General features: G+C 43.2%; 48 protein-coding genes, 5 tRNA genes and 2 pseudogenes. 6 read left to right on the forward strand and 49 right to left on the reverse strand.

The window, feature by feature from the left end:
- The 39 genes and pseudogenes from ACWJAO_RS13205 to ACWJAO_RS13395 form a co-directional block, all read right to left on the reverse strand.
- A pseudogene (locus ACWJAO_RS13205) lies at window positions 1-192 on the reverse strand (50S ribosomal protein L6); the annotation flags it as partial.
- Window positions 193-206: 14 nt separating this feature from the next.
- Window positions 207-602 (reverse strand): 30S ribosomal protein S8, encoded by a 396-nt coding sequence (rpsH, locus tag ACWJAO_RS13210; RefSeq protein ID WP_006848822.1) that lies wholly within the window; start codon window positions 600-602, stop codon window positions 207-209.
- Window positions 603-676: 74 nt separating this feature from the next.
- Window positions 677-979, reverse strand: a complete 303-nt coding sequence (rpsN, locus tag ACWJAO_RS13215) for a 30S ribosomal protein S14 (protein ID WP_006848823.1) — start codon at window positions 977-979, stop codon at window positions 677-679.
- Between the two features lie 5 nt (window positions 980-984).
- The gene (gene rplE, locus ACWJAO_RS13220; protein ID WP_022122149.1) at window positions 985-1,539 is read right to left on the reverse strand and encodes a 50S ribosomal protein L5; all 555 of its coding nucleotides are present in this window, start codon (window positions 1,537-1,539) and stop codon (window positions 985-987) included.
- The gene (gene rplX / locus ACWJAO_RS13225) at window positions 1,539-1,856 is read right to left on the reverse strand and encodes a 50S ribosomal protein L24 (protein ID WP_006848825.1); all 318 of its coding nucleotides are present in this window, start codon (window positions 1,854-1,856) and stop codon (window positions 1,539-1,541) included. Before rplX ends, rplE begins: the two co-directional genes overlap by 1 nt.
- 20 nt (window positions 1,857-1,876) lie before the next feature.
- Window positions 1,877-2,242, reverse strand: coding sequence for a 50S ribosomal protein L14 (rplN, locus tag ACWJAO_RS13230; RefSeq protein WP_006848826.1), 366 nt, complete (start codon window positions 2,240-2,242; stop codon window positions 1,877-1,879).
- 2 nt (window positions 2,243-2,244) lie between these two features.
- Window positions 2,245-2,511 carry a 30S ribosomal protein S17 gene (rpsQ, locus tag ACWJAO_RS13235; protein ID WP_006848827.1) on the reverse strand — a complete coding sequence of 89 codons (267 nt, stop codon included), beginning with the start codon at window positions 2,509-2,511 and terminating at the stop codon, window positions 2,245-2,247.
- 2 nt (window positions 2,512-2,513) lie between these two features.
- Window positions 2,514-2,708 (reverse strand): 50S ribosomal protein L29, encoded by a 195-nt coding sequence (gene rpmC / locus ACWJAO_RS13240; protein WP_006848828.1) that lies wholly within the window; start codon window positions 2,706-2,708, stop codon window positions 2,514-2,516.
- A gap of 2 nt (window positions 2,709-2,710) precedes the next feature.
- On the reverse strand, window positions 2,711-3,139 hold the full coding sequence (rplP, locus tag ACWJAO_RS13245; protein WP_006848829.1) for a 50S ribosomal protein L16: 429 nt from the start codon (window positions 3,137-3,139) through the stop codon (window positions 2,711-2,713).
- A gap of 16 nt (window positions 3,140-3,155) precedes the next feature.
- Window positions 3,156-3,887: a 30S ribosomal protein S3 gene (gene rpsC, locus ACWJAO_RS13250; RefSeq protein ID WP_006848830.1), complete on the reverse strand. Its 732-nt coding sequence runs from the start codon at window positions 3,885-3,887 to the stop codon at window positions 3,156-3,158.
- A 9-nt stretch (window positions 3,888-3,896) separates the two neighbouring features.
- Window positions 3,897-4,301 carry a 50S ribosomal protein L22 gene (gene rplV, locus ACWJAO_RS13255; protein WP_006848831.1) on the reverse strand — a complete coding sequence of 135 codons (405 nt, stop codon included), beginning with the start codon at window positions 4,299-4,301 and terminating at the stop codon, window positions 3,897-3,899.
- A 35-nt stretch (window positions 4,302-4,336) separates the two neighbouring features.
- Window positions 4,337-4,603 (reverse strand): 30S ribosomal protein S19, encoded by a 267-nt coding sequence (gene rpsS, locus ACWJAO_RS13260; RefSeq protein ID WP_006848832.1) that lies wholly within the window; start codon window positions 4,601-4,603, stop codon window positions 4,337-4,339.
- Window positions 4,604-4,613: 10 nt separating this feature from the next.
- Window positions 4,614-5,441: a 50S ribosomal protein L2 gene (gene rplB / locus ACWJAO_RS13265; protein ID WP_295407127.1), complete on the reverse strand. Its 828-nt coding sequence runs from the start codon at window positions 5,439-5,441 to the stop codon at window positions 4,614-4,616.
- 8 nt (window positions 5,442-5,449) lie between these two features.
- Window positions 5,450-5,743: a 50S ribosomal protein L23 gene (gene rplW, locus ACWJAO_RS13270; RefSeq protein WP_006848834.1), complete on the reverse strand. Its 294-nt coding sequence runs from the start codon at window positions 5,741-5,743 to the stop codon at window positions 5,450-5,452.
- Between the two features lie 17 nt (window positions 5,744-5,760).
- Window positions 5,761-6,390, reverse strand: coding sequence for a 50S ribosomal protein L4 (gene rplD / locus ACWJAO_RS13275; RefSeq protein ID WP_089543926.1), 630 nt, complete (start codon window positions 6,388-6,390; stop codon window positions 5,761-5,763).
- Window positions 6,390-7,004, reverse strand: coding sequence for a 50S ribosomal protein L3 (gene rplC, locus ACWJAO_RS13280; protein ID WP_022122145.1), 615 nt, complete (start codon window positions 7,002-7,004; stop codon window positions 6,390-6,392). Before rplC ends, rplD begins: the two co-directional genes overlap by 1 nt.
- A gap of 18 nt (window positions 7,005-7,022) precedes the next feature.
- On the reverse strand, window positions 7,023-7,328 hold the full coding sequence (gene rpsJ / locus ACWJAO_RS13285) for a 30S ribosomal protein S10 (protein ID WP_006283658.1): 306 nt from the start codon (window positions 7,326-7,328) through the stop codon (window positions 7,023-7,025).
- Window positions 7,329-7,440: 112 nt separating this feature from the next.
- A complete protein-coding gene (gene fusA, locus ACWJAO_RS13290; protein WP_144152554.1) occupies window positions 7,441-9,555 on the reverse strand; it encodes an elongation factor G in 2,115 nt (704 codons plus the stop codon).
- Between the two features lie 27 nt (window positions 9,556-9,582).
- Window positions 9,583-10,059: a 30S ribosomal protein S7 gene (gene rpsG, locus ACWJAO_RS13295; protein WP_449140590.1), complete on the reverse strand. Its 477-nt coding sequence runs from the start codon at window positions 10,057-10,059 to the stop codon at window positions 9,583-9,585.
- Between the two features lie 179 nt (window positions 10,060-10,238).
- Window positions 10,239-10,619, reverse strand: coding sequence for a 30S ribosomal protein S12 (gene rpsL / locus ACWJAO_RS13300; protein WP_006848839.1), 381 nt, complete (start codon window positions 10,617-10,619; stop codon window positions 10,239-10,241).
- Between the two features lie 244 nt (window positions 10,620-10,863).
- Window positions 10,864-11,190: a DUF3467 domain-containing protein gene (locus ACWJAO_RS13305; RefSeq protein ID WP_449140591.1), complete on the reverse strand. Its 327-nt coding sequence runs from the start codon at window positions 11,188-11,190 to the stop codon at window positions 10,864-10,866.
- A 237-nt stretch (window positions 11,191-11,427) separates the two neighbouring features.
- On the reverse strand, window positions 11,428-15,762 hold the full coding sequence (rpoC, locus tag ACWJAO_RS13310) for a DNA-directed RNA polymerase subunit beta' (protein ID WP_287819544.1): 4,335 nt from the start codon (window positions 15,760-15,762) through the stop codon (window positions 11,428-11,430).
- Window positions 15,763-15,793: 31 nt separating this feature from the next.
- Window positions 15,794-19,606, reverse strand: coding sequence for a DNA-directed RNA polymerase subunit beta (gene rpoB / locus ACWJAO_RS13315; RefSeq protein ID WP_022122142.1), 3,813 nt, complete (start codon window positions 19,604-19,606; stop codon window positions 15,794-15,796).
- Window positions 19,607-19,716: 110 nt separating this feature from the next.
- On the reverse strand, window positions 19,717-20,094 hold the full coding sequence (gene rplL / locus ACWJAO_RS13320) for a 50S ribosomal protein L7/L12 (protein WP_006848843.1): 378 nt from the start codon (window positions 20,092-20,094) through the stop codon (window positions 19,717-19,719).
- A 56-nt stretch (window positions 20,095-20,150) separates the two neighbouring features.
- On the reverse strand, window positions 20,151-20,669 hold the full coding sequence (rplJ, locus tag ACWJAO_RS13325; RefSeq protein WP_449140592.1) for a 50S ribosomal protein L10: 519 nt from the start codon (window positions 20,667-20,669) through the stop codon (window positions 20,151-20,153).
- Window positions 20,670-20,687: 18 nt separating this feature from the next.
- Window positions 20,688-21,380 carry a 50S ribosomal protein L1 gene (gene rplA / locus ACWJAO_RS13330; protein ID WP_117586709.1) on the reverse strand — a complete coding sequence of 231 codons (693 nt, stop codon included), beginning with the start codon at window positions 21,378-21,380 and terminating at the stop codon, window positions 20,688-20,690.
- A 21-nt stretch (window positions 21,381-21,401) separates the two neighbouring features.
- Window positions 21,402-21,842: a 50S ribosomal protein L11 gene (gene rplK / locus ACWJAO_RS13335; protein ID WP_006848846.1), complete on the reverse strand. Its 441-nt coding sequence runs from the start codon at window positions 21,840-21,842 to the stop codon at window positions 21,402-21,404.
- 61 nt (window positions 21,843-21,903) lie between these two features.
- Window positions 21,904-22,446 carry a transcription termination/antitermination protein NusG gene (gene nusG / locus ACWJAO_RS13340; protein WP_006848847.1) on the reverse strand — a complete coding sequence of 181 codons (543 nt, stop codon included), beginning with the start codon at window positions 22,444-22,446 and terminating at the stop codon, window positions 21,904-21,906.
- Window positions 22,447-22,458: 12 nt separating this feature from the next.
- On the reverse strand, window positions 22,459-22,647 hold the full coding sequence (gene secE, locus ACWJAO_RS13345) for a preprotein translocase subunit SecE (protein WP_006848848.1): 189 nt from the start codon (window positions 22,645-22,647) through the stop codon (window positions 22,459-22,461).
- 16 nt (window positions 22,648-22,663) lie between these two features.
- Window positions 22,664-22,736, reverse strand: a tRNA-Trp gene (locus ACWJAO_RS13350).
- A 63-nt stretch (window positions 22,737-22,799) separates the two neighbouring features.
- Window positions 22,800-23,996: an elongation factor Tu gene (gene tuf / locus ACWJAO_RS13355; RefSeq protein WP_449140593.1), complete on the reverse strand. Its 1,197-nt coding sequence runs from the start codon at window positions 23,994-23,996 to the stop codon at window positions 22,800-22,802.
- Window positions 23,997-24,064: 68 nt separating this feature from the next.
- Window positions 24,065-24,136 (reverse strand) — tRNA-Thr (locus ACWJAO_RS13360).
- A 14-nt stretch (window positions 24,137-24,150) separates the two neighbouring features.
- Window positions 24,151-24,223, reverse strand: a tRNA-Gly gene (locus tag ACWJAO_RS13365).
- A gap of 13 nt (window positions 24,224-24,236) precedes the next feature.
- Window positions 24,237-24,318: transfer RNA gene (locus ACWJAO_RS13370), tRNA-Tyr, on the reverse strand.
- 18 nt (window positions 24,319-24,336) lie between these two features.
- Window positions 24,337-24,410, reverse strand: a tRNA-Thr gene (locus ACWJAO_RS13375).
- 99 nt (window positions 24,411-24,509) lie between these two features.
- Entirely contained in the window at window positions 24,510-24,809 is a 300-nt protein-coding gene (gene hpf / locus ACWJAO_RS13380; RefSeq protein ID WP_022122138.1) for a ribosome hibernation-promoting factor, HPF/YfiA family, read from the reverse strand.
- A 23-nt stretch (window positions 24,810-24,832) separates the two neighbouring features.
- Window positions 24,833-25,714 carry a site-specific tyrosine recombinase/integron integrase gene (xerA, locus tag ACWJAO_RS13385; protein ID WP_449140604.1) on the reverse strand — a complete coding sequence of 294 codons (882 nt, stop codon included), beginning with the start codon at window positions 25,712-25,714 and terminating at the stop codon, window positions 24,833-24,835.
- A gap of 83 nt (window positions 25,715-25,797) precedes the next feature.
- A complete protein-coding gene (gene rpsU, locus ACWJAO_RS13390; protein ID WP_006848852.1) occupies window positions 25,798-25,989 on the reverse strand; it encodes a 30S ribosomal protein S21 in 192 nt (63 codons plus the stop codon).
- Window positions 25,990-26,125: 136 nt separating this feature from the next.
- On the reverse strand, window positions 26,126-27,913 hold the full coding sequence (locus ACWJAO_RS13395; protein ID WP_449140594.1) for an aminopeptidase P family protein: 1,788 nt from the start codon (window positions 27,911-27,913) through the stop codon (window positions 26,126-26,128).
- 250 nt (window positions 27,914-28,163) lie between these two features.
- On the opposite strand from ACWJAO_RS13395, the gene ACWJAO_RS13400 reads away from it, so the two are divergent.
- The 4 genes from ACWJAO_RS13400 (at window position 28,164) to ACWJAO_RS13415 (ending at window position 32,275) form a co-directional block, all read left to right on the forward strand.
- A complete protein-coding gene (locus ACWJAO_RS13400; protein ID WP_264902325.1) occupies window positions 28,164-29,156 on the forward strand; it encodes a malate dehydrogenase in 993 nt (330 codons plus the stop codon).
- A gap of 220 nt (window positions 29,157-29,376) precedes the next feature.
- Window positions 29,377-30,231 carry a DUF3737 family protein gene (locus tag ACWJAO_RS13405; protein ID WP_118152775.1) on the forward strand — a complete coding sequence of 285 codons (855 nt, stop codon included), beginning with the start codon at window positions 29,377-29,379 and terminating at the stop codon, window positions 30,229-30,231.
- Window positions 30,232-30,494: 263 nt separating this feature from the next.
- A complete protein-coding gene (locus ACWJAO_RS13410) occupies window positions 30,495-31,697 on the forward strand; it encodes a MalY/PatB family protein (RefSeq protein ID WP_022122133.1) in 1,203 nt (400 codons plus the stop codon).
- Window positions 31,698-31,750: 53 nt separating this feature from the next.
- A complete protein-coding gene (locus ACWJAO_RS13415; protein ID WP_117586702.1) occupies window positions 31,751-32,275 on the forward strand; it encodes a nitroreductase family protein in 525 nt (174 codons plus the stop codon).
- A 99-nt stretch (window positions 32,276-32,374) separates the two neighbouring features.
- Here ACWJAO_RS13415 and ACWJAO_RS13420 read toward each other — a convergent pair whose 3' ends face one another.
- The gene (locus ACWJAO_RS13420; protein ID WP_449140605.1) at window positions 32,375-33,634 is read right to left on the reverse strand and encodes a 3-deoxy-D-manno-octulosonic acid transferase; all 1,260 of its coding nucleotides are present in this window, start codon (window positions 33,632-33,634) and stop codon (window positions 32,375-32,377) included.
- A gap of 104 nt (window positions 33,635-33,738) precedes the next feature.
- The gene (gene gltX, locus ACWJAO_RS13425) at window positions 33,739-35,256 is read right to left on the reverse strand and encodes a glutamate--tRNA ligase (protein WP_449140595.1); all 1,518 of its coding nucleotides are present in this window, start codon (window positions 35,254-35,256) and stop codon (window positions 33,739-33,741) included.
- 118 nt (window positions 35,257-35,374) lie between these two features.
- Between gltX and ACWJAO_RS13430 the strand changes: the two genes are divergently transcribed.
- On the forward strand, window positions 35,375-37,474 hold the full coding sequence (locus ACWJAO_RS13430; protein ID WP_449140596.1) for an HD family phosphohydrolase: 2,100 nt from the start codon (window positions 35,375-35,377) through the stop codon (window positions 37,472-37,474).
- Between the two features lie 218 nt (window positions 37,475-37,692).
- Entirely contained in the window at window positions 37,693-39,321 is a 1,629-nt protein-coding gene (locus tag ACWJAO_RS13435) for an OmpP1/FadL family transporter (RefSeq protein ID WP_449140597.1), read from the forward strand.
- Window positions 39,322-39,446: 125 nt separating this feature from the next.
- On the opposite strand, the gene priA is transcribed toward ACWJAO_RS13435, so the two are convergent.
- The 8 genes and pseudogenes from priA to ACWJAO_RS13475 all read right to left on the reverse strand — a co-directional run.
- The gene (gene priA, locus ACWJAO_RS13440; protein ID WP_449140598.1) at window positions 39,447-41,717 is read right to left on the reverse strand and encodes a replication restart helicase PriA; all 2,271 of its coding nucleotides are present in this window, start codon (window positions 41,715-41,717) and stop codon (window positions 39,447-39,449) included.
- A 171-nt stretch (window positions 41,718-41,888) separates the two neighbouring features.
- The gene (locus tag ACWJAO_RS13445) at window positions 41,889-42,500 is read right to left on the reverse strand and encodes a porin family protein (RefSeq protein ID WP_449140599.1); all 612 of its coding nucleotides are present in this window, start codon (window positions 42,498-42,500) and stop codon (window positions 41,889-41,891) included.
- 28 nt (window positions 42,501-42,528) lie between these two features.
- The gene (porN, locus tag ACWJAO_RS13450; protein WP_449140600.1) at window positions 42,529-43,587 is read right to left on the reverse strand and encodes a type IX secretion system ring protein PorN/GldN; all 1,059 of its coding nucleotides are present in this window, start codon (window positions 43,585-43,587) and stop codon (window positions 42,529-42,531) included.
- Between the two features lie 84 nt (window positions 43,588-43,671).
- Window positions 43,672-44,568 (reverse strand): annotated as a pseudogene (gene porM / locus ACWJAO_RS13455) (type IX secretion system motor protein PorM/GldM); the annotation flags it as partial.
- A 229-nt stretch (window positions 44,569-44,797) separates the two neighbouring features.
- The gene (porL, locus tag ACWJAO_RS13460) at window positions 44,798-45,544 is read right to left on the reverse strand and encodes a type IX secretion system motor protein PorL/GldL (protein ID WP_449140601.1); all 747 of its coding nucleotides are present in this window, start codon (window positions 45,542-45,544) and stop codon (window positions 44,798-44,800) included.
- A 5-nt stretch (window positions 45,545-45,549) separates the two neighbouring features.
- Window positions 45,550-47,010: a T9SS ring complex lipoprotein PorK/GldK gene (gene porK, locus ACWJAO_RS13465; protein ID WP_444395054.1), complete on the reverse strand. Its 1,461-nt coding sequence runs from the start codon at window positions 47,008-47,010 to the stop codon at window positions 45,550-45,552.
- A 38-nt stretch (window positions 47,011-47,048) separates the two neighbouring features.
- Window positions 47,049-48,011: a PorP/SprF family type IX secretion system membrane protein gene (locus ACWJAO_RS13470; protein ID WP_449140602.1), complete on the reverse strand. Its 963-nt coding sequence runs from the start codon at window positions 48,009-48,011 to the stop codon at window positions 47,049-47,051.
- Between the two features lie 242 nt (window positions 48,012-48,253).
- Window positions 48,254-48,852 (reverse strand): nucleotidyl transferase AbiEii/AbiGii toxin family protein (locus ACWJAO_RS13475; protein WP_449140603.1); only part of this gene is annotated, 599 nt, incomplete at its 5' end.

Below are 48,852 nucleotides of genomic sequence, written 5' to 3' on the forward strand. Positions count from 1 at the left end.
AATATTTACAGGACTATTTTCATCGATTTCAAAGCTAATATGACCATCTGCATTATTAAACTTGATAGATGGATCAATCCACTGAGAAAGTTCACCCTTAGGGCCCTTTACTGTACAAACATGAGAAGTCTCATCATAGTTTACAGTAACACCTGCAGGGATACTAATTGGCAATTTTCCTATTCTAGACATATAAAAGCCTCCAATTAATAAATATAGCAAAGAACCTCGCCACCGATCTTAAGATCAGAAGCTTCTTTGTCTGTCATTACACCTTTGGATGTAGATAAGATTGCAATACCTAATCCGTTAATAACTCTTGGCATGTCCTTGTAACCGGTATACTTACGCAAACCTGGAGTTGACACGCGCTTCAAACACTTGATAGCGTTTTGCTTTGTAGTTGGGTTGTACTTCAAGGCAACCTTAATTGAGCCCTGAGGACCATCCTCTACAAACTTGTAATTGAGGATGTAACCTTTCTCGAAGAGGATCTTAGTGATCTCTTTCTTCAAGTTAGACGCAGGAACTTCTACAACACGGTGATGAGCCATGATTGCATTTCTGAGTCTTGTCAGATAATCTGCTATTGGATCTGTCATAAAATATAAATGTTTAATTAATCGGGACTACCCCGACAATATTAAATAAAAAAATATTCTTACCTTTGAAAGGATTACCAGCTAGCCTTCTTTACACCAGGAATCAAACCAGCAGAAGCCATCTCACGGAACTGGATACGAGAAATACCGAACTGACGGATATAACCCTTTGGACGACCAGTAATCTTGCAACGATTGTGAAGACGGATTGGGTTTGCATTCTTAGGGATAGCCTGAAGCTTACGAGCTGCCTCGTATGCTTCGGCTGGATCATTAGAAGTTGCAATAATCTTTTTCAGTGCTTCGCGCTTTTCAGCGTAACGAGCTACAAGCTTTGCACGCTTAACCTCGCGAGCTTTCATTGATTCTTTTGCCATATCTCTTAATCTTTATTTGCGTTCTTGAATGGAAGACCAAAGGCCTTCAAAAGAGCAAAACCTTCTTCATCAGTCTTAGCTGTTGTAACGAAGGTAATATTCATGCCCTGAATACGATCAATCTCATCGATATTAATCTCAGGGAAGATAATCTGCTCTGTGATACCTAATGTATAGTTACCACGACCATCAAACTTGCTCTCAATACCCTTGAAGTCGCGAATACGAGGAAGAGAAACACGAACGAGCTTCTCCAAGAACTCGTACATACGCTCACGACGCAATGTTACCATAACACCGATAGGCATCTTCTTACGAAGCTTGAAGTTTGCAATATCCTTTTTAGAATATGTAGCAACAGCCTTCTGACCGGTGATAGCAGTAATCTCATTGATTGCTACATCAACAATTTTCTTGTCCTGAGTAGCATCACCAAGACCCTGATTGATGACAATCTTCTTCAATACTGGAATCTCCATAGCTGAAGAGTAGTTGAACTGCTTCTGAAGAGCAGGAGCGATTGTCTCCTTATATACTTTCTTTAACTGTGCTGTATCCATTACTTGATTTCCTCCCCTGACTTTTTAGCGATGCGAACAACGTTTTTACCCTCATGCTTGATAGCAACACGAGTAGCCTTGCCACTCTTAGGATCAATCAAACTCAAATTTGAGATATGAATAGGAGCCTCCTGCTTAACAATACCTCCCTGAGGATTCTTAGCAGATGGCTTAGTGCTCTTAGAAACCATGTGCACACCTTCTACGATAGCACGGTTCTCCTCAACGAGGACCTTAAGCACCTTACCAGTTTTGCCCTTATCTGCACCGGCAATAACGATAACGGTATCGTCTTTCTTAATATGTAACTTACTCATTACTTCTTACTTTTTAAATATTAAAGAACCTCAGGTGCTAAAGAAACGACTTTCATATTTACTGCACGAAGCTCACGAGCAACAGGACCGAAGATACGGCTACCACGAAGCTCACCTGCATTGTTAAGCAATACACAAGCGTTGTCATCGAAACGGATGTAAGAACCATCTGCACGACGAATTTCCTTCTTTGTGCGAACAATCAAAGCCTTTGATACTGCACCCTTCTTCAAATCACTTGATGGGATAACGTTCTTGACTGCAACAACAATAACGTCACCAACGCTAGCGTAACGACGGCCTGTACCACCGAGAACTCGAATGCAAAGAGCCTCACGAGCACCGCTGTTATCACATACTGTAAGTCTTGATTCAGTCTGTATCATAATTACTTAGCTTTTTCAACAATTTGTACTAATCTCCATCTCTTTGTCTTAGACAGAGGACGAGTCTCCATGATCATAACTGTATCACCTACGTTAGCCTCATTATTCTCGTCATGTGCATGGTACTTCTTTGTCTTCTGGACAAATTTACCATAAATAGGGTGCATCTCCTTGAACTTAGCCGCAATAACAATGGTTTTATCCATCTTGTTGCTAATAACAACACCCTGTCTTACTTTTCTTAAATTTCTTGTTTCCATCTGGACCATTATTATTTGTTAAGTTCTCTCTGACGAAGTTCAGTTTTCATACGTGCAATATCACGACGAGCAACCTTAATCTCTGATGGATTCTCAAGTGGAGTTACATTATGATTGATCTTCTTCTTGTTCAAAGCATCAACAGCTGCCTCCAACTTCTCAACCAATTCTTTGGTCTCGATATTTTTAATTTCTGCAATCTTCATAATTAAGCGTTTTTATCGTAATCACGTCTAACAATAAACTTAGTCTTAACAGGAAGTTTCTGAGCGCAAAGGCGAAGACCTTCTTTTGCAATATCGAAACTAACTCCTTCAACTTCGAAGAGAATTCTACCTGGTGTAACAGGTGCAACCCATCCTGCAGGATCACCCTTACCTTTACCCATACGGACATCAGCAGGCTTGCGAGTGATTGGCTTATCAGGAAAAATTCTAATCCAGACCTGACCTTGACGGTTCATATAGCGGTTCAATGCTACACGAGCTGCCTCAATCTGACGACTATCGATCCACTTTGATTCAAGAGTTTTGATACCAAAAGAACCGAAAGCCAATTGTGTACCTCTGTGAGCGTTGCCTTTGTTGCCACGACCATCTTGAGGTCTTCTATATTTTACTCTTTTTGGCTGTAACATGATAGCTTTCTAAAATTTAACGGTTATTGTTTCTTTTACGATTACCACCACGGTTGTTAGAGCGACCGTTACCACGGTTGTTGCTCTTATTGTCCTGTGAGAAGTTTGGAGTAAGATCAGCCTTACCATAAACCTCACCACGGCAAATCCAAACCTTAATACCAAGCAAACCTACCTTTGTAAGTGCCTCGCACTGGCAGTAGTCGATGTCTGCGCGGAATGTATGAAGAGGAGTACGACCCTCTTTGTACATCTCTTTACGTGCCATTTCAGCACCATTCAGACGACCTGTAATCTGTACCTTGATACCCTCAGCGCCAGCACGCATGGTGTTAGCAACTGCCATCTTGATAGCGCGACGATAAGCAATCATGTGCTCAATCTGAGTCGCAATATTCTTACCAACGATAGTAGCATCAAGTTCAGGCTTTTTAACCTCGAAGATGTTGATCTGAATATCTTTCTTATAAAGCTTCTTCAACTCTTCCTTCAACTTATCTACATCCTGACCACCTTTACCAATGACAATACCTGGACGGGCTGTACAAATAGTAATGGTAACAAGTTTCAATGTACGTTCGATAATAATACGAGAAATGCTTGCTTTAGCAAGACGCTCGTTAAGATACTTACGGATTTTCTGATCCTCAACGAGGTTATCACCGAAGTTCTTACCACCGAACCAATTTGAATCCCAACCACGGATAACACCAAGTCGGTTACTAATCGGATTAACTTTCTGTCCCATTCTACTTAATTATTTTTCGTCATTAGTTTTTGCATCAACAAAAAGAGTTACATGGTTAGAACGCTTACGAATTCTATAACCACGACCCTGTGGTGCAGGTCTCATACGTTTCATTGTAACGCCTTCGTCAACGAAGACCTTACTGATATAAAGCTCACCGTCTTCAGCCTTGCGATTATTCTTAGCTTCCCAGTTAGCGATAGCTGAACGAAGTAATTTCTCTACATCAGCTGATGCCTGCTTCTTAGAGAAGCGAAGTACTCCGAGTGCACGGTTAACCTCCATACCACGAATCATGTCTACTACATAGCGCATCTTACGTGGAGAAGAAGGAACGCCTACCAACTTTGCGAAGTACAAGTTTTTACGGGCTTCTTTCAATTTCTCAGCCGCAATATGTTTTCTTGCTCCCATTATTTACTTAAATTTTAAATGGTTTAACCCTTAGCTTACTTTCTGTTACCAGAGTGACCGCCAAAGCGACGTGTTGGAGCAAACTCTCCAAGCTTGTGGCCAACCATATTCTCTGTAACATAAACAGGGATAAATTTGTTACCGTTATGAACTGCAACAGTATGTCCTACGAAATCAGGAGATATCATTGAAGCTCTAGCCCATGTCTTAACAACATTCTTCTTGCCACTCTCGTTCATAGCGAGAATCTTCTTCTCGAGAGAAACGTTGATGTATGGACCTTTTTTAAGTGAACGACTCATAATTTACTCTTTATTTTTTGTTAGCTCTTTCGATAATATACTTGTTAGAAAGTTTCTTAGGTGCGCGAGTCTTAAGACCCTTAGCGTACAAGCCCTTACGTGAACGTGGGTGACCACCACTCTGGCGACCTTCACCACCACCCATTGGGTGATCAACAGGGTTCATAACAACACCACGGTTGTGTGGACGACGACCCAACCAGCGTGAGCGACCAGCCTTACCAGACTGCTCAAGTGCGTGGTCAGAGTTACCAACACTACCAACTGTAGCCTTACAAGCACTCAAAATCTGGCGTGTTTCACCAGAAGGGAGCTTAATTACACAATAACTGCCCTCACGAGAAGTCAACTGAGCAAAATTACCAGCCGAACGAACCAACAAAGCACCCTGACCAGGACGCAACTCGATGTTGTGGATCACTGTACCTACAGGGATGTTTGCCAAAGGAAGACAGTTACCAATCTCAGGAGCAGCCTCTGCACCTGACATCAAAGTAGCGCCTACCTGAAGTCCGTTAGGAGCAATAATGTAACGTTTTTCACCATCAGCGTAGAAAAGCAATGCGATACGAGCCGAACGGTTTGGATCGTACTCGATTGTCTTAACAACTGCTGGAACACCATCTTTCTCACGTTTGAAGTCGATTAAACGATACTTCTGCTTGTGACCACCGCCAATGTAGCGAACGGTCATCTTACCGGTGTTGTTTCGACCGCCGGTAGAACGTTTACCGTAAACGAGAGACTTCTCTGGCACGGATGCAGTAATATCCTCGAACGTGCCAATAACCTTGTGTCTTTGACCCGGAGTAACCGGTTTTAATTTACGTACTGCCATTTTTTATTTTAAATATTGCTGTAAAAATCAATTGTATCGCCCTCCTTAAGAGTAACGATTGCCTTCTTGAACGCATTCTTCTGACCCTTAACAAGACCTGCCTTTGTATAACGGGCAGAGCGCTTGCCAGCGTAACGAATAGTGTTCACGTCAACTACTGTAACATTATACAGACTCTCAACTTCCTTCTTAATCTCGAGCTTATTAGCCTCAGGACGAACAACGAAGCCATAGCGGTTAGGCTGCTTGTCTGTAATCTTGGTCATCTTCTCAGTAACCAATGGTTTGATAATAAATGCCATATTCTAATATCTCCTTTTTACTTTGTTAAGATCTGGTCGATAGTCTCCAGCGACTTTTCAGTAATCACTACTACATCAGCGTTCAAAACTTTGTACGAATTGACGTTAGATGCGAGGATAACCTCAGCGCGCTGTAAGTTACGTGCAGACAAATATACGTTTTTATTTGATTCTGGCAAAACGAAGAGTACCTTTTTGCCCTCAATTTTAAGATTCTTAAGAACACTTAAGAATTCTTTAGTCTTTGGAGCCTCAAAAGTGAAATCTTCCAACATCACGATTGCGCTCTCCTGTGCCTTATAAGACAAAGCAGACTTACGAGCAAGAATCTTTACTTTCTTGTTGAGCTTGAAGCGGTAATCACGTGGCTTAGGACCAAATACGCGAGCACCACCTACGAGTACAGGTGAGTTAATATCACCACGGCGAGCACCGCCGCCGCCCTTCTGACGACCAAGCTTACGAGTAGAACCGCTCATCTCGCTTCTCTCCTTAGACTTAGCTGTACCCTGACGCTGGTTAGCGAGATACTGCTTTACGTCGAGGTAGAGAACGTGATCGTTAGGCTCAATGCCGAAGACTGCATCATTAAGAGCTACCTTGCGGCCGGTCTCCTGACCTTTGATATCTAATACGCTAACTTCCATTATTTCTCAATTAAAACAGTTGAACCTTTGCATCCAGCGAAAGAACCCTTAACAATAAGAAGATTCTGCTCTGGAATTACCTTTAACACCTGAAGGTTCTGAGTTGTAACTCTGTCACCTCCCATTTGGCCGCCCATGCGCATACCCTTGAATACCTTTGCAGGGTAAGAACAAGCACCAATAGATCCCGGCTTACGAGCGCGGTCATCCTGACCGTGAGTAGACTGACCTACACCACCGAATCCGTGACGCTTAACAACGCCCTGGAAGCCTTTACCCTTTGATGTACCAATTACATCAACGAACTTGCAATCGTTGAAGATTTCAACTGTAATTGTGTCACCGAGGTTGTACTCCTCATCAAACTTGAACTCGGCCAAGTGCTTCTTAGGTGTTGTGCCTGCCTTCTTGAAGATTCCCATCATAGGCTGAGAAGTACGCTTCTCCTTTGCCTCTTCGAAACCTAACTGATAAGCCTTGTAACCATCCTTTTCTACAGTTTTCACCTGGGTTACAACACAAGGACCTACTTCGATAACAGTGCACGGAATATTCTTACCGTCGGCACTGAAAACGGATGTCATTCCGATTTTCTTTCCAATTAATCCTGGCATTTCAATTTAATTTAAAAATTAGACTTTGATTTCTACTTCTACACCACTTGGCAATTCAAGCTTCATCAAGGCATCAACTGTCTTAGCTGTTGAGCTGTAGATGTCAATGAGACGCTTGAAATCTGAGAGCTGGAACTGCTCGCGAGACTTCTTGTTAACGAAAGTACTGCGGTTTACAGTAAAAATACGCTTGTGTGTTGGCAATGGAATAGGACCACTAACGATAGCGCCTGTTGCCTTTACAGCCTTCACAATCTTCTCAGCTGACTTGTCAACCAACTGGTGGTCGTAAGACTTCAGCTTAATTCTGATTTTCTGACTCATTTTTAAAATTAAGTTATTATTATATAAATTATTTAGTCTAATGGAAGAAGAGGTACGCTGCTTAAGAGTCATTCGCTAAGCAGCGCCTCATCTTACCGTTATTTCTTTGTTATTAAAGAAGATCAGCATGACCCTTAACCTCCTCCAACACAGCCTTAGCAATTGTTGAAGAAAGAGGTGCATGATGATCGTACTCCATAGAACTTGTTGCACGACCAGAAGTGATAGTACGCAAAGCTGTTACATAACCGAACATCTCAGCCAATGGAACCATTGCCTTTACGATGCGAGCACCGCTACGGCCTTCCTCCATACCCTGAACGAGACCACGGCGCTTGTTCAAGTCACCGATTACGTCACCCATGTTCTCTTCTGGAGTAACAACCTCTACCTTCATGATAGGCTCCATCAAAACTGGACCAGCCTTAGGGCAAAGTACCTTGAATGCCTGATGTGCTACCAACTCGAATGACAACTGGTCAGAGTCAACTGGGTGGAAGCTACCATCGGTCAAAGTCACCTTCAAACCTGTCATTGGGAAACCACCGAGTACACCATTTGACAAGCAATCAGCAAAGCCCTTCTGTACAGATGGGATGAATTCCTTAGGAACGTTACCACCCTTAACCTCGTTGATGAACTGCAAGTCGCCTTCCTTGTAATCCTCGTCCTTAGGACCGATGGTTACATCGATACAAGCGAACTTACCGCGACCACCAGACTGCTTCTTATAAGTTTCACGGCTCTGAGCAGTCTTAGTGATAGCCTCCTTGTAGTTAACCTGAGGCTTACCCTGATTACACTCAACCTTGAACTCACGCTTCAAACGGTCGATGATGATATCCAAGTGGAGCTCACCCATACCAGAAATAATTGTCTGACCGCTCTGCTCGTCTGTACGAACTGTGAAGGTTGGATCCTCCTCAGCCAACTTAGCAAGACCATTATCCATCTTAGCGATGTCTGCCTGGCTCTTTGGCTCTACTGCGATAGAAATCACAGTATCAGGGAATGTCATAGACTCCAAAACGATTGGGTGTTCCTCATCACAGAGTGTATCACCTGTACGGATATCCTTGAAACCTACACCTGCACCGATATCACCAGCATCGATAGAATCCATTGGGATTTCCTGTTTAGAGTTCATCTGGAACAGACGGCTGATACGCTCGCGCTTGCCAGAACGTGGGTTGTAAACATAAGAACCAGCAACGACCTTACCTGAGTAAACACGGAAGAATACCAAGCGGCCCATGAATGGGTCAGTAGCAATCTTAAATGCGAGAGCAGATGTTGGTTCATCCTCAGATGGTTTACGATCCTCTTCCTCCTCTGTATCAGGGTTAGTACCGATGATATTTGGAGTATCCATTGGTGAAGGCAAGAATGCACATACATAGTCGAGCAATGGCTGAACACCCTTGTTCTTGTATGAAGAACCGAGCAACATTGGGCAGCACTCCATAGCACAGCAACCCTTACGGATAGCAGCAAGAATCTTTTCTTCTGGAATATCCTTACCATCGAGATAAAGTTCCATAACCTCATCATCGAAGTTTGCAGCACCCTCAAGGAGCTTATCACGCCACTCAGCAGCCTCGTCAGCCAAGTCTGCAGGGATTTCCTCTATATCATACTCAGCACCCATAGTCTCATCGTGCCAAAGAATAGCCTTCATCTTAATGAGGTCAACTACACCCTTGAAGTTCTCCTCTGCACCAATAGGAATCTGAATAGCAATTGGATTAGCGCCCAAGATATCCTTCATCTGCTGAACTGTCTCGAAGAAGTTAGCACCAGAACGGTCCATCTTGTTTACATAACCGATACGAGGTACATTATACTTATCAGCCTGACGCCATACTGTCTCAGACTGTGGCTGAACACCATCAGCTGCAGAATATGTAGCAACAGCACCATCAAGTACACGGAGAGAACGCTCAACCTCAGCAGTGAAGTCAACGTGTCCCGGAGTATCGATCAAGTTGATCTTATAAGACTTACCGAGATAGTTCCAGTTACAAGTTGTAGCTGCAGAAGTGATAGTAATACCACGCTCCTGCTCCTGGGCCATCCAGTCCATTGTAGCAGCACCATCGTGTACCTCACCAATCTTATGAGTCTTACCTGTATAGAACAAAATACGCTCAGAAGTTGTTGTCTTACCAGCATCGATATGCGCCATGATACCGATGTTACGAGTCAAATGTAAATCGCGATTTGCCATTTTCTTTTAACTATATTATATATTAAATTAGAATCTAAAGTGAGCGAACGCACGGTTAGCCTCAGCCATACGATGCATATCCTCCTTACGCTTAAATGCACCACCCTGATTATTAAAAGCATCCATAATCTCTGCAGCAAGCTTATCAGCCATAGTCTTACCACCGCGCTTACGTGCAAAAAGAATAAGATTCTTCATAGAAATACTTTCCTTACGATCAGGACGAATCTCTGTAGGAACCTGGAAGGTTGCACCACCGATACGACGGCTCTTAACCTCTACCTGAGGAGTAATATTATCAAGTGCCTGCTTCCAGATTTCAAGAGCAGGCTTTTCCTCGTTAGACATCTTAGCCTTTACAATGTCAAGTGCATTGTAGAAAATCTCATAAGATGTATTCTTCTTTCCATCATACATCAAATGATTTACGAACTTTGAGACCTTCTGGTCATTGAAGACTGGATCTGGAAGGATCACTCTCTTCTTTGGTTTTGCTTTTCTCATTTTAAATAAAACTTTTTAAATTCTGCATGGGGCTGTATAATGTTCTTCAACGCTCGCACCCGAGCATTTACTCAACCTGATTACTTCTCCAGCAAAACTTTTATTAAATATTTTAACCCCAACTCCCGACCTTCTCCGACCGTGAGTCTGCGGTTTTGTCTAAAATTAAAGAAGCTATATTACTTCTTTGCCTTAGGGCGCTTAGCTCCGTACTTAGAACGACGCTGTGTACGATTCGCAACACCTGCAGTATCAAGTGTACCACGGACAATGTGATAACGTACACCAGGAAGGTCCTTTACACGACCACCGCGAACCAAAACAATTGAGTGTTCCTGCAAGTTGTGACCCTCTCCTGGAATATAAGAGTTTACTTCCTTTGAGTTTGTCAAACGTACACGTGCAACTTTACGCATTGCTGAATTAGGCTTCTTAGGAGTTGTTGTATAAACACGAACACAAACACCACGACGCTGAGGACAAGAATCCAAAGCTGGTGACTTGCTCTTGTCTACAAGAACTCGTCTGCCTTTTCTTACTAACTGTGAAATAGTAGGCATAATTTTACTTTTTAATTTATATATTTATTTTTATTTATTGTCTTATTTCGATGTAAGCCACTACTTTATAGAGCCTTTTCGGGGTGCAAAGGTACGATTTTTTCGGCAAACTACCTAAATATTAAGGAGACTTTTAAAAAACGAAGGCTAGTTTTAACTTTATATAACTATTAAAAACGAATATTATAAAGAAAAAAGCGGTATTTAGCAGAGAATTTAGTCTTAGTATGTATGTTGTAGTACATTATGCCTCACCCTTTGGGGTGCCGAATGGAGCGATTGTACGTTCTTGCTCATCAGACAACTTAATTTTACAGAAGGACTGCTCGTAGTTATAAATATTGCTCTGCAATGCCTGGAGCAATCGCTTAGCATGCTCAGGTGCCATGATAACGCGACTCTTGATCTGAGGTGCAGGCATGCCAGGAAGTGCACATGCAAAATCCAAAATGAAGTCTGAACTAGAATGAGTAATCAGTGCCAAGTTTGAGTATGTACCCTCTGCTACTTCAGGGCTGATGCCCATCTGGAACTGATTCTGCTGCTGTTGATTATTCTTATTTTCTTCCATAATTTTATTAAGTTAAGAGGATTAAACTTTAAATGATAGTGCAAATTTACATATAATTTCTGAAAAAGACGAATAATTTACCACATATTTTTCAAAAAAACATCATAAGACAACAGAAGGGGGAAATCTTAATTTTTTCCTTTTTTCATCTGTTACAGATAATAAAAGGGTGCGCCATAAATTATGACGCACCCTCATTATACCTATTTATATATTATATAGTACTCTATTCTACGATTATTCTCCTATTGGAGAATCAGCATAGTCGAGCACATTTTTCTTATTAGCCTGCATACGCTCATATTCTTCTTTAGAGCCTACGATGAGCTTATCCCACTGACGAAGACCAGTACCTGCAGGAATCAAGTGACCACAGATTACATTCTCCTTCATACCCTCAAGGTAATCAACCTTACCACGGATAGCAGCCTCATTCAAAACCTTAGTAGTTTCCTGGAATGATGCAGCACTCATAAAGCTCTTAGTACCAAGAGCAGCACGAGTAATACCCTGGAGGATCTGTGTAGAAGTTGCAGATACGGCATCACGAACCTGTACAAGTTTCAAGTCGCGACGCTTCAATGCAGAATTCTCATCACGCAATCTACGAGCCGTTATGATCTGACCTGGTTTGAGACTTTCACTATCACCACCGTCAGTAACAACCTTCTTACCCCAGATACGATCATTCTCTTCGGCAAAGTCAAGTTTATCAACCAACTCTTGCTCCAAGAAGGTAGTATCACCTGGATCGTCAATACGAACCTTACGCATCATCTGACGTACCACAACCTCAAAATGCTTATCATTAATAGCCACACCCTGAAGACGGTAAACGTCCTGGATCTGGTTAACAATATACTCCTGAACAGCGGTAGGACCCATGATGGCGAGAATATCGCCAGGAGTTACACTACCATCAGAAAGAGGAGTACCAGCACGTACAGCATCATGTTCCTGTACCAAGATCTGCTTAGAAAGAGATACAAGATACTTCTTCTGATCGCCAGTCTTAGATGTTACGATGATCTCACGGTTGCCACGCTTTACCTTACCCATAGTTACCTCACCATCGATTTCAGATACAACAGCAGGGTTAGAAGGGTTGCGAGCCTCAAGAAGCTCAGTTACACGAGGGAGACCACCAGTGATATCACCTGCACCACCTACAGCACGAGGAATCTTAACCAAAACCTCACCGGTATTAATTGTCTGTCCATCCTCAACAGCCAAGTGACCACCTACAGGGAAGTTGTATGTACCAAGGATTTCACCATTAGCATCGATAACATCACAAGATGGAACCATTGCCTTATTCTTGGAATCGGTGATAATCTTCTCCTCCAAACCTGTAGTCTCATCGACCTCAGCACGATAAGTCTGATCCTTCTGAACGTCATTGAACTTCAATGTACCGGCATACTGGCTGACGATAACGGCATTGAATGGATCCCAACGGGCGATAACGGTATCCTTCTCTACGATTTCACCCTCCTTGTGATACAAAGAAGAACCGTAAGGAACATTCAAAGTTGCAAGAACGATGTTTGTATTAGGATCCACGAAACGGATTTCAGCCAAGTGGCTTACTACCTTTTCGCACTTGATATCGTTGCCTTCCTCGTCTTCCTCTACGAATGGTACTGTGCTCAACTCGTCAAACTCGATACGAGACTTATTCTTCGCGGCAATCTTAGCATTGGCAGCAGCGTTAGATGCAATACCACCGGCGTGGAATGTACGGAGAGTCAACTGAGTACCTGGCTCACCAATAGCTTGAGCAGCGATGACACCAACGGCTTCACCCAACTGTACCATACGGGCTGTTGCCAAGTTACGGCCATAGCACTTCATGCAGACACCCTTTTTGCTCTCACATGTGAGAACAGAACGAATTTCAACACTCTCGATAGGAGATTCATCAATAGCCTTTGCCTTAGCCTCGGTGATTTCTTCACCAGATCTGACAATCAGTTCACCAGTAGTTGGATGAATAACATCATGTACAGATACACGACCCAGAATACGCTCATAAAGAGATGAAATAATCTCATCACCATTCTTTAAAGCTGTACAAACCAAGCCACGCAATGTACCACAATCCTCTTCGGTGATGATAACATCGTGAGAAACGTCTACAAGACGACGAGTCAAATAACCGGCATCGGCAGTCTTCATAGCGGTATCAGCAAGACCCTTACGGGCACCGTGAGAAGCGATAAAGTACTCCAATACAGACATACCCTCCTTAAAGTTAGAAAGGATAGGGTTCTCGATGATCTGCGCGCCCTCTGCACCAGCCTTCTGAGGTTTAGCCATCAAACCACGCATACCAGACAACTGCTTAATCTGATCCTTAGAACCACGGGCTCCGGAATCAAGCATCATGTATACGGCGTTGAATCCCTGGTCAGCTTCGGTCATCTCCTTCATCAAGATATTACCCAAATCTGTATTTACGTGAGTCCACGCATCAATAACCTGGTTGTATCGTTCCTTGTTGGTGATGAAACCCATATTATAGTTATTGGTAATTTCCTCAACCTCCTTGCGACCGCGCTCAACAATAGCTTCCTTCTCTGGTGGAATAATAATATCACCAAGGTTGAATGACAATCCTGCGACATAAGCCATACGATAACCTAAGTTCTTGATTCCATCGAGGAATTCACAAGCCTTAGCCATACCAACAGCCTTGATAACATTAGAAATCAAACCACGGAGGGTTTTCTTGGAAATCACATCATTGAAGAAGCCAACTTCATCAGGAATGATACCATTAACGATGACACGTCCAACAGAAGTTTCTACCATTCGCTTCTGGATTGTACCATCAACCAAGTCGTCAACTACAACCTTAATCAAAGCATGAAGATCACATCGGCCCTCGTTACGAGCAATCAATGCCTCTTCGGGACCATAGAATGTCAAGCCCTCACCCTTTGCACCTGGACGAATCTTAGTAATATAGTAAAGACCAAGCACCATATCCTGAGAAGGAACGGTGATAGGCGCACCATTAGCTGGGTTGAGAATGTTATGACTCTGAAGCATCAGGATTTGAGCCTCCAAAACAGCCTCATTGCTCAATGGAAGGTGAACAGCCATCTGGTCACCATCGAAGTCGGCGTTGAACGCTGTACATGCCAATGGATGCAACTGAATAGCCTTACCCTCAATCATCTTAGGCTGGAATGCCTGGATACCGAGTCGGTGAAGCGTAGGGGCACGGTTCAACATAACCGGATGACCCTTCATTACATTCTCAAGAATATCCCAGATAACTGGCTCGCGACGATCAACAATCTTCTTGGCACTTTTTACAGTCTTTACGATACCACGCTCTATCAACTTACGGATGATAAATGGTTTGTAAAGCTCTGCAGCCATCAGTTTTGGAAGACCACACTCACCCATCTTCAACTCTGGACCTACAACGATTACAGAACGGGCAGAATAGTCAACACGCTTACCCAGCAAGTTCTGACGGAAACGACCCTGCTTACCCTTTAAAGAGTCAGAGAGTGACTTCAAAGGACGATTGCTCTCACTCTTTACAGCAGAACTCTTGCGTGAGTTGTCGAACAAGCTGTCAACAGCCTCCTGCAACATACGCTTCTCGTTACGGAGAATAACCTCAGGAGCCTTGATTTCAACCAATCTCTTCAAACGGTTGTTACGGATAATCACACGACGATAGAGGTCATTCAAGTCTGATGTTGCAAAACGACCACCATCCAATGGTACCAACGGACGAAGCTCTGGTGGAGTAACAGGAATAATCTTCATGATCATCCATTCTGGCTTGTTAATACCTTTACTAGCACGGAAACCTTCTACAACTTGCAGACGCTTCAGAGCCTCAGTTTTACGCTGCTGACTTGAATCGTTATTTGCGCGATCGCGGAGTTCGTATGACAAAGAGTCAAGGTCTACATTCTGGAGCAACTGATAAATTGCTTCAGCACCCATTTTTGCTATAAACTTATTAGGGTCCGTATCGTCCAAAAGTTCATTGTCACCATTAGGATCATACTGGTCAAGAAGAGCCATATATTCATCTTCTGACAAGAGATCAAGTTTGTGAGAACCGTTCAATTCAAGACCATCAGCATCAGTCTTTCCCTCAAGAATACCAGGCTGGATAACTACATACTTCTCGTAGTAAATGACAGCATCAAGTTTCTTGGTCGGCATACCCAAAAGGTAACCAATCTTATTTGGAAGAGAACGGAAATACCAAATATGAGCAACAGGTACGACAAGCTCAATGTGACCAGAGCGTTCACGACGAACTTTCTTCTCTGTAACCTCTACACCGCATCGGTCGCAGACGATTCCCTTATAACGGATACGCTTGTACTTGCCGCAGGCGCATTCATAGTCCTTAGTAGGACCAAAAATACGCTCACAGAACAAGCCATCACGCTCCGGCTTATATGTACGATAATTAATGGTTTCCGGTTTAGTAACCTCACCATACGAATTTTCCAAGATCTCCTCTGGCGAAGCGAGACCGATGGTAATCTTCGTAAAATTATTCTTTACCTTTGTATCTTTTTTGAAAGCCATGTTTCTATATATAAATTAGGGGTTCTCAAAATTAATCAAGTTTGATGCTCAAACCAAGGCCACGAAGCTCATGGAGCAATACGTTAAGTGACTCAGGAATACCAGGAGTTGGCATTGGATCGCCCTTTACGATTGCTTCGTATGCCTTGCTACGTCCTACAACATCATCTGACTTAACAGTCAGGATCTCCTGCAAAACGTGGCTTGCACCGAATGCCTCGATAGCCCAGACCTCCATCTCTCCGAATCGCTGACCACCAAACTGTGCTTTACCACCAAGTGGCTGTTGTGTAATCAAAGAGTATGGACCGATAGAACGAGCGTGCATCTTATCCTCAACCATATGACCTAACTTCAAGAAGTATGTCATACCAACAGTAGCTGGCTGGTCAAACTGCTCTCCAGTCTCACCATCATAAAGGTAAGTTGAGCAGAAACGTGGCAAGCCTGCCTTATCTGTCCATTCAGAGAGATCATCCAATTTAGCACCATCAAAGATAGGAGTAGCAAACTTTACACCCAACTTTTTACCTGCAGCACCCAAGATACACTCGAAGATCTGACCAAGGTTCATACGTGAAGGCACACCCAATGGATTCAATACCATATCAACAGGACGACCGTCAGCCATAAATGGCATATCCTCCAAACGAACTACCTTAGACACAATACCCTTATTACCATGACGACCGGCAAGTTTATCACCAACCTGGATCTTACGTTTCTTAGCAATATATACCTTAGCCATCTGAAGAATACCTGATGGAAGTTCATCACCAATAGTGATAGCAAACTTACGACGCTTTAATTCAGCATCAAGTTGCTTATACTTGCGGATATAGTTCATAATAAGTCTCTGAATCAAGCCATTGGTATGCTCATCCTTAGTCCACTTATTAGACTGAACACCATCATACTCCAAATTCTTCAACGCTGTAGCAGTAAAGGTACTGCCCTTGGTGATAATCTCAGCACCTGTATAATCCTTAACGCCCTCAGAAGTCATACCTTCTGTAAGCGTAAGTAACTTGTCTACGAGGATATCCTTCAAGTCATCACCCTTTGCCTCATACTCCTCATCAATCTTAGCAAGAATAATCTTATCCTGCTTCTTTGACTCACGGGTCTTGATAGCACGAGAGAACAACTTCTTGTCAATAACAACACCACTCAATGATGGATTTGCCTTCAATGAAGAATCCTTCACATCACCAGCCTTATCACCAAAGATAGCGCGAAGCAACTTCTCTTCTGGTGAAGGATCACTTTCACCCTTAGGCGAAATCTTACCAATCATGATATCACCTGGTTCAATTCTTGCACCAACACGCACGATACCATTATCATCAAGATCCTTTGTAGCTTCCTCGCTGACATTAGGGATATCAGATGTGAATTCCTCTACTCCACGCTTAGTTTCACGGACATCAAGAGAGTATTCGTCAACATGTACAGATGTCAATACGTCATCACGAACCATACGTTCAGAAATAACAACAGCATCCTCATAGTTGTAACCCTTCCAAGGAATATAAGCTACAAGCAAGTTACGGCCCAAAGCCAGCTCACCGTTTTCTGTCGCATAACCCTCAGTCAGGATATCACCCTTCTTTACACGCTGTCCCTTATTACAGATAGGACGCAAGTCGATGGTCATATTCTGGTTGGTACGACGGAACTTAGGAATACGATACTCCTTCAAAGCTGGTTCGAAGCTTACAAACTCATCGTCTTCTGTGCGATCGTAAAGGATACGGATAGTTGTAGCATCAACATATTCGATAACACCCTCACCTTCTGCAGTAACCATAGTACGAGAATCCTCACAAACTTGCTTCTCAAGACCAGTACCAACTATTGGTGCATCATTATGAAGCAATGGTACAGCCTGACGCATCATGTTACATCCCATCAACGCACGGTGACCATCATCATGCTCCAAGAATGGAATCAAACCTGCGGATACAGAAGCAATCTGCTGTGGAGAGACGTCAACATAATCAACTTGATCCGGACCTACAACAGGATAATCAGCATCCTGACGACACTTTACTACATCACGAATGAAAGAACCATCAACAGTCAAAGGCGCATTACCCTGACCGATAATCTTAGATTCTTCATCTTCAGCAGTCAAGTATACAACATCCTCATTAGCCATATCGACCTTGCTATCATTCACCTTACGGTAAGGAGTAACAATAAAACCAAGATCATTAATCTTTGCATACATACAGAGAGAAGAAATCAAACCGATGTTTGGACCTTCAGGACTCTCAATAGGGCAAAGACGACCATAGTGTGTATAATGTACATCACGAACTTCGAAACCGGCACGCTCACGAGACAAACCACCAGGACCTAAGGCAGAAAGACGACGCTTATGAGTTACCTCAGCCAGAGGGTTAGTCTGGTCCATGAACTGTGACAATGGATTAGTTCCAAAGAAAGAATTGATAACACTAGAGATTGTCTTAGCATTAATCAAATCTGTTGGAGTAAACACCTCATTGTCGCGAACATTCATACGTTCACGGATAGTACGGGTCATACGTGCCAAACCAATAGAGAACTGGTTAGCCAACTGCTCACCTACAGTACGAACACGACGATTAGACAAGTGGTCGATATCGTCAACTGTTGCACTAGAGTTAATCAGCTGAATAAGATATTTAATGATCTCAATAATATCTTCCTTAGTCAAGACACGAACATCAATATCAGTATCAAGATTCAATTTCTTATTGATACGATAACGACCTACCTCACCCAGATCATAACGCTTATCCGAGAAGAACAGGTTTTGGAAAACCTCACGTGCACTTGCGTCATCTGCAGGATCAGCATTACGCAACTGACGATAGATATAGTTAACAGCTTCCTTCTCAGAGTTACTTGGATCCTTTGCCAAAGTATTGAAGATAATAGTAAACTTGTTGGCAGCTTCCTCATCCTTATGAAGCAGAACAGTCTGCGCTCCACTCTCAACAATCTCCTCAATATTATCAGCAGTAAGTTCAGTCTCACGCTCCATGATTACTTCATTACGCTCGATAGATACTACTTCACCAGTATCCTCATCAACGAAGTCCTCATTCCAACTCTTCAAAACACGAGCAGCAAGCTTACGACCAATAGCAGCCTTCATATTCTTCTTGTTAACCTTCACCTCCTCGGCGAGATCAAAAATCTGAAGAATATCCTTATCCTGTTCGTAACCAATAGCACGCAACAATGTGGTTACAGGCAACTTCTTCTTACGATCGATATATGCATACATTACATTGTTAATGTCAGTTGCAAATTCAATCCAGCTTCCCTTGAAAGGAATGATACGAGCAGAATAAAGCATGGTACCATTTGCATGAACACCCTGGCTAAAGAACACACCAGGAGAGCGATGAAGCTGAGAAACAACAACACGCTCAGCACCATTAATCACGAAAGTACCATTATCGGTCATATATGGGATAGTACCAAGGAACACATCCTGAATAAATGTACCGAAATCCTCATGATCAGGATCAGTACAATACAGTTTCATCTTAGCCTTCAAAGGTACACTATATGTAAGACCACGCTCCAAACACTCATCAATAGAATAGCGAGGAGGGTCGATATAGTAATCCAAGAACTCAAGAACGAAATTGTTACGTGTATCGGTAATAGGGAAGTTCTCAGAGAACACCTTATACAAACCGTCATTCTTGCGTTCCTCAGGCGGAGTATCCAACTGTAAGAAGTCCTTGAAAGACTTTAACTGCACATCGAGGAAATCCGGATATGGATACGGATTATGCACGCTGGCAAAATTTACTCTGTTATCAACAATTTTTGTAGCCATTAGAAGTTATTAAATGGGTTTTATTAATAATATAATAAAAGACACAAAAAGGTTAGGACTCACCTACTTGGAGAATCCTAACCATTTATATAAAAAATGTATTACTCTAATTACTTGAGCTCTACCTTAGCACCAGCCTCTTCGATAGCCTTCTTAAGGTTCTCAGCCTCGTCCTTAGCTACACCTTCCTTGATTGTAGAAGGAGCACCGTCTACGAGATCCTTAGCCTCTTTCAAACCGAGACCACAAGCCTCCTTAACAGCCTTTACAACCTGGAGCTTAGCGCCACCAACCTCAGCGAGGACTACGTCGAATGTAGACTTCTCCTCAGCTGCAGCTGCACCACCAGCAGCAGGACCAGCAGCTACAGCTACAGCTGCAGCAGCAGGCTCAATACCATACTCGTCCTTGAGGACTGTTGCCAACTCATTAACTTCCTTAACAGTAAGATTTACTAACTCTTCTGCAATAGCTTTGATATCTGCCATTTTATTCTAAATTTTATTTTTGTTTATACTATAATTAATGATAACATTGTGATTGATTACTCAGGACGCTCGCCCAATGTCTTAAGCACACCATGAATAGTGTTGCCTCCTGATTGAAGAGCTGAAACAACGTTCTTTGCAGGTGACTGGAGCAAAGCAACAATCTCTGCGATAACTTCGTTCTTGCTCTTGAGAGCTGAAAGCTCTGCAAGTTTGTCTGCGCCAACGTAGAAGCTTTCCTCTGCATAAGCAGCCTTCAATGTTGGAACATCTTCCTTGTCATATTCCTTCAACAACTTAGCTGGTACATTAGCTGTATTAGCAAACATTACAGCAGTTGTACCCTTCAAGCAGCCGTAGAGCTCAGAGAAATCGATATCTGATGCCTCGAAAACCTTGTGAAGCAAGGTATTCTTAACAACAACCATCTTAATCTCGCTCTGGAAGCACTTACGACGGAGTGCGCTTGTCTTCTCTGCATTCAATCCTGTAACATCTACAAGATAGAAATGAGGAAACTCCTGCAACTTCTGTCCAAGTTCAGCGATAATAGTATCTTTAACTTCTTTCTTCATTTTACAAAACTTTTAGAGTTATTCAACTGATTTAGGATCAATCTTGATACCCTTACTCATAGTGCTAGAAATAAAGATACTCTTGATATATGTACCTTTAGCAGCAGCAGGCTTCAACTTGATAACTGTGTTGATGAACTCCTTAGCATTTCCGTAGATCTGCTCAGGTGTCATGCTAACCTTACCGATTGAAGTATGGATAATACCAGCCTTATCAACCTTAAAGTCAATCTTACCTTGCTTAACTTCCTTTACTGCCTTAGCAACATCCATAGTTACAGTGCCACTCTTAGGGTTAGGCATCAAACCACGAGGACCGAGTACACGACCCAAAGGACCAATCTTACCCATGCAAGAAGGCATTGTGATGATGACATCAATATCTGTCCAACCACCCTTAATCTTCTCAACGTATTCGTCAAGACCTACATAATCAGCACCTGCTTCCTTAGCAGCAGCTTCCTGATCAGGAGTACAGAGTGCGAGCACGCGAGTAACCTTACCTGTTCCGTTTGGCAATGAAACAACGCCACGAACCATCTGGTTAGCCTTACGTGGATCAACACCTAAGCGTACATCAATATCAAGAGATGCATCAAACTTGGTAGTGGTAATTTCCTTTACCAACTCTGAAGCCTCCTTCAATGTGTATGCCTTCCCTGCTTCAACCTTATCAGCTACTGATTTTTGATTTTTTGTCAGTTTACTCATTTTTCTAATTGAAGTTTTAAATTATTTACCAGGGAAGTCCCCTTTTACAGTAATACCCATACTTCTTGCAGTACCAGCGATGAGCTTCATAGCTGATTCTACAGTAAAGCAGTTCAAGTCCTTCATCTTATCCTCAGCGATTACCTTTACCTGATCCCAAGTAAGAGAAGCAACCTTCTGACGATTAGGCTGAGCAGAACCTGACTTGATTTTGGCAGCCTCTTTCAATTGAACTGCAGCAGGTGGAGTCTTGATAATAAAATCAAAAGACTTGTCAGTATAATAAGTAATAACTACTGGCAACACTTTACCTGCTTTGTCCTGGGTACGGGCGTTGAATTCCTTGCAGAATCCCATAATATTAATACCCTTAGAACCCAGTGCAGGTCCTACTGGAGGTGAAGGATTCGCAGCGCCACCTTTAATCTGTAATTTGATTAATCCAGCAACTTCTTTAGCCATTTTCTTGTTAATATTTAAAATTGAAACTTATAAAAGGATCTAAAATTCTCGTAACAGAATCCTATTCCTTTTCTACTTGCATAAAACCTAATTCCAACGGAGTTTTACGTCCGAAGATCTTAACCGTAACTTTCAGCTTATGCTTTTCAGCATTAACCTCTTCAACGATTCCGCTGAAACCACTGAATGGACCTTCCATAACCTTAACGGTATCATTAACCAAGTAAGGACAATCAAGATTCTCCTCAAACTCAGTCTCCTCTGCAGAACCCAACATACGATTGATATCGCGTTGTGGAACAGGTGTTGGTTCATCCAAACCTCCAAGGAAACCCAAAACATTAGGGAGGAAACGCAACGTATGTGCGACATCACCCTTCAGTTTGGCCTCCACAAAAACATAACCTGGAAGAGAAACCTTTTCTTTAACGACTCTCTTTCCATTACGCACAGTTGCATGTTTCTCAACTGGTATCAACACCTGAGAAACATTTGCTGCTAGTAAGTCATTGTGCTTCATTTCAGCTTCGATGTATTCTTTCACCTTAGCCTCTTTGCCACTAACGGCTTTAAGCACATACCATTTATTTCCTGCGTCTGCCATTTCCTTAAAAAATTAACCTGGATAAACTACACCCATAAAGGCTTTGAAAATAGAATCCATCGCGAACACAACAAGTGCAATGACTAGGGAAGCAGATAATACAACCATTGCACTATGAGTTAGTTCGGCACGTGATGGCCAAGTAGTCTTATGCGCAAGTTCATCGTAACATGCCTTGCAATAATTTACTATTTTATTCATATTATCTTCTATTTAGCACGGGTTGAAGGGCTCGAACCCTCGACACCTGGTTTTGGAGACCAGTGCTCTACCAACTGAGCTAAACCCGTAGAAAGACTCCCTCTCCCTTAGGAGGGGAATCTAATATATATAGCAAATTAGATAAATCTAAATTACTTGATATCGTCGAGAATTGTTGTAATCTGACCAGAACCTACTGTACGACCACCCTCACGGATAGCGAAACGAAGACCCTCGTTCAAAGCAACCTTGTAGATCAACTCTACCTCAATCTCTACGTTATCACCAGGCATTACCATTTCAACTCCCTCTGGAAGCTTGATTTCACCTGTACAGTCCATAGTACGGAGATAGAACTGAGGACGATACTTATTACCGAATGGAGTGTGACGACCACCCTCTTCCTTCTTCAATACATAGATAGAAGCCTTGAAGTGATCGTGAGGAGTAATAGCACCTGGGTGTACAACTACCATACCACGCTTAACCTCAGCCTTATCGATACCACGGAGAAGCAAACCTACATTATCACCAGCTTCACCCTCAGCAAGGATCTTACGGAACATCTCAACACCAGTAATAACTGACTTCTTGTCCTCACCAAGACCGAGCAACTGAACTTCGTCACCTACCTTGCAACGACCTGTCTCAATACGACCTGTAGCAACAGTACCACGACCTGTAATTGAGAATACATCCTCGATAGGCATCAAGAATGGCTTATCAATCTCGCGCTCTGGCTCCTGGATCCACTCATCAACTGTATCCATCAAAGTCTCAACAGACTTAACCCACTTCTCAACGCCATTCAAAGCACCGAGAGCAGAACCACGGATGATTGGAGTATCCTCTTCGTAACCATACTGCTCGAGGATTTCACGAACTTCCATCTCAACGAGCTCAAGCATCTCCTCATCGTCAACCATATCGCACTTGTTCAAGAAAACAACCAAGCGAGGTACGTTTACCTGACGTGCAAGAAGTACGTGCTCACGTGTCTGTGGCATAGGACCATCAGTAGCGGCAACTACCAAGATAGCACCATCCATCTGAGCAGCACCAGTAACCATGTTCTTTACATAGTCAGCGTGTCCAGGACAGTCAACGTGTGCATAGTGACGCTTTTCTGTCTCATACTCAATATGAGCAGAGTTGATAGTGATACCACGCTCTTTCTCCTCAGGAGCATTATCAATCTGATCGAATGACTTAACTGCCTCAGATGTACCGAGCTTCTCGTTCAATACCTTAGAGATAGCAGCGGTCAGAGTAGTCTTACCATGGTCAACATGACCAATTGTACCAATGTTAACATGCGGTTTGGTACGCACGAATTCTTCTTTAGCCATAGCTTTTCTTTTTATTTATATAAATGAATAATCTGTTCCTCTACCATCCTAAGCATCTAGAACGATAGAGCTGTAACTGAGAGTTGAACTCAGGACCTCTTCCTTACCAAGGAAGTGCTCTACCACTGAGCTATTACAGCAAGTTAATAAATTGAGCGGAAAACGGGGCTCAAACCCGCGACCCCCAGCTTGGAAGGCTAGTGCTCTATCAACTGAGCTATTTCCGCTTATCAAAGAAAGTGGGTAGTGATGGATTCGAACCACCGAAGGCATAGCCAGCAGATTTACAGTCTGCCCCATTTGGCCACTCTGGTAACTACCCAAACTTTTTCTTTTTCTGAGCCTCTTGTCGGATTCGAACCAACGACCCCGAGATTACAAATCACGTGCTCTGGCCAACTGAGCTAAAGAGGCAATCTTTACAGCCGCAATACGGCTAAATTTCCATCTATCGGAAAACGGCTGCAAAGATACAACTATTTTTTGAATCAACAAAATTTTTTCGAGTTTTTTTTATCGATTCCTTGATTTTTCTTTAAATTTGGTCAATTGAACCTTCATTGAGTCCACCGCCTGGTCAATTCCTTCCTCAAAAGTGTCGCATGTCTTTTCCACGAACAACTTGGTTCCAGGGACAGCAACTTCCAGATGAACTTCCTTATTCAAGGCAGTAGCAGGCTTTACGACCTTTAATTGCACCTCTACTTTCTGTATATCTTCAAAAGTTTTTTCTAACTTGGCGACTTTCTTTTCGATAAACGCCTGTAACTTCTCGGTAGCGTCGAAGTGAATCGACTGAATCTTAATTTCCATAGTTACCTCCATTTTTTAAAAGGTTACGCCCGAGGATGGGCTTCAATATAAACTCGTTTCAACTGTTCAAACGTTGTATGCGTATAAATCTCGGTCGTCGAGAGTTTCGCATGCCCCAACAGTCTTTTCAAACTTTCAATTCCAGCACCATGATTCAACATCGCTGTAGCAAACGTATGTCTCAACACGTGCGGACTTTTCTTTTTTAACGAGCAAACCCTTGCGAGGTTCTCTTTCACGATTTCTCTGACTTGAACCGGACTCATCCGTCCGCCCCTATCCGCAAGCAAAAGAGCTCCAGACCTAACCTTCACTCTTTGTGCCCTTAGAGCCAAATATTCCGAAAGAGTATTTTTAAGCTCGTCACCAAAAGGAACTATACGTTGTTTGTTTCCCTTACCCGTAATCTTTATCTCATTTTTGATAAAGTTTACATCGTCAACATCAAGTCCTATCAACTCCGACAATCGCATCCCCGTCTCATAGAACAATATTATAATAGTACGTGCGCGTACATTATTATAATCATCGCCCCACATTTTCCTGTCAAGTAACTCATCCATCTCATTTTCTTTCAAGAATTGAGGCAGCGGTTTACTTTCCTTAGGCCCTTTGAGTCTATGAGCAGGATCCGACTTCACATAATGTCTGACTAGCGCAAACCGATAGAACATTTTCAAAGCACTTAACCGGCGATTAACCGAGGTTGCTTTATTACCTACATCTACCATATGTTCCAACCAGTTGCGAATCATATCAGAATCAACAGATTCCCAAGTGAAGGATTCAGACAAGTTCCTAGCATATTGCTCAAAGAGTTTCAAATCTTCGCGATAGTTTTCTACCGTTCTCTGTGACCTGTTCAGTTCAGAGCGCAAATATTCCAAGAACTTATCTATACTCAACATAACGTCGTACCTTTTTCATTTCGGCAACGAAGTTACGAAAATTATTTTAAACTACCAAATTTTTTGAGGATTTTTTACTTTTATTCCTCGTTTGCACGCAACTGCTGTACGTAGATGGCGTGTTCCATCTTGAGACGCTTCAAAACAGAAGGCTTGTCATACTGCTGGCGAGCACGGAGCTCCTTAACAACACCTGTCTTTTCGAATTTTCTCTTAAACTTCTTGAGAGCTCTCTCGATGTTCTCACCGTCTTTAACTGGTACAATAATCATTTTTTTGCTTTTAATTTATTATGTTAAACTTATGTTATTCTATGCGAAATATGGCAATGCCACAATTTGCGGGTGCAAAATTACATCTATTTTATCAAACTACCAAGTTTTTCTTCAACTTTTTGCTCTAAAATGTTCATTTTATGGGTTTTGTAGCATTTTTAAGCCACAATTTCTCCTCTTCATTAAGGAAAGGAGACAATTTTTCATAAACCAACTGATGATAATCATTGAGCCATTCAATCTCTTCAGGCAACAACATATCAACATCTATAGGAGTGGTATCTATAGGACAAAGAGTAAGAGGCTCTATCTGCAGGAATTTACCGAACTCTGTAGACATGTAGTCTGAAATCAGGACCGTATTTTCTATTCTTACGCCAAACTTACCTGCCAGATACAAACCAGGCTCATCAGTCAAGGTCATTCCAGCCCTCAAAGGTGTAGGCATCCAGTCCATTCTAATCTGATGAGGGCCTTCATGCACGCAGAGATACGAACCTACTCCATGTCCTGTACCATGCAGGAAATTATATCCTTCACGCCACATACACTCTCTTCCAACAGCATCCAGCTGTGTTCCGGATGCACCATCGGGGAATTTAACCAATTCCAACTGTATATGCGCTTTCAGAACTAAGGTATAAATATGCTTCATCTCTTCAGATACAGGTCCCAAAGCTATGGTACGGGTAATATCCGTAGTACCATCCTGGTATTGGGCTCCAGAGTCTATCAAGATCAAGCCTTCCGGTTTCAGAACGACATCAGTTTCAGGTGTTGCCTCATAATGTACAATTGCTCCATGCTGCGCATATCCGGCAATCGTATCAAAAGAAATATCTCTGAACAGTTTCTGTTCTGCACGCAGAGAAGTTAATTTCTTATCAATGGATATTTCTGTTTGTCCACCAGCCTCAACTGCAGGTTTCAACCACTTCAAGAACTTAACCATAGCTACACCATCTTTAAGCATCGCACTACGGTAGCCCTCTATTTCAGCTTTATTTTTCACAGCCTTCATAGCCGGGATAGGTGAACCTGCAGCTACGATCTCCTGACATTTAACAGCTTTCCACAGATAATAGCTCGTTTCATCTCCATCCAGCAAGATATTATATTCCGAATATGATTCAAGGCATTTTTCCACCTTATTATAATTATAGAGAGAAACCTGATTGTCTTGAAGATACTGTTTTACTTCAGAAGACAGTTTGTTTTCATCCACAAAGAGAGAAACTTTATCACTCTCAATCAACAAATAACTTACAAATACAGGATTGCAATGAACATCAGTACCACGAAGATTCAAAGTCCAAGCAATATCATCCAAAGCAGATACGAGCATGCCATCAGCATGAAGTTCTCTCAAAGACTTACGGATACGGGACACCTTAGAAGCCAGCGTTTCTCCTGCATATTCCAATGGCTGGATTTCTACCGGATTTGCAGGAAGCGAAGGGCGATTCTCCCAGATTTGTGCCAAAGGATCCAAATTAGTTCTAAGCGTAATTCCACCGAGTTTACGGAGAGAATAGCTTAAATCCTTAACATAATTATAAGAGTTGACCATACCGTCAAGTCCAACCTCAGGAGATTGAACCTCCTGCAATTCTTTACCCAACCATTCAGCGATAGTAGGCGTACCTTCTATTCTCAGCTTCATCAACTGATATTCAGTACCTCCCAACAGTTCTTCTGCAGCCAGAAAGTAACGGGAATCTGTCCATAAAGCAGCCGAAGTCATCGTAACGACAGCAGTACCAGCCGACCCGTTAAAACCAGAAATCCACTCTCTTCCCCGCCAATGGTCGGCGACATACTCGCTCTGGTGAGCATCAGTACTCGGGAAGATGAAAGCAGAAAGATGTTCACGCTTCATCAACTCCCTCAATCTAGCTAAACGTAATTCGATTTCATTCATATTTTTATGCAATTTAATGTTTAACTTATCTCCAAATAATGCATTTTGCTAATTAGAGATTACAAAGATAACATTTTTAAGAATTAACAACAAATTTAAGCGCAAAAATATGCACGATTTACATTACTTTTTATTAATTTTGCGGTCGGAAAGTAAAAAGAAGGAGTTTTACAAACTTTCTTCCGGATATGATCCGCTATTTAATAATAAGGAGAAAAAGATTATAAACATTTAAATAAGAATTGTAGTTATGAATTTTTTAACAAATGACAAACTCGTTATCGTCGGTGCAGGCGGTATGATCGGTTCTAACATGGTACAGAGCGCTTTGATGCTCGGTCTTACTCCAAACATCTGTCTTTATGATATCTTCGAGCCAGGTGTACATGGTGTTTTCGATGAGATTCAGCAGTGCGCATTCCCAGGTGTTAACGTAACTTATACAGTTAACCCAGAGGAGGCTTTCACTGGTGCTAAATATATCATTTCTTCTGGTGGTGCTCCTCGTAAGGAGGGTATGACTCGTGAGGATCTTCTTAAGGGCAACTGCAAGATTGCTGCAGAATTTGGTGACAACATCAAGAAGTACTGCCCAGAGGTTGAGCACGTAGTTGTTATCTTCAACCCAGCTGACGTTACAGCTTTGACAGCATTGATTCACTCAGGTTTGAAGCCAAACCAGTTGACATCACTCGCAGCTCTCGATTCTACTCGTCTGCAGCAGGCTTTGGCCCTCGAGTTCGGTGTACAGCAGGATAAGGTTACTGGCGCTCACACTTATGGTGGTCACGGCGAGCAGATGGCTGTATTTGCTTCTCAAGTTAAGGTTGACGGCAAGCCATTGGCAGAGATGGGTCTTTCTGACGAGCGTTGGGAAGAGATCAAGCACCACACAGTACAGGGTGGTTCTAACATCATCAAGCTCCGCGGCCGTTCTTCATTCCAGAGCCCAGCTTACAACGCAGTTAAGATGATCGAGGCTGCTATGGGTGGCGAGAAGTTCACATTGCCAGCAGGTTGCTACGTTAAGTGCGACAAGTGCGGCTTCAAGAATGTAATGATGGCTATGCCTACTACTATCGATAAGACTGGTGTTCACTTCACAGAGCCTACAGGTACTGAGGAAGAGCTCGCTAGCCTCCAGAAGTCTTACGAGCACCTTTGCAAGATGCGCGATGAGATCGTAGAGCTTGGCATCGTTCCTCCAGTAGCTGAGTGGAAAGAGATGAACCCTAACTTGTAATTCTCCGCTTCGGATTTTTAGAAGTTAACTCGATAAGGGCTGAATCGTGAAAATGCTTCATGATTCAGCCTTTTTTCATTTATTTTTCCCCTATAGCGACCATTTATCCCAAAATACGCCATATCGTTACATTTTTCTGTAAATCAGGTTATACGAGTTTGGCATTATTTTTGTAATTTTGCACACAGAAATAACAAATAAAAAAGGATAATAGAAAATTATGGAATTGATAAAGAACAAATCATTCGGGGGCGAGCGCCCTCTTTTCGGTGCTCACGATGTACGTTTAGAAGATATTACGATTACAGATGGCGAATCGGGCATCAAGTGCTGCCAAAACATAGAATGCCACCATTCCAAGTTTTATGGCAAATACCCTTGGTGGCATGTGGACGGTTCCCTTATCACAGACTGCTACTTCGCTCCAGAAAGCCGTTCTGCCATCTGGTATAGTGATAATATGGTGATGAAAGACTGCACCATCGATGGGCCTAAGTTCTTCCGCGAAATGAAGAATCTGGATTTGGAGAACGTCAACATCACAGATGCTGATGAGACATTCTGGAAGGTAGATGGCTTGAAACTGAAGAACGTAAAGCTCCACGATGGAACTTATCCATTCATGTTCTCCAAGAATATCTATGTAGACGGACTTGAAAGCGACTCTAAATATGTATTCCAATACTGCAGAAATGTGGAGATTCACAACGCAAAGATTACAACCAAGGACAGTTTCTGGGAATGCGAGAATGTAACCGTATATGATTCGGAACTGAATGGTGAGTATCTGGCCTGGCACAGCAAGAACATCAAGTTCGTACGTTGCCACATCAGCGGCGAGCAGCCTCTCTGCTACATGGACCATGTAACTCTGGAGGATTGCACCTTTGATAAGGAATGCGACCGTGCCTTCGAGGATTGCACCAACATCGATGCACAGATCAAGGGAAGTATCACCAACATCAAGAACCCTATCTCCGGAAGAATCGAGGCAGACGAAGTGGGAAGCGTAACTTATACTGAGTTTGCCAAAGCACCAAAGGGTGCATGTGAAATCACAGATAAATCGAAATAGTTTAAGAGGTAATTACAGAAATGGCAACAATCAAGTAAATTACTTATTGTTCCCATAACTAATTATTCTTACGCTTAACTGAAATCTCCGTTCATAGACATTGAACGGCCGTTCAAAAGCTTTGAATGTACGTTCAATGTCTTTGAACGGAGATTCAAAGTCTATGAACGAAGATTTCAATTAGGAGAAAAAGAGATTTATCCTATATAAATAAGAGAATTATCCTATATAGATAGAAGAAACAACATAGATAGAAAACAAATATGAAATACAATTTTGATGAAATCATCGAACGTCGTGGAACCAACTCATACAAATGGGATTTGGTGAAGGAAGACGGCGTTATTCCGATGTGGGTAGCAGATATGGATTTCCAGACTGCTCCCTGCATCATCGAAGCCCTGCAGAAACGTGTAGCTCACGGCATCTTCGGCTATACCCTCGTACCTGATTCTTATTACGAGGCTATCATCAGCTGGTTCTCCCGCCGCCACCAGTGGAAGATAGAGAAAGACTGGATTCTCTATACTTCAGGCGTTGTACCAGCTATTTCCTGCTGTCTGAAAGCCATCTGCATGCCTGGCGAAAAGGTATTGGTACAGACACCTGTCTACAACTGCTTCTTCTCCTGCATTACAAACAGCGGCTGCGAAGTAGTAGAAAACGAACTGAAACGTGTGGGCAACTGCACTTATGAGATAGATTTCGAAGACTTCGAGCGCAAATGTGCCGATGAGAAGACCACAGCCTTCATCCTCTGCAATCCTCACAATCCAGCCGGAAGAGTATGGAAGAAAGAGGAACTTGAGCGAATGAACGATATCTGTCTCAAGCACGGGGTAAAGGTCATCGCAGATGAAATTCATTGCGAGCTCATCATGCCAGGCTATCAGTATACTCCATTTGCCAGCATCAGCGAAGCTTGCCGCGACAACTGCGTAGTATTGAATTCACCATCAAAGTCTTTCAATATTGCAGGCCTTCAGATAGCCAACATTATCTGTCCGGATGCAACATTGCGCCGCCGCATCAACCGCGCCATCAACATCAACGAGGTTTGTGACGTAAACCCATTCGGCGTTATCGCTCTCCAGGCAGCTTACAATGAGGGAGAAGAATGGTTGGATGAATTGAACCAATATCTCTACGAGAACTATCAGGCTGTAAAGGAATTCTTCAATACAGAATTGCCACAAGTTCGCGTTACCCGCCTTGAAGGCACCTACCTGGTATGGCTCGATATCCTGCCATTCGAACTGTCAAGCGACGAGGCTTATGAGAAGCTGATGAACGATGGTAAGGTATTCGTCAACAGTGGTACGATGTATGGCAGAAAGGCTGGCCAGGGCTACCTGCGCCTCAACATCGCCTGTCCTCGCAAGACCCTGATGCAGGGCCTGATTCGTATTGCTCGGGTTCTCAGCCAGTATATGGATGAAGAGGATTTAAGCGGATGCCCTGCATAAAAGAGCGAAGAAAGAGAAAAGATTTCTAAATAAAATGTTTAAAACAAGATAAGATGGAAAATGAAGTTTTGAAAGCCATTAAGGAGAGAAGAAGTATTCGTCGCTTCAAGGCAGATCAGATTACCGACGAAGAGTTGAAGACGGTATTGGAAGCCGGCACATGGGCAGCTACAGGCCATGGAACCCAGGAGCCTTTCATCATTGCCGTTCAGAATCCTGAGATTTGCGCCCAGCTTCGCAAGATGAACGCAGAAATCATGGGTGTAGAAAGCGATCCTTACTATGGAGCGCCAACCATCGTTATCGTTCTGGCACCAGAAAGCAACGTTAACGGTGTGAAAGATGGCAGCCTTATCTTAGGCAATATGATGCTTGCTGCCCACTCTATCGGCCTTGCATCTTGCTGGATTAACCGTGAAGACGGCATGTTTGCATCAGAAGAAGGCAAGAAGCTGATGAAAGACTGGAATCTTCCAGAAGGTTTGATGGGAGTAGGAGCCTTAGCCTTGGGGTATGCTTCTGCGCATCCTCATACCGTAAAACCAAGAAAAGAGGATTACTACCGCATTATCAAATAAAGGCAGGATGCCTGGTTTACGGCACATACATATACAAGAAAAGGTCTCATGAAGAAAAACATTCATGAGACCTTTTTATATATGTATATAATGAAGCTATTACAACTTTACACTTGCCAAGACCTTATCAGTAGCGCCAGCCAAATGAGCCACGAAGGCGCCAGCCTTATCGCCAGCCTGTTTCAGGAAGGTCTCATCAGTCATCAGAGAAGTCATCAAACCTGAGAAATCCTCATAGGTATTGATTTCAAAACCTCCACCCGATTTCAGCAAGCCCTGAGCCTCCTGAAACTTTTTGTTGTTCGGACCAAAGATAACCGGCATATTCCATACGGCAGCCTCCAAGGTGTTATGAATACCTACACCAAAGCCACCACCAATATAAGCCACATCACCATAGTTGTACATACTGCTCAACAATCCGAAACAATCGATGATCAAGACATCAGCCTCCGCAGCTTCTTCAGGAGTAGTTTGCGTATAGCGCACCACCTTCTTGCCCTTTATCAGAGAAAGTATCAACTTCAGATGCTCTTCAGCGATGACATGAGGAGCAATCAGCAGGCGCCAATCCTTATGCTCATTAAAGAAAGGTATAAAGATATTCTCATCTGGTGGCCAAGAGCTACCGGCAACAAATACCTTGAAATCATGATGAGGTACATCCGCAGACTGAGATGAAGCTACTCCTGTTCTGAAAGCCTCGCAAATCGGCAATTGCTTGGCAGCCTCCTTTATCTGGAGAACACGGTCGAAACGGGTATCTCCTACCACATCCACAGCCGTGATGCCGATACCTTCGAGCAATCGCTTGCTCTCTTCGTTCTGTACGAAGAAACGGGTAAAGCACTTCAGCACTCCAGCATAGTTTCTGCCATACCATTTGAAGAACACCTGATCCTCGCGGAAGATACTGCTCACGCTATAAGTAGGAATGTTGCGATGCTTCAGGATATGAAGGAAATTAGACCAGAACTCATACTTGATGAAGAAAGCCATCACAGGACGTACCAATCTAAGGAAACGGATGGCGTTCAACCTAGTATCCACCGGCATATAACAGATGATGTCAGCTCCCTCATAGTTCTTGCGCACCTCATAACCCGAAGGAGAATAGAAGGTAAGCAGAATCTTATACTGAGGATAGTCCTTGCGGATACGTTCCATCAAAGGTCGTCCCTGTTCAAACTCACCGAGCGATGCAGCATGAAACCAAATGTACTTAGCGTTAGGATCCACCTTCTGCTTCAATATTTTGAAAGCCTCACGCTCACCACGCCACATCTTGCGCACTTTTTCATTGAACAGACTTGCAATGGCTATGCCCCAAAGGACGAAATATATTACGATATTATAGATCATGATATTTCTTTATATTGGTTACTATCTATAAATACGTGAACTCTCTGAATAGCCTTCAGCAAAATGCTGCAGAAAGCCATTCAGAGAGAAATTATTGTGAATTAACCCAAAACTTCGATTGCCTTGCGAAGACGGCGCAGAGTTTCCTCCTTGCCAAGGAAGGCAGAGATATCGAACATACCCGGGCCCTTACCCTCACCTACGAGAGTCAGACGGAATGCGTTCATCACGTCACCGAGTTTGTAGCCCTTATCCTCTACCCATTTCATCACGACAGGTTCCTGACCTTCGATAGAGAAATCTTCAATACCTTCAAGCACATCAGCAAGTTCTGTCATCTGCTGTGCAGAATATTCCTTCCAGCGCTTCTTGGTTGTCTTAGCATCATACTCTGTAGGAGCAATGAAGAAGAAAGAACACAATGGCCACAGTTCATAGACAAAGTTCACACGATCCTTCATCATGTGTACCACCTGCTTTACGCGGTCCAGAGTTTCCTCTACACCATTGTTGGCAACAATAGGGGCAAAGAGGTTAGCTATTTCATCATCGCTCTTCATCAGAATGTATTCGTGGTTGAACCAGATTCCCTTCTTGAAGTCAAACTTGGCACCAGCCTTAGAGCAACGGGAAATATCGAAAGCCTTCACCAACTCATCAAGAGAGAAGATTTCCTGTTCTGTACCAGGATTCCAGCCGAGGAGCGCCAGGAAGTTGACTACAGCCTCAGGGAAGTAACCACTCTCACGATAACCGGAAGAAACCTCGCCAGTCTTAGGATCATGCCACTCCAGTGGGAATACTGGGAAACCTAGGCGGTCGCCATCACGCTTACTCAACTTACCCTTGCCTTCTGGCTTGAGAAGCAAAGGAAGATGGGCAAAACGAGGCATGGTATCTTCCCAACCGAAAGCCTTATAAAGAAGTACGTGCAAAGGAGCACTTGGCAACCACTCCTCACCGCGGATTACATGAGAGATTTCCATCAAGTGGTCGTCTACGATATTTGCCAGGTGATAAGTTGGCAATTCATCAGCACTCTTATAAAGTACCTTATCATCCAAGATATCGCTCATTACCTTCACGTCACCACGAATCATATCGTTCACGTGAATCTCCTGTCCTGATTCAATCTTGAAACGTACAGTATACTGCTTTCCGTCAGCAATCAGCTTATCAACCTCTTCCTTAGAAAGAGTCAGAGAGTTGCGCATCTGCATACGAGTATGAGCATCATACTGGAAGTTCTGGATTTCGGCACGTTTTGCTTCCAACTCCTCAGGAGTATCAAAAGCAATATACGCCTTATCATTATCCAAGAGCTGCTGAACATACTGCTTATAAATATCACGACGTTCACTCTGGCGATAAGGTCCATGCTCTCCACCGAAACTTACACCCTCGTCAAACTGGATACCCAGCCACTTGAAAGATTCCAGGATATATTCTTCGGCTCCAGGCACGAAACGATGAGAATCTGTATCCTCAATACGGAACACCAGCTCACCTCCATGTTGGCGAGCAAACAAATAATTATACAGAGCGGTACGAACACCGCCAATGTGCAATGCACCCGTTGGACTAGGGGCAAAACGCACCCTTACTTTTCTATCTGCCATGTCTTTTTATAGCTATTTTCAAATTTTTCTGCAAATTTACATCTTTTTTTGCGATTTTAGCCGTTTTTTTTCGTATTTTCGCACTGTAAAACGAAATAAGTAAGAAAAAAGTAGGAAAATGAGCATATTTAACAACCCAGAAGAGAACTATTGGCGCAATTTCGCCACAAAAACGGTTTTGATATTAATCACCGTTGCTATCATTGTTTGGTTTCTTCCTCGCAACGAAGGAAGGATGTTCAGGTATGATGTTGGAAAGCCATGGATGTATGGTTCCGTCATCGCAAAATTTGACTTTCCGATCTATAAGACCGATGAAGCCATCAAGCGTGAACAGGATTCGCTGATGAAGCAATTCCAACCTTATTATTCAGTCAATGAATCCATCGGCAGCGAACAGGTGAGCCGTTTCCTGCACGACTTCAGCCAAGGTGTACCAGGTTTGCCAAAAGAATATGTGGGACTCATAGCCCACCAGCTTCAGCGCCTTTATCAGACCGGCATCATCGCTACCACGGAATATAATCGTATCTACAAAGATTCTACCAGTATGATACGAATTATCAACGGAAAGAATGTGAAGAGCGTACCTATCGGTTCGTTCTACTCTACTATTGCCGCTTACGAACGCATCTTCTACGATGAGAAGCTGGCAACCCAGCGACAGCTTTTATCCCGTTGCAACCTTAACAATTATGTTGAAGCTAACGTCATATACGATAAGGAAAGAAGCGAGGCAGAGAAAGCCGACATGATAAGCAGCATTCCACTGGCAAGCGGAATGGTGATGAGCGGACAGAAGATTGTGGATCGTGGTGAAGTGATTACGAACAACACCTATCGGGTGCTCAATTCATTCGATAAGGAGATGAAGCGCCGCAGTTCTACCCAGGAAGAACTGACAACCACTATCATCGGACAGGTACTGTTTATCTTCATTCTTGTCATGCTGTTTACCTCTTATCTCTCACTTTTCAGAAAAGACTATTTTGATAAGCCGCGCAGCATTACCATGCTTTATGCGATGATTACACTGTTCCCTATCTTTGTGTCACTCATGATGAAACACAATTTCTTCAGTGTCTATATCATCCCATTTGCCATGGCGCCTATCTTCGTACGTGTGTTTATGGACTCGCGTACAGCCTTTATCAGTCACGTTACGATGATTCTCATTTGTGCAGCAGCAGTAAAGTACCAGTACGAGTTTATCATCGTACAGCTGGTAGCTGGTCTTGTTGCTATTTACAGTTTGCGTGAACTCAGCAAGCGCTCGCAGATATTCATCACAGCCCTGTTGGTAACTATAGCCAGCGGTGTAGTATATCTTGCCCTTCAGCTGATGCAGGACAACCAGGTGTTCAACGTAGATGCCAGCATGTATAGCTACTTTACCATAAACGGCATCTTCCTGCTACTCTCTTATCCGCTCATGTACATTATAGAAAAGATGTTTGGATTTACATCTAATGTTACACTTTTCGAGTTGTCAAATACCAACAAGGGATTACTTCGCAACCTGAGTGAGATTGCTCCAGGCACCTTCCAGCATTCTATCACCGTAGGTAACCTGGCAGCAGAGATTGCCAACCGCATCAGAGCCAACAGTCTTCTGGTGCGTACCGGAGCACTCTATCATGATATCGGTAAGATGACTAACCCTGTTTTCTTCACAGAGAATCAGGCGGGCGTTAATCCTCACGACCAATTAAGCGACCTTGAGAGCGCACAGATTATCATAAGCCATGTTTCAGAAGGTCTGAAGATGGCAGAGAAGGTTGGTCTGCCAGGCATCATAAAGGATTTCATCACTACTCATCACGGAACGGGCATCACCAAGTATTTCTATATTAATTACTGTAATGCTCACCCTACAGAGGTGATTGACAAGTCGCAGTTCCAATATCCTGGTCCGAACCCATTTACCCGCGAACAGGCCATCCTGATGATGGCAGATACGGTTGAAGCGGCTTCGCGCTCTCTGAACGAATATACTGAAGAAAGCATCAGTAACCTCGTCAATAAACTCATCGACGGACAGGTGGCAGATGGTTTCTTCAAGGAGTGCCCTATCACGTTCCGAGACATTGCTCTCGCTAAGCAGGTACTCATCGAACGACTCAAGGCTATTTACCATACCCGTATTTCGTATCCTCACTTAAACGTAAAACAGAATGCCGGCAAAAAGACGAGTCAGGAGTCTAAAGAACAAGAGTAAAGATACAATTCGTGAAGTTCTTATGCCGTAAAGCGTATAAACGGATATACAAAAAGGTAAAACATAACCGATAAAAGCCCTTTTTCTTGCACAGTTTTTTAAATCTGTGCAAGAGAAAGGGCTTTTTTCGTTAATATGTTTTAAATATTTAATAAAACCAATAGCGAAATAGAACATTATAATTACCTTTGCGGACGTTTTTATTTAATATTATTAAGATGAAGAAACTAAAATTAGTTAGTTTAGCCATTGCGATGGCTTGTGCAACCCCATCTTTTGCAGGCGGTTTGCTCACCAACACCAATCAACATGTAGCATTCAACAGAATGATGAGCCGTGAGGCTTCAATTGGTATCGACGGTGTTTATTACAATCCAGCCGGAGTTGTATTCATGGGTAAAGGTCACCATCTTGCCATCAACTGGCAGTTGGCTTACCAGACACGTAGCATTGAAAATGATTATGCTCTGTTCACAAACAATGTGAACAATCCTATTACTCCTCGTACATTCAAGGGTGAGGCTTTTGCACCTGTCATCCCTTCATTCCAGTATGCTTATAATAAAGGTAGATGGTCACTCCAGGCTAGCTTCGCCCTCACAGGTGGTGGCGGCAAGTGTACCTTCGATAATGGTCTGGGCTCTTTCGAAAAGATCGTAGCTGAGACAGCAATGGCTGCTTGCGGTCTGGCAAAAACTGTTGACAATGTATTGGGTAATACACTAGGACAGCCAGGAATGCAAATGTTTACAACCGACCAAGCATTCGGACAGAAAGGCGAATATAGCTACAATAGCTATATGCATGGCCGTCAGTACTATTACGGTCTCTCTGTAGGTGCTGCATATAAATTCAGCGACAATTTCAGCGCATTTGCAGGTGTACGTGGTGTCTATGCTTCAACAAACTACTATGGATATGTTGAAAACATCAAGGTAGGCAACATGCCTCTTTACAAGGTACTCGACCCTAACAAGGAAAATGCAGCCAACATTGAATTGAGCTGTGACCAGAGCGGCATCGGCTTTACTCCTATCATCGGTGTAGACTTCAAGACAGGCAAGTGGAACTTCTCTGCAAAATATGAGTTCAAGACTCGCATACGTTTGAAGAACAAGTCTGTAAATCAGGCTCCTAGTATCAGTGCTCTCCCAGACAACTTGTCCAGACAGATGGTTGGAACATTGACTCAGGTGTTCACAAATAAGGGTATGACTCCAGAGAAAGCTCAAGCTGTAGCAGCAAATACTACTCAAACTGTTTTGACTAACGGTGATGTAGTAAAGACAATGGCTGGCTTGAAGACCGAGTTCGACACCAAGCTCAAAGAGGCTATCGGCGAATACGAAGATGGCAAGAAGATTGCTGGTGATATTCCTGCTTATCTGGCACTCGGTGTTGGCTATAGCCCTGTCGATGCAGTTAGAGTAAACGTTGGTTTCCACTGGTTCGATGACAAGCACGCTACATCTTACAACAACCGACAGGAAAAGTTGAAGCGCGGTACATTGGAATACAACGCAGGTGTCGAGGTAGACGTAAACAAGAAGATTACCTTGAGTACAGGTTGGCAGAATACCAACTATGGCTTGCCTGAAGAGAACCTTGACACACCAGCTTCAAAAAGATATATGGACGATAAGTCATTCGTTACAAGTTCCAACTCTGTAGCAGTTGGTGGTGTATACCATATCAATAAGAAGATGGATTTGAACGTGGCTTACTTCCACACCTTCTATCAGCACAAGAAGACCACAGAAACAGACAAGAGTACAAGTCAAGTCTACAGTTCAGACTACACACGTAACAACAACGTATTCGCAGTAGGTCTTGACATCAACTTCTAAACATAACTACAAATATCATAATTAAAAGGCTACCCGTTCTTGCAACAAGTAACGGATAGCCTTTTTCATTTTATTTACCAATCATATTTTCTTCCATTCTGCCAGAGAAAAGGATGTCCAGGAAACTACAATGGGTCTACATCATAATAAATCTGCAGAGCTCCATATCTCGGATCCTTTCCCATCTGTTGCTGAGCAAACTTCAGATATTCTCTTACCTTCTGCTGGTCAATACCATTTTCCAGTTTGATAACAATCTTTCGAATGTTCATCGTCTTAACCCTTGCCACAGCAGGTTTATCGGGTCCCAACACACGCTCGCCAAACCAGCTTCTCAGCGTTTTGCTGAGCTCATGGCTAGCCTGTTCGCATACCTTATCATATTTATGTTTTACATACACATTAATCAGGTGGAAGAAAGGTGGATAATGAAAAGTTCTTCTCTCCTCCAGAATACCCTGATACAAACCTGCATAATCATTATGCACCACCTGTCCGATTACCGGCAAGGTAGGATTCTTGGTCTGGAGAATCACCAAGCCACGCTTACCTTTTCTTCCAGCTCTACCACTCACCTGTGCCATCATCATGAACGCATGCTCGTAGGCGCGGAAATCGGGATAGTTGAGCATTGAATCAGCATTCAGAATGCCCACCACACTCACCTTATCGAAATCGAGACCCTTTGAAACCATTTGCGTACCTATCAGAAGATTCGTCCTGCCTTCAGAGAAGTCAGCGATCAGTCGTTCGTAAGCATTTCGTGTACGTGTCGTATCCAAATCCATTCTGGCAATCTTGGCTTCCGGAAAAATTTCAGCTATCTGGTCTTCTATCTTCTCGGTACCAAAACCACGGCCCATGATTTCCGTACTGCCACAGTTAGGACATTCCGTAGGAATCGGATAAGTGTAACCACAATAATGGCAAGTAAGCAGGTTGATACTCTTATGCAACGTAAGCGAGACATCACAGTTCTTACATTTCGGCACCCAACCACATACCTTACATTCAACCATCGGCGCAAAACCACGACGATTCTGAAAGAGGATTGCCTGTTGCCCATTCTTCAAAGCCTCTCTTACTGCAGCCAAAAGCTGTGGAGAGAAAGGACCGCTCATCATCTTACGGCGGCGCAAGTCTTTTACATCTACCACCTGAATTTCCGGCAACTGAATACCTTTGTATCTTGTTTTCAGTTTTACCAGGCCATACTTGCCTTGCTGCGCATTATAATAACTCTCCATCGAAGGCGTAGCCGTACCCAATAATGTCTTAGCCCCATACATCTTGGCAAGCACAATGGCAGCACTTCTGGCATGGTAGCGCGGAGCGGGATCCTGTTGTTTGAAGGAAGTCTCGTGCTCTTCGTCTATAATGACGAGTCCCAAAGCCTTAAAAGGCAGGAAGACGGCACTTCTTGCGCCTAGGATTACATCATAAGGGTGATCTGAGAGTTGTTTCTGCCAGATTTCTACACGCTCAGCATCACTATATTTAGAATGATAGATGCCCAGCCGGTCGCCGAAGACCCTATGCAGACGTTCCATGATTTGTACGGTCAAAGCGATTTCCGGCAGAAGATAGAGCACCTGCTTATGCTCTTCAATGGCTTTTCTGATAAGATGAATATAGATTTCCGTCTTTCCGCTGGATGTCACACCATGGAGCAATACGACATCCTTTTTCATCATTTGCATCAGGATTCCATTATAGGCATCTTGCTGTGCCAAGGAGAGTTGTTTGATAAGTTCAAGATGAGATTCTCCATTCGTATTCAATCGTCCTATTTCCAACTCATAAGTAAAGAGAATTCCCCTGTCGATAAGCGCCTTGACAACAGCTGCCGTACAATGGCTCTCATTCATCAGTTCTTCCTTGGTCACTTTTTTAATGCCTTCTCTAGGCGTATCACCATCAAGACTGTCCCAATGCGAGAGACTCAGAAAGGTTGTCAGGGCTTTGGCTTGCTTCAAGGCTCTCTGCACCAAGTTGAGCGCTACGTGAAGAGCCTGTTCACTACGGTATGTACTGGCAAGTTCCACATAGAGTTCCATCTTGGGCTTGAATTTCTCTGTAGACTTCAGTCCACCAGGCATAGCAGCATTATAGACATCGCCTAAAGGAGCCATATAATAATAGCCAATCCATTGCCACAATCTCATCTGCTGAGGCAAAAGCGAAGGCGTATTGTCAAGCACCGCCTCGACAGGTTTGCAGGAGAATGCAGGCTTATCATCATGCAGTCGTGTAGCCATTGCGATATATTTCTTACTTTTACCAAGAGGAACCAGCAAGCGTACCCCAGGCACAACTTTCCCTTCCATCCCATCAGGGACAGAATAAGTAAAGGTTCCGTCGAGCGGAAGGGGTAATATCACATCTACATACTTCATATCTAATATTCTTAAACCTTGAAATATCTGCCATTCAGACTTTCGGCTTGCAAAGTTAGCAAAAAAAAAGCAGATACCCATCATCGGATACCTGCTTTTATATATTTTAAGATGTACTAGGCGAAACCATACGATGTTCTCACCCATAATCTGTCCTGTTCTTTTACGGGATTAGAACCAATAACCCAAAGCAATCTGCCAACTGTTATTCTTGCTGTTACCATTCACAATCTTTTCGCTTGTTTCCTGCCAGGTAACATCTGCAGTCTTACCGCAAGCGATGTTATAGTTTGCAGAGAGCTGGAGATGGCTCAGCAGGGTAACACCCAAACCTACGTTTACGCTGAAGTTTGATTTCTTCAAAGAATAAGAACTATTATCATTCCACTTGAAGTTCTTGTCACCAACATTGATACCCCACTGTGGACCAGCGAAAACGAAAACATTAGCCAAGCTGCTCAAGCCGAAGCCATAACGTACGTTTACAGGGATATTAAGAGATTTCTGAGTCATTGTTGTCTCTGCATCATTTACAGACACCTTAGCTTCCTTCTGATCGTACAAGGCAGCAGCATCAAAGCTTAAGCCAACAACAGGGATAGTAACCTTTACCATTGGACCAACAAAGAAACCTGTCTTGTTAGATGCATCGAAAACATCGTTACTCAAAGACATGTTAGTAACATCCAAACCGCCCTTCAAACCAAACTTAATCTGGGCATTTGCATTAGTAGCAAACATCATGGCTGCTACAAGCATTAATACTGATAAAACTTTCTTCATTCTATATTTACTTTAATTCTTATATAAATTAATGACGTTCTCTACGAACCGTTACCCTAGCCGAGCCACCAGAAGAAACGTTACTTCCTCCTGATCTGCGTTTTTTAACTGTAGAAGTCTTAGCTGGTTTAGATGCAGAACCACTTCTTCTGTTACGGCTTTTCTTCAGAGTCTTGGCATCCATATTCTTTTCTGCCTTGGCAATACTGTCAAGCGAATCCTTCCGAGCCTGATTACCCCAGATATTCTTTTCAAAGGCAGCCAACTCAGCTTCTATGCGTTTCTGTTCCTTCGCCATAGCTGTATCCGAAGAACAGTATTGTGCCAGGGTATTTCCCTGCATATTGTTGGTCTTGTAGATTTTACCCCGATACAGATTCTTGGTAAAATAATCTTCTGCACTCATCACAGCAGCATTGTTCACATTACTGGTCATCAGCTGCAGCTTAGCCAGGAAAGGAGCTAAGTCATCATACTTCACCCAGAAGAGCGGATACTTGTTTCCTACATCTCCAAAGTCATCATTACGGGTCATGATAGGGCACAAAGCCAATACCTTGGTATGGAAAGAAGCTGTTTTCTGGTCATAGTAAGAAGTCTCCTTCACATAGTAAGCCTTCACTTCTGATGATGGAATATCGCTGTCATCAATATGCACCTTTCCGTTATCAGTCTTCTCGTAGTAGATATGATAATTATCTACGAATGCTTTCGGAGTAAGACGGTTGGCGGCAGAAAAGTCCTCATTACCATCCATACGATACTGATAAACAGGCACTCTACCCGTAAACATCAGTTTAAAGATATAGGTAAAGAGATTCATCTTACCATCTGTTGGCTCTACAGGATAATACAAGGCAGCATTGGCATCATCTGTGAGATTGAGTTCACGATAGATGTCTCTTCTCCAAACCACGTCCTCATCCATCGGGATGGCTGTAGGGAAATAGAGTTTGGCACGCAAGGTCATATTATCAGCATTAGACTGTTGTGCCTTTTGCTGAGCCTGCTTTCTGCGAGCCGCTGGCTGTGCCATGATGCTCTGCACCATTCCCAAAAGTATGAATATGAATAATATCTTTTTCATTACATTGAACTTTGAACTTTAAACTTTGAACATTATGATTAGCAAAGCATTTGAATTCTTCACTCTTCCTTCTTCACTCTTCACTTACCTGACGATAACTTCCATCGCCGCCGGCAAATTTCGGGTGATTCCGTCAGGACCTACAGCCCTGATATGCGAGATATAGAAGCGACGGTTTCTTGACAGCTTTCTGAACTCTTCGCGCTGGCGTTCCGAGAAACTGGAACCCGCAGAAGCCAGAGGTATGGCATTGCCCATATTGTCGAAGAATACGGTTTCGAAGCCCAGTACCTTGAACGGAATATCAAGGAGTCCGTCGTCTATGGCTGCATGAATGCCAGGAGCACCCATCAGAGCACCTTTCGATAGAGCACCACCTCTAAATCTATCTGTACCCATCGCAATATAAGCTGTTGGGTCAGGAAGTTTTCTTACATGGAATACGAATGGAGGCAGACTTCTCACCTGTCCCTTATCGCGGGCTGTCACATGGATGGTAACATCCTTACCCACCGCTGATGGTGTCGCAACGAAATGACCATTGCCCTTAGCTACGAAAGAACCGCCTGTCATGGTTGCAGAGATGGCATTTGCCGGAACACCAGGAACGCTGATGCTGATAGGATTGGCATAGCCTGCATAGAGCACATTCATCAGGTCGGCAGCAACGGTAGCTGTGTTAGGAACAGGCAATACGGTGTATTTCTGAACGAAATTGCGTCGCATCATCTCGCCGTTCTTACCTTTCATCAGGATGTAACCACCAAACTGATGCTCACCTACGCCACCAGCCACAAAACTGTATCTGCCATTCTCGGCATTCAACCGACTACCATTCACATAGATTTCCGGGCGCTGCGTGCTGTCTATCGCAGCCATCACCACATGCGAATTGAAACGTTCACCGGCATAGAGGGTTGTTTTCTCTGGAATAACGAATGCATCGAGTTCATTCACATTCAGTTCTACCAGATCTATATTTTTCTTCTCCTCATCCGATTTCTTCCCATCATCGGCAAGACTTTTCTTGATTTTCTCGACAACAGACTTGCCTTTGACACCGAATTCCTCATCTGTAGGAGTATTCAGCGCCAACATAGCCATCAGGATGACATACATCAGGTTAATCATCTTCTGGCGAGGCGAAACCGGTCTTTTCTTGATTGCCATGGATATATATTTGCTTGATTCTATTTATTTTCTTCGTTGTTTACTCTTCACTTGTTACATGAGGAGCTGCCACACGCATATTGATGGTCATGGCATCAATCATACGGGTATAAATCTTGTTCAACTGCTCTATCTGCTTTGCCATCATCTTGGTCTGCTCATTGATCTGGTCAATGGTACCAATCTGCTGGCTGGCACTTTTCAGCTGCATCTCGTATACTCGGCTGATACCAGTCAAGGTACGGTTCAGATTCTCCATCTCCTCGCTGTCACGGGTCAGTCGGCTACTCTGTTCGTTTACCTTACTCAAGGTTTCTACCAGATTCTTCAGCTGTTCTACGTAACTGTTCTGAACTTCTACCACCTCAGGATTTAGTGGAGTCAGTTCTGGCGCAGCTGCCATTACAGGAGATACTGGAGCAGCAACCTCAGGTTGAACAGTCTCAGGTTGAACCGTCTCAGGCTGTTTCCGGGCAGTCATCATTTCCTCAGCCGACACCTTTCCTTCCAGATACTCTTCTGTTGCATGGGTAGGCAAGTCTCTACCTTCAGCTGTTTTGTCGAAAGGACGGTCGAAAGCAGAAAGGAAGAACACGAAAATCTCGGTTCCCATACCTAAGAAAAGCATGAGATTGGCACCAGGAAGATGGGTCAACTTAAAGAGGGTACCAGCGATTACGATAGAGGCACCCCAACTGTAAGCATAGTTAAGGAAAGTCTGACCCGGCACACTATCCATCCACTTCTGCAAGCGGTATACAATATTGAATTTGCTATAATAGCTCATATTTTTTATCTCCTATTCTTATTCTTCAATGGTTTCTGTTTTCCGCTTGCCGTAGTAGCAAGACTTCTCACGCAACGGAATCCGATGTATGAGCGAGGCTGATTCTGGTATTCGAAAGTACGCCATGCCGAACGTATAAACGACTCTGGGTCTTTCCAGGAACCACCTCTTACACTTTTCTTCTTCAAACGGTAAGGGTCTTCTATGGCAGCATTATACTGTAAAGTTGGGTTAAAATCGCTCATGGCGTCTACACCAGCCTCTGTATAAACGGTACTTGTCCACTCTGCCACATTACCTGCCATATCGTAAAGTCCATTTGAATTTGGCGAATAGATAGCCACCTTACTGGTTATCAGGTTGCCGTCCTTGGTATAGTTGCCTCTGTCAGGTTTGAAATTGGCATAAAAACAACCATCCCCATTCTTCACATCCGCATTGTCCCAAGGAAATTCATTCTGGTTCTTGCCTCTTGCTGCATACTCCCATTCCGCCTCGGTCGGCAGACGGTAACGCTGTACAAATCTAGCTTCAGGACCTAAGCCCTTCAACAGATAGTCTGTTCGCCAGGCACAGAAGGCATTTGCCTGTTCCCAGGTAACACCTACTACCGGATAGTCATTATACGCAGGATTGCTGAAATAACTTCTCAGATAGGTTTCATTCTCTGCATTCTTGAAGTCGTTTACCCAACAGGTAGTGTCAGGATAAACATTTACGATATAGGTATTCAGGAAATCCCAAGGACCTGAAAGCGGACGGTTGATAGTCTCACGCACCACTCTACCCTCATCATCGTAATAAGCGGTATCTTTCGAAATCATCACCACCTCGTCCGGATTTATCTTCACATCGGTGTTAAGGGTACGTTCCTGTGGATTCAGGCGGAACTTACGCTGAGCCGCAGCTGTATAATCATAGATTTCGTATTTATAGTTGAGCTGGCGCCAGTCGATGAGTTTTTCTCCTGTAACCGGATTGGTTTCATACAAACTTTCAAAAGCTCTCTGCTCATCCTCATTAGGTTTCTTAGGAAGCGCTTTCTTCCAGTTTACATGAGGCGTAACCGGATCGCCATTCTTATCTTCAGTAATCATGTAAGTCTCGTCGCCTCCATAAGCAGGATCAGCCAGACGGGTACGAAGGATAGAATCACGCACATAAGCCACAAACTGCTTATATTCTGAATTGGTGATTTCGGTATCATCCATCCAGAATCCATCCACCGACACATCCTTGCGTGGTGTTTTCATTCCCCAGAGTGAGTCTTGGGTCTCCATTCCCATTTTCAGGAAGCCACGGTTTATCTTTACCATACCATAAGGGGCTGGCTCTACAAAGCTTCTACCGCTCACGCCAACCACCTCGCCACCTCTGCCTGCAACAGAAGCTTGCTTGGCACCAAAGCAGCCGCTCAAGGTGAGCAATATAGCGAATGCACTAAGGAGCAATATACTTTTCTTCATTGTTTTATGATTCTACTATGTTCTTATTTTTATTTACATTATAATATTCTGACGCTCTGATGGCGGTTTCTGCCTTTCTTGGTCAGGTTGATATCTGTCTGATACCCTACAAAGAGTTCATGACTGCCATTTCCGGCACTGAGTTTGGAGGTGTATGCCTCGTAACTGTAACCAAGCACTACCCCATGAAAACTACCGCCTACCAGGATGGTCACAGATCTGTCCGGACTGTAGGTTACACCACCATACAACATCCGTTTCTCATATTGGTAAACCAACCTTCCTGTCAGGTCGCCTCGCCATGTGGTGCCATCTGTTGTTACAAGAACAGACGGCTTTATTGTTAAGAACGGATTTCTAAGCCGAATATTGTATCCACCTGTCAAATAATATGTGGCATCTATTTTCAATTCATTGGTCTCACCCAGATTAATTGTAGGCGATGTAAGATGCTGGGCAGAAAGTCCTACGTACCAAGCCTTATGCTGGTAATACAGACCCAGACTCAAATCCATTCCGCTTCCATTGACATTTGATGTAGAAAAGGCAGGGTCACCACTTTCTCCCAAATCAACCTTGCTTCCATCAAACTTCTCATTCAGCATACCTCCTTGAACACCCACGCTCAGCGTTCCACCCAGGAGTTTATTCTGCAAAGCATACTGTAAAGCCAGGCGCTGATGAGTAAAAAGACCAATCTGGTCGCTCTGTAGCGACAAACCTACACCATGCCGGTGATTGAGCAGGAAGAAAGGCATGTCAGCCGCCACCTGAAAGGTACGGGGGTTATGTTCGAATCCAGCCATATCAAGTGCGTAGGCCGCCGCAACATTAAGTTTCGACTGCTTACCCACAGCAGCAGGATTGAATGATGGTTCCATGTCAAAATAATGACTAAAGGAAGGATCATACTGTGCCCTCATTTCGAGCACCCCCACTAGCAGAATCCATATAATGATAAATCTTTTCAACACAATAAGATAACGGAATTTCTTACACATTATTATATATAAGCAAGAAACAAAAGATGAAAAAGGCTACCCTCTTATAGGAGAGCAGCCCTATCATCGAGATTAATACTCGTCATCATTCCAGAGGAATATTAGGGCTGAATACCAAACACTTATAGCCTTCTAACTTTTTTATTGAACATTTTATTAAGGAGTAAAAGTCGCTAAAAGGCTTTTCTAAACCTATCTTGCAACTCCTTGATTCGCTCTAAAAGTTTTTCGAAAGATAAAGTCTAACCATAGATAAAGTGGTTACACATCTCTGCATAATCACCTTCCCAATCCTTCACCAACTCTTGCCTAGGAACGAAATCAATCTCACTAGGCATCAACTTAGAATAATCTACATACCCAACAGCATAGTATATGGAACGATGCTTAACTATACGCTCATACAAATCAATATCCTGCAGGGCTTGTTTGCCAAATTCTGTATCCATCAAGCGTTCGAGATCATAAAGATGTCTAGACATTCGGACATGACGAGGAGTCTGTTTCTGAAATTCCTCGCATAGCAGGAATGCCTTCTCTAGGAATGTTCGAGTAGGCACAACTGTTCTGACCGTAGCTGTAGCCGCCGCATCTTCTCCAGGGAAAGTCTGCTCAATATATGATGAAATCAAACGGTCTTCCGTAGGTTCATTCATAGACAAGCAACTAATCTCTATCTTAACTCTTGGCGGAATATACTCTATCGTATGACCAAGCATAGACTCATAATGAACGAGAATGACAGATGGATCCTTATCACTTGCAACGGGACTTGCCTTACCATCCTCATCAATTTCCTCTACTACATTTTCTATATGGTATCCTTCCACACCAAGTTTCT

The sequence above is a fragment of the Segatella sp. genome (assembly GCF_977051555.1).

What these genes read in the sequence shown, in the direction of transcription:
- rplC (WP_022122145.1), bottom strand. Translation starts at nt 7,004, where the DNA reads ATGCCAGGATTAATTGGAAAGAAAATCGGAATGACATCCGTTTTCAGT.
- rpoC (WP_287819544.1), bottom strand. Translation starts at nt 15,762, where the DNA reads ATGGCTTTCAAAAAAGATACAAAGGTAAAGAATAATTTTACGAAGATT.
- rplV (WP_006848831.1), bottom strand. Translation starts at nt 4,301, where the DNA reads ATGGGAGCAAGAAAACATATTGCGGCTGAGAAATTGAAAGAAGCCCGT.
- porK (WP_444395054.1), bottom strand. Translation starts at nt 47,010, where the DNA reads ATGAAGAAAAGTATATTGCTCCTTAGTGCATTCGCTATATTGCTCACC.
- rplA (WP_117586709.1), bottom strand. Translation starts at nt 21,380, where the DNA reads ATGAGTAAACTGACAAAAAATCAAAAATCAGTAGCTGATAAGGTTGAA.
- rpsN (WP_006848823.1), bottom strand. Translation starts at nt 979, where the DNA reads ATGGCAAAAGAATCAATGAAAGCTCGCGAGGTTAAGCGTGCAAAGCTT.
- rplN (WP_006848826.1), bottom strand. Translation starts at nt 2,242, where the DNA reads ATGATACAGACTGAATCAAGACTTACAGTATGTGATAACAGCGGTGCT.
- ACWJAO_RS13415 (WP_117586702.1), top strand. Translation starts at nt 31,751, where the DNA reads ATGGAAAATGAAGTTTTGAAAGCCATTAAGGAGAGAAGAAGTATTCGT.
- ACWJAO_RS13445 (WP_449140599.1), bottom strand. Translation starts at nt 42,500, where the DNA reads ATGAAGAAAGTTTTATCAGTATTAATGCTTGTAGCAGCCATGATGTTT.
- rpsG (WP_449140590.1), bottom strand. Translation starts at nt 10,059, where the DNA reads ATGAGAAAAGCAAAACCAAAGAAGAGAGTGATCCTTCCAGATCCAGTC.
- tuf (WP_449140593.1), bottom strand. Translation starts at nt 23,996, where the DNA reads ATGGCTAAAGAAGAATTCGTGCGTACCAAACCGCATGTTAACATTGGT.
- rpsJ (WP_006283658.1), bottom strand. Translation starts at nt 7,328, where the DNA reads ATGAGTCAGAAAATCAGAATTAAGCTGAAGTCTTACGACCACCAGTTG.
- rplE (WP_022122149.1), bottom strand. Translation starts at nt 1,539, where the DNA reads ATGGATACAGCACAGTTAAAGAAAGTATATAAGGAGACAATCGCTCCT.
- rplP (WP_006848829.1), bottom strand. Translation starts at nt 3,139, where the DNA reads ATGTTACAGCCAAAAAGAGTAAAATATAGAAGACCTCAAGATGGTCGT.
- ACWJAO_RS13410 (WP_022122133.1), top strand. Translation starts at nt 30,495, where the DNA reads ATGAAATACAATTTTGATGAAATCATCGAACGTCGTGGAACCAACTCA.
- fusA (WP_144152554.1), bottom strand. Translation starts at nt 9,555, where the DNA reads ATGGCAAATCGCGATTTACATTTGACTCGTAACATCGGTATCATGGCG.
- rplL (WP_006848843.1), bottom strand. Translation starts at nt 20,094, where the DNA reads ATGGCAGATATCAAAGCTATTGCAGAAGAGTTAGTAAATCTTACTGTT.
- secE (WP_006848848.1), bottom strand. Translation starts at nt 22,647, where the DNA reads ATGAATAAAATAGTAAATTATTGCAAGGCATGTTACGATGAACTTGCG.
- rplD (WP_089543926.1), bottom strand. Translation starts at nt 6,390, where the DNA reads ATGGAAGTTAGCGTATTAGATATCAAAGGTCAGGAGACCGGCCGCAAG.
- rpsL (WP_006848839.1), bottom strand. Translation starts at nt 10,619, where the DNA reads ATGCCTACTATTTCACAGTTAGTAAGAAAAGGCAGACGAGTTCTTGTA.
- priA (WP_449140598.1), bottom strand. Translation starts at nt 41,717, where the DNA reads ATGAAGTATGTAGATGTGATATTACCCCTTCCGCTCGACGGAACCTTT.
- nusG (WP_006848847.1), bottom strand. Translation starts at nt 22,446, where the DNA reads ATGGCAGACGCAGGAAATAAATGGTATGTGCTTAAAGCCGTTAGTGGC.
- rplJ (WP_449140592.1), bottom strand. Translation starts at nt 20,669, where the DNA reads ATGAAGAAAGAAGTTAAAGATACTATTATCGCTGAACTTGGACAGAAG.
- hpf (WP_022122138.1), bottom strand. Translation starts at nt 24,809, where the DNA reads ATGGAAATTAAGATTCAGTCGATTCACTTCGACGCTACCGAGAAGTTA.
- ACWJAO_RS13430 (WP_449140596.1), top strand. Translation starts at nt 35,375, where the DNA reads ATGAGCATATTTAACAACCCAGAAGAGAACTATTGGCGCAATTTCGCC.
- porN (WP_449140600.1), bottom strand. Translation starts at nt 43,587, where the DNA reads ATGAAAAAGATATTATTCATATTCATACTTTTGGGAATGGTGCAGAGC.
- rplX (WP_006848825.1), bottom strand. Translation starts at nt 1,856, where the DNA reads ATGAGTAAGTTACATATTAAGAAAGACGATACCGTTATCGTTATTGCC.
- rpmC (WP_006848828.1), bottom strand. Translation starts at nt 2,708, where the DNA reads ATGAAGATTGCAGAAATTAAAAATATCGAGACCAAAGAATTGGTTGAG.
- ACWJAO_RS13395 (WP_449140594.1), bottom strand. Translation starts at nt 27,913, where the DNA reads ATGAATGAAATCGAATTACGTTTAGCTAGATTGAGGGAGTTGATGAAG.
- ACWJAO_RS13435 (WP_449140597.1), top strand. Translation starts at nt 37,693, where the DNA reads ATGAAGAAACTAAAATTAGTTAGTTTAGCCATTGCGATGGCTTGTGCA.
- rplB (WP_295407127.1), bottom strand. Translation starts at nt 5,441, where the DNA reads ATGGCAGTACGTAAATTAAAACCGGTTACTCCGGGTCAAAGACACAAG.
- ACWJAO_RS13405 (WP_118152775.1), top strand. Translation starts at nt 29,377, where the DNA reads ATGGAATTGATAAAGAACAAATCATTCGGGGGCGAGCGCCCTCTTTTC.
- rpsC (WP_006848830.1), bottom strand. Translation starts at nt 3,887, where the DNA reads ATGGGACAGAAAGTTAATCCGATTAGTAACCGACTTGGTGTTATCCGT.
- rpsQ (WP_006848827.1), bottom strand. Translation starts at nt 2,511, where the DNA reads ATGGTCCAGATGGAAACAAGAAATTTAAGAAAAGTAAGACAGGGTGTT.
- rpsH (WP_006848822.1), bottom strand. Translation starts at nt 602, where the DNA reads ATGACAGATCCAATAGCAGATTATCTGACAAGACTCAGAAATGCAATC.
- ACWJAO_RS13400 (WP_264902325.1), top strand. Translation starts at nt 28,164, where the DNA reads ATGAATTTTTTAACAAATGACAAACTCGTTATCGTCGGTGCAGGCGGT.
- rpsU (WP_006848852.1), bottom strand. Translation starts at nt 25,989, where the DNA reads ATGATTATTGTACCAGTTAAAGACGGTGAGAACATCGAGAGAGCTCTC.
- gltX (WP_449140595.1), bottom strand. Translation starts at nt 35,256, where the DNA reads ATGGCAGATAGAAAAGTAAGGGTGCGTTTTGCCCCTAGTCCAACGGGT.
- rplK (WP_006848846.1), bottom strand. Translation starts at nt 21,842, where the DNA reads ATGGCTAAAGAAGTTGCTGGATTAATCAAATTACAGATTAAAGGTGGC.
- porL (WP_449140601.1), bottom strand. Translation starts at nt 45,544, where the DNA reads ATGAGCTATTATAGCAAATTCAATATTGTATACCGCTTGCAGAAGTGG.
- rpoB (WP_022122142.1), bottom strand. Translation starts at nt 19,606, where the DNA reads ATGGCTACAAAAATTGTTGATAACAGAGTAAATTTTGCCAGCGTGCAT.
- ACWJAO_RS13470 (WP_449140602.1), bottom strand. Translation starts at nt 48,011, where the DNA reads ATGTGTAAGAAATTCCGTTATCTTATTGTGTTGAAAAGATTTATCATT.
- rplW (WP_006848834.1), bottom strand. Translation starts at nt 5,743, where the DNA reads ATGGCATTTATTATCAAACCATTGGTTACTGAGAAGATGACCAAGATT.
- rpsS (WP_006848832.1), bottom strand. Translation starts at nt 4,603, where the DNA reads ATGAGTCGTTCACTTAAAAAAGGTCCATACATCAACGTTTCTCTCGAG.
- ACWJAO_RS13305 (WP_449140591.1), bottom strand. Translation starts at nt 11,190, where the DNA reads ATGGAAGAAAATAAGAATAATCAACAGCAGCAGAATCAGTTCCAGATG.